The organism is Streptomyces sp. BBFR2 (assembly GCF_044497305.1).
Lineage (GTDB): Bacteria > Actinomycetota > Actinomycetes > Streptomycetales > Streptomycetaceae > Streptomyces.
Map to the genome: position 1 here is coordinate 1,839,008 of NZ_CP172415.1, position 57,671 is coordinate 1,896,678.

At 71.7% G+C, this 57,671-nt stretch carries 48 protein-coding genes, 1 pseudogene and 1 riboswitch (1 of these 50 cut by a window edge); of the genes and pseudogenes, 20 read left to right on the forward strand and 29 right to left on the reverse strand.

The features are described 5' to 3' along the window. The 7 genes from ACGH2B_RS06590 to mnmA all read right to left on the reverse strand — a co-directional run. Positions 1-201: the 5' end (the start) of an SDR family oxidoreductase gene (locus ACGH2B_RS06590; protein WP_399085482.1), read on the reverse strand. The gene continues 489 nt to the left of window position 1, outside the view; 201 of the gene's 690 nt are visible here — the first part of the coding sequence; the start codon lies at positions 199-201; the stop codon falls past the left edge of the window. Between the two features lie 104 nt (positions 202-305). Then, positions 306-848: a TIGR00730 family Rossman fold protein gene (locus tag ACGH2B_RS06595; RefSeq protein WP_399085485.1), complete on the reverse strand. Its 543-nt coding sequence runs from the start codon at positions 846-848 to the stop codon at positions 306-308. A 120-nt stretch (positions 849-968) separates the two neighbouring features. Further along, a complete protein-coding gene (gene gdhA, locus ACGH2B_RS06600) occupies positions 969-2,345 on the reverse strand; it encodes an NADP-specific glutamate dehydrogenase (RefSeq protein WP_399085488.1) in 1,377 nt (458 codons plus the stop codon). Positions 2,346-2,802: 457 nt separating this feature from the next. After that, entirely contained in the window at positions 2,803-3,159 is a 357-nt protein-coding gene (locus ACGH2B_RS06605; protein WP_399085491.1) for a hypothetical protein, read from the reverse strand. A 178-nt stretch (positions 3,160-3,337) separates the two neighbouring features. Continuing rightward, on the reverse strand, positions 3,338-5,701 hold the full coding sequence (locus ACGH2B_RS06610; protein WP_399085494.1) for a hypothetical protein: 2,364 nt from the start codon (positions 5,699-5,701) through the stop codon (positions 3,338-3,340). Between the two features lie 41 nt (positions 5,702-5,742). After that, positions 5,743-6,087: a hypothetical protein gene (locus ACGH2B_RS06615; protein WP_399085497.1), complete on the reverse strand. Its 345-nt coding sequence runs from the start codon at positions 6,085-6,087 to the stop codon at positions 5,743-5,745. 396 nt (positions 6,088-6,483) lie between these two features. Then, positions 6,484-7,608: a tRNA 2-thiouridine(34) synthase MnmA gene (gene mnmA / locus ACGH2B_RS06620; protein WP_399085500.1), complete on the reverse strand. Its 1,125-nt coding sequence runs from the start codon at positions 7,606-7,608 to the stop codon at positions 6,484-6,486. Between the two features lie 54 nt (positions 7,609-7,662). Between mnmA and ACGH2B_RS06625 the strand changes: the two genes are divergently transcribed. Then, a complete protein-coding gene (locus tag ACGH2B_RS06625; protein ID WP_399085503.1) occupies positions 7,663-8,325 on the forward strand; it encodes an N-acetylmuramoyl-L-alanine amidase in 663 nt (220 codons plus the stop codon). Between the two features lie 37 nt (positions 8,326-8,362). Here ACGH2B_RS06625 and ACGH2B_RS06630 read toward each other — a convergent pair whose 3' ends face one another. Next, positions 8,363-9,532: a cysteine desulfurase family protein gene (locus ACGH2B_RS06630; protein ID WP_399085506.1), complete on the reverse strand. Its 1,170-nt coding sequence runs from the start codon at positions 9,530-9,532 to the stop codon at positions 8,363-8,365. 154 nt (positions 9,533-9,686) lie between these two features. Continuing rightward, a complete protein-coding gene (locus ACGH2B_RS06635; protein ID WP_399085509.1) occupies positions 9,687-10,535 on the reverse strand; it encodes a thioesterase family protein in 849 nt (282 codons plus the stop codon). A 95-nt stretch (positions 10,536-10,630) separates the two neighbouring features. Between ACGH2B_RS06635 and ACGH2B_RS06640 the strand changes: the two genes are divergently transcribed. Beyond that, positions 10,631-11,260 (forward strand): trimeric intracellular cation channel family protein, encoded by a 630-nt coding sequence (locus ACGH2B_RS06640; protein ID WP_399085512.1) that lies wholly within the window; start codon positions 10,631-10,633, stop codon positions 11,258-11,260. A gap of 21 nt (positions 11,261-11,281) precedes the next feature. Here ACGH2B_RS06640 and ACGH2B_RS06645 read toward each other — a convergent pair whose 3' ends face one another. The 9 genes from ACGH2B_RS06645 to ACGH2B_RS06685 form a co-directional block, all read right to left on the reverse strand. After that, positions 11,282-12,721: a M1 family metallopeptidase gene (locus ACGH2B_RS06645; protein WP_399085515.1), complete on the reverse strand. Its 1,440-nt coding sequence runs from the start codon at positions 12,719-12,721 to the stop codon at positions 11,282-11,284. A gap of 252 nt (positions 12,722-12,973) precedes the next feature. Continuing rightward, positions 12,974-14,026, reverse strand: a complete 1,053-nt coding sequence (locus ACGH2B_RS06650) for an ABC transporter ATP-binding protein (RefSeq protein ID WP_399096764.1) — start codon at positions 14,024-14,026, stop codon at positions 12,974-12,976. A gap of 566 nt (positions 14,027-14,592) precedes the next feature. Then, positions 14,593-15,711: an ABC transporter ATP-binding protein gene (locus ACGH2B_RS06655; RefSeq protein ID WP_399085518.1), complete on the reverse strand. Its 1,119-nt coding sequence runs from the start codon at positions 15,709-15,711 to the stop codon at positions 14,593-14,595. Next, positions 15,708-16,718 carry an ABC transporter permease gene (locus tag ACGH2B_RS06660; RefSeq protein ID WP_399085521.1) on the reverse strand — a complete coding sequence of 337 codons (1,011 nt, stop codon included), beginning with the start codon at positions 16,716-16,718 and terminating at the stop codon, positions 15,708-15,710. The genes ACGH2B_RS06655 and ACGH2B_RS06660 overlap by 4 nt, the downstream gene beginning before the upstream one ends. Positions 16,719-16,794: 76 nt before the next feature. Next, positions 16,795-18,540: an ABC transporter substrate-binding protein gene (locus tag ACGH2B_RS06665; protein WP_399085524.1), complete on the reverse strand. Its 1,746-nt coding sequence runs from the start codon at positions 18,538-18,540 to the stop codon at positions 16,795-16,797. 103 nt (positions 18,541-18,643) lie between these two features. Further along, positions 18,644-19,645, reverse strand: coding sequence for an ABC transporter permease (locus ACGH2B_RS06670; RefSeq protein WP_399085527.1), 1,002 nt, complete (start codon positions 19,643-19,645; stop codon positions 18,644-18,646). Between the two features lie 403 nt (positions 19,646-20,048). Then, a complete protein-coding gene (locus tag ACGH2B_RS06675; protein WP_399085530.1) occupies positions 20,049-20,831 on the reverse strand; it encodes an enhanced serine sensitivity protein SseB C-terminal domain-containing protein in 783 nt (260 codons plus the stop codon). A 58-nt stretch (positions 20,832-20,889) separates the two neighbouring features. Next, a complete protein-coding gene (locus ACGH2B_RS06680) occupies positions 20,890-21,696 on the reverse strand; it encodes an enhanced serine sensitivity protein SseB (protein ID WP_399085533.1) in 807 nt (268 codons plus the stop codon). A gap of 265 nt (positions 21,697-21,961) precedes the next feature. After that, the gene (locus ACGH2B_RS06685) at positions 21,962-22,891 is read right to left on the reverse strand and encodes an AAA family ATPase (protein WP_399085536.1); all 930 of its coding nucleotides are present in this window, start codon (positions 22,889-22,891) and stop codon (positions 21,962-21,964) included. Positions 22,892-23,169: 278 nt separating this feature from the next. Continuing rightward, positions 23,170-23,264, forward strand: a riboswitch (glycine riboswitch). Positions 23,265-23,409: 145 nt separating this feature from the next. Between ACGH2B_RS06685 and gcvT the strand changes: the two genes are divergently transcribed. The 7 genes from gcvT (at position 23,410) to ACGH2B_RS06720 (ending at position 31,622) form a co-directional block, all read left to right on the forward strand. Then, positions 23,410-24,537 (forward strand): glycine cleavage system aminomethyltransferase GcvT, encoded by a 1,128-nt coding sequence (gene gcvT / locus ACGH2B_RS06690; RefSeq protein WP_399085539.1) that lies wholly within the window; start codon positions 23,410-23,412, stop codon positions 24,535-24,537. A gap of 139 nt (positions 24,538-24,676) precedes the next feature. Continuing rightward, positions 24,677-25,054, forward strand: a complete 378-nt coding sequence (gcvH, locus tag ACGH2B_RS06695) for a glycine cleavage system protein GcvH (RefSeq protein ID WP_399085542.1) — start codon at positions 24,677-24,679, stop codon at positions 25,052-25,054. 67 nt (positions 25,055-25,121) lie between these two features. Continuing rightward, entirely contained in the window at positions 25,122-26,381 is a 1,260-nt protein-coding gene (gene glyA / locus ACGH2B_RS06700) for a serine hydroxymethyltransferase (protein ID WP_399085545.1), read from the forward strand. A gap of 444 nt (positions 26,382-26,825) precedes the next feature. Beyond that, a complete protein-coding gene (locus ACGH2B_RS06705; RefSeq protein WP_399085549.1) occupies positions 26,826-28,208 on the forward strand; it encodes an L-serine ammonia-lyase in 1,383 nt (460 codons plus the stop codon). 170 nt (positions 28,209-28,378) lie between these two features. Beyond that, positions 28,379-28,957 carry a hypothetical protein gene (locus ACGH2B_RS06710; RefSeq protein ID WP_399085551.1) on the forward strand — a complete coding sequence of 193 codons (579 nt, stop codon included), beginning with the start codon at positions 28,379-28,381 and terminating at the stop codon, positions 28,955-28,957. A 126-nt stretch (positions 28,958-29,083) separates the two neighbouring features. Beyond that, positions 29,084-30,436, forward strand: a complete 1,353-nt coding sequence (locus tag ACGH2B_RS06715; RefSeq protein ID WP_399085553.1) for a Dyp-type peroxidase — start codon at positions 29,084-29,086, stop codon at positions 30,434-30,436. 55 nt (positions 30,437-30,491) lie between these two features. Then, positions 30,492-31,622: a catalase family protein gene (locus ACGH2B_RS06720; RefSeq protein ID WP_399085556.1), complete on the forward strand. Its 1,131-nt coding sequence runs from the start codon at positions 30,492-30,494 to the stop codon at positions 31,620-31,622. A gap of 93 nt (positions 31,623-31,715) precedes the next feature. Here the strand turns inward: ACGH2B_RS06720 and ACGH2B_RS06725 are convergent, their stop codons facing one another. Both ACGH2B_RS06725 and ACGH2B_RS06730 read right to left on the reverse strand, forming a co-directional pair. After that, positions 31,716-32,204 (reverse strand): hypothetical protein, encoded by a 489-nt coding sequence (locus tag ACGH2B_RS06725; protein ID WP_399085559.1) that lies wholly within the window; start codon positions 32,202-32,204, stop codon positions 31,716-31,718. 68 nt (positions 32,205-32,272) lie between these two features. Continuing rightward, on the reverse strand, positions 32,273-32,947 hold the full coding sequence (locus ACGH2B_RS06730) for a hypothetical protein (RefSeq protein WP_399085562.1): 675 nt from the start codon (positions 32,945-32,947) through the stop codon (positions 32,273-32,275). A 363-nt stretch (positions 32,948-33,310) separates the two neighbouring features. Between ACGH2B_RS06730 and ACGH2B_RS06735 the strand changes: the two genes are divergently transcribed. The 4 genes from ACGH2B_RS06735 to ACGH2B_RS06750 all read left to right on the forward strand — a co-directional run bounded on the left by ACGH2B_RS06735 (position 33,311) and on the right by ACGH2B_RS06750 (position 36,047). Then, positions 33,311-33,766 carry a MarR family winged helix-turn-helix transcriptional regulator gene (locus tag ACGH2B_RS06735; RefSeq protein ID WP_399085565.1) on the forward strand — a complete coding sequence of 152 codons (456 nt, stop codon included), beginning with the start codon at positions 33,311-33,313 and terminating at the stop codon, positions 33,764-33,766. A 191-nt stretch (positions 33,767-33,957) separates the two neighbouring features. Then, complete coding sequence (locus ACGH2B_RS06740; RefSeq protein WP_399085569.1) at positions 33,958-34,512, forward strand: GH25 family lysozyme; 555 nt, start codon at positions 33,958-33,960, stop codon at positions 34,510-34,512. 86 nt (positions 34,513-34,598) lie between these two features. After that, positions 34,599-35,426: an ammonia-dependent NAD(+) synthetase gene (nadE, locus tag ACGH2B_RS06745; RefSeq protein ID WP_399085572.1), complete on the forward strand. Its 828-nt coding sequence runs from the start codon at positions 34,599-34,601 to the stop codon at positions 35,424-35,426. 276 nt (positions 35,427-35,702) lie between these two features. Then, positions 35,703-36,047: a hypothetical protein gene (locus tag ACGH2B_RS06750; protein WP_399085576.1), complete on the forward strand. Its 345-nt coding sequence runs from the start codon at positions 35,703-35,705 to the stop codon at positions 36,045-36,047. 206 nt (positions 36,048-36,253) lie between these two features. On the opposite strand, the gene ACGH2B_RS06755 is transcribed toward ACGH2B_RS06750, so the two are convergent. From ACGH2B_RS06755 to ACGH2B_RS06785, 7 genes are all read right to left on the reverse strand, one after another. Next, the gene (locus ACGH2B_RS06755) at positions 36,254-37,147 is read right to left on the reverse strand and encodes a cytochrome c biogenesis CcdA family protein (protein ID WP_399085579.1); all 894 of its coding nucleotides are present in this window, start codon (positions 37,145-37,147) and stop codon (positions 36,254-36,256) included. Beyond that, the gene (locus ACGH2B_RS06760) at positions 37,144-37,926 is read right to left on the reverse strand and encodes a DsbA family protein (protein ID WP_399085582.1); all 783 of its coding nucleotides are present in this window, start codon (positions 37,924-37,926) and stop codon (positions 37,144-37,146) included. Before ACGH2B_RS06760 ends, ACGH2B_RS06755 begins: the two co-directional genes overlap by 4 nt. Positions 37,927-38,106: 180 nt before the next feature. Beyond that, positions 38,107-38,640: a hypothetical protein gene (locus ACGH2B_RS06765; RefSeq protein ID WP_399085585.1), complete on the reverse strand. Its 534-nt coding sequence runs from the start codon at positions 38,638-38,640 to the stop codon at positions 38,107-38,109. A 595-nt stretch (positions 38,641-39,235) separates the two neighbouring features. Further along, the gene (locus ACGH2B_RS06770) at positions 39,236-39,760 is read right to left on the reverse strand and encodes an ATP-binding protein (protein ID WP_399085588.1); all 525 of its coding nucleotides are present in this window, start codon (positions 39,758-39,760) and stop codon (positions 39,236-39,238) included. A gap of 270 nt (positions 39,761-40,030) precedes the next feature. Beyond that, positions 40,031-40,798 carry an enoyl-CoA hydratase/isomerase family protein gene (locus tag ACGH2B_RS06775; RefSeq protein WP_399085591.1) on the reverse strand — a complete coding sequence of 256 codons (768 nt, stop codon included), beginning with the start codon at positions 40,796-40,798 and terminating at the stop codon, positions 40,031-40,033. A gap of 83 nt (positions 40,799-40,881) precedes the next feature. Further along, a complete protein-coding gene (locus tag ACGH2B_RS06780; RefSeq protein WP_399085594.1) occupies positions 40,882-42,120 on the reverse strand; it encodes an Ig-like domain-containing protein in 1,239 nt (412 codons plus the stop codon). Positions 42,121-42,582: 462 nt separating this feature from the next. Continuing rightward, a complete protein-coding gene (locus tag ACGH2B_RS06785; protein WP_399085597.1) occupies positions 42,583-43,818 on the reverse strand; it encodes an Ig-like domain-containing protein in 1,236 nt (411 codons plus the stop codon). 335 nt (positions 43,819-44,153) lie between these two features. Here ACGH2B_RS06785 and ACGH2B_RS06790 point away from each other — a divergent pair, with 335 nt between their 5' ends. The 3 genes from ACGH2B_RS06790 to ACGH2B_RS06800 all read left to right on the forward strand — a co-directional run bounded on the left by ACGH2B_RS06790 (position 44,154) and on the right by ACGH2B_RS06800 (position 49,983). Continuing rightward, positions 44,154-46,175 (forward strand): ABC transporter ATP-binding protein, encoded by a 2,022-nt coding sequence (locus ACGH2B_RS06790; protein ID WP_399085600.1) that lies wholly within the window; start codon positions 44,154-44,156, stop codon positions 46,173-46,175. Further along, the gene (locus ACGH2B_RS06795; protein WP_399085603.1) at positions 46,172-48,031 is read left to right on the forward strand and encodes an ABC transporter ATP-binding protein; all 1,860 of its coding nucleotides are present in this window, start codon (positions 46,172-46,174) and stop codon (positions 48,029-48,031) included. Before ACGH2B_RS06790 ends, ACGH2B_RS06795 begins: the two co-directional genes overlap by 4 nt. Positions 48,032-48,669: 638 nt before the next feature. Further along, a complete protein-coding gene (locus ACGH2B_RS06800; protein ID WP_399085606.1) occupies positions 48,670-49,983 on the forward strand; it encodes a methyltransferase in 1,314 nt (437 codons plus the stop codon). A gap of 307 nt (positions 49,984-50,290) precedes the next feature. Here ACGH2B_RS06800 and ACGH2B_RS06805 read toward each other — a convergent pair whose 3' ends face one another. Both ACGH2B_RS06805 and ACGH2B_RS06810 read right to left on the reverse strand, forming a co-directional pair. Then, complete coding sequence (locus ACGH2B_RS06805) at positions 50,291-50,947, reverse strand: response regulator (protein WP_399085609.1); 657 nt, start codon at positions 50,945-50,947, stop codon at positions 50,291-50,293. Next, positions 50,944-52,101 (reverse strand): sensor histidine kinase, encoded by a 1,158-nt coding sequence (locus ACGH2B_RS06810; RefSeq protein WP_399085612.1) that lies wholly within the window; start codon positions 52,099-52,101, stop codon positions 50,944-50,946. The genes ACGH2B_RS06805 and ACGH2B_RS06810 overlap by 4 nt, the downstream gene beginning before the upstream one ends. A 132-nt stretch (positions 52,102-52,233) precedes the next feature. Between ACGH2B_RS06810 and ACGH2B_RS06815 the strand changes: the two genes are divergently transcribed. From ACGH2B_RS06815 to ACGH2B_RS06830, 4 genes and pseudogenes are all read left to right on the forward strand, one after another. Beyond that, positions 52,234-52,959: a class I SAM-dependent methyltransferase gene (locus ACGH2B_RS06815; protein WP_399085615.1), complete on the forward strand. Its 726-nt coding sequence runs from the start codon at positions 52,234-52,236 to the stop codon at positions 52,957-52,959. Further along, positions 52,956-53,591: a DedA family protein gene (locus ACGH2B_RS06820; RefSeq protein WP_399085618.1), complete on the forward strand. Its 636-nt coding sequence runs from the start codon at positions 52,956-52,958 to the stop codon at positions 53,589-53,591. Before ACGH2B_RS06815 ends, ACGH2B_RS06820 begins: the two co-directional genes overlap by 4 nt. A 383-nt stretch (positions 53,592-53,974) precedes the next feature. After that, positions 53,975-55,639 (forward strand): annotated as a pseudogene (locus tag ACGH2B_RS06825) (M4 family metallopeptidase); the annotation flags it as partial. Between the two features lie 289 nt (positions 55,640-55,928). Continuing rightward, positions 55,929-57,557 (forward strand): M4 family metallopeptidase, encoded by a 1,629-nt coding sequence (locus tag ACGH2B_RS06830; RefSeq protein WP_399085621.1) that lies wholly within the window; start codon positions 55,929-55,931, stop codon positions 57,555-57,557. Positions 57,558-57,671: the final 114 nt, after the last annotated feature.

Genomic DNA, 57,671 nt, shown 5'->3' on the forward strand with positions numbered 1-57,671 from the left:
CTTGCCGAGCGCCCAGTCCAGCTTCTCCGGGGTGGCGAGGTCGCCCACGAGCGTGCGGGCGCCCGGGTACCGCGCGGCCAGTTCCTTGGCGCGTCCGGCGTCCCGGGCCAGCAGCCACAGGTCCTCCCCGCGCTCCGCCAGCCGCCGCGCGACCGCCGCTCCGATGCCCGATCCTGCGCCCGTGATCAAGTGCGTACCCATGCCCCGATCCTAACGAGCCACGGCGGGCGCACGGCCCGTGCCCCCGCACCGGCCGCATCCCGCCGGACCGCCGGTGACCTGGGCGTACGGCATCGCGGGAGGGGTCAGGCGATGATGCCCGCCTGCTCCTCCAGGTAGGCGAGGGCGCCCACGCCGTCCTCGGCGAAGAAGACCAGTTCGGTCAGGGGAAGGGGCAGGAAGCCCTCGGTCTCCATGCGCTGGAACTGTTCCTTGAGGCCGTCGTAGAAGCCGGCGGTGTTCAGCAGGACGACGGGCTTGGTGTGCATCCGGTGCTTGCGCAGTTCCAGGATCTCGGTGGCCTCGTCGAGGGTGCCGGTACCGCCGACCATGATCACGATCGCGTCGGCCCGCTCCAGGAGCTGTGCCTTGCGTTCGGCGAGGTCCCGGGTGACGACCATCTCGTCCGCCCCGGCGCGCGCCTTGTGGGCCAGGAACTCCACGGAGACGCCGATCAGCTTGCCGCCGGTCTCCTGCACGCCGTCCGCCATGACCTTCATCAGGCCGGTGTCGGAGCCGCCCCACACCAGGGAGTGGCCGCCCTTGCCGATCAGCTCGGCGAACTGGCGGGCGGGGGTGGTGTAGCGGTCGTCGAGGTCGGCGGCGGAGCAGAAGACGCAGATGTTCATACGCGCCAGCTTACGAGCCGGGGTACGGCGCCCCTCGGACGGCCGCGGGACGGCCGCCGGGCCGGTGGAACGGCCGGCACCGCCGGCCCCGCACGTCGTCGGGCGGGGCCGCCGGGCGCGTCAGATCAGGCCCTGGGCGAGCATCGCGTCCGCGACGCGCTCGAAGCCCGCGATGTTCGCGCCCGCGACATAGTCGCCCGGCAGGCCGAAGCGCTCGGCCGTCTCGTAGCAGGTGTCGTGGATGTTCCGCATGATCGCGGCGAGTTCCCCCTCGGCCCGCTCGAAGCTCCACGCCTCGCGTGCGGAGTTCTGCCGCATCTCCAGGGCGCTGGTGGCGACGCCGCCGGCGTTGGCCGCCTTGCCCGGCCCGAACGCGACGCCCGCCTCCTTCAGCAGCGCCACCGCCTCCGGGGTGGCCGGCATGTTCGCGCCCTCCGAGACGGCCTTGACGCCGTTGCGGATCAGCGTCCGGGCGGCGTCCGCGTCCAGCTCGTTCTGGGTGGCCGACGGCAGGGCGACGTCACAGGGGACGTCCCACACGCTGCCGCCGGGGACATACCGGGCGGAGCTGCCGCGCCGCTCGGCGTACTCGGAGATGCGGCCCCGCTCGACCTCCTTGATCTGCTGGAGCAGCGGCAGGTCGACGCCCTTCTCGTCGACGACGTAGCCGCCGGAGTCCGAGCAGGTCAGGACGTGTGCGCCGAGCGCCTGGGCCTTCTCGATCGTGTAGATCGCGACGTTGCCCGAGCCGGAGACGGTCACCTGGCGGCCGTCGAACTCCTCACCGCGCCGCTTCAGCATCTCCTCGGTGAAGAGGACGTTGCCGTAGCCGGTGGCCTCCGTACGGGCCTTGGAACCGCCCCAGTCGAGGCCCTTGCCGGTGAGCACCCCGGCCTCCCAGCGGTTGGTGATCCGCCGGTACTGGCCGAAGAGGTAGCCGATCTCACGGCCGCCGACGCCGATGTCACCGGCGGGCACATCGGTGTGCTCGCCCAGATGCCGGTACAGCTCCGTCATGAACGACTGGCAGAACCGCATGACCTCCGCGTCGGACCTGCCGTGCGGGTCGAAGTCGCTGCCGCCCTTACCGCCTCCGATATTGAGGCCGGTCAGGGAATTCTTGAAGATCTGCTCGAAACCGAGGAACTTCACGATCCCGAGATTGACCGAGGAATGGAAGCGCAGCCCGCCCTTGTACGGACCGAGCGCGCTGTTGAATTCCACCCGGAAGCCCCGGTTGACGCGGATCGCCCCGGAATCGTCCTGCCACGGCACCCGGAAGATGATCTGCCGCTCGGGCTCGCAGATCCGCTCCACGATCCTGGCCTCGGCGAACTCCGGACGCGCCGCGAGCACGGGAGCCAGCGTCTCCAGCACCTCCAGCGCCGCCTGGTGGAATTCCGGCTCCCCGGGATTCCGCCGGACCAGCTCCGCGTGCAGGGCCTCGTGCCATCCCGGATGAACCCCGGGGTGGCCCGCGGACTGAATGGTCGACATACTTTCGGATCCCTTCATGACCGACGAAAAGCCGCCCGCCCCCCGATTCCCGACGAAATCGAAAGCGCAACGGCTCACTGAACGTCCTGTCGCGGGACCGAGACTATGGCCCGGGACCCCCTCCTCGACAGTGGGGGCCACAAGGATTCGTATCACCATGGCCATGGGGCCCGCCCGATCCCGGCCGGACACGCTCGGCCAAGCTCCCGATCTCCTGGCCCCGAGAATCCTCTTCGGCCGAGCCCACGCCCGTACCAACGCGGGCCACGGCTCCAGCGACCCCGGAAATCTTCGGGCGTGAAGGCGGCCGCCCCGCAGGCTCCCCGCCTCACAAAGCAGCTCACCGCCGGCATCGACTCCGGTTCCATGCCGCTCACCGCATACCGCTTAGGCCTGCCTCCGCGACCAGTGGCGGGGACACGGCGCGAGAGCCACGGCCGGAATCAACGGAAGGATGTCAGTTCCTCACCGGTGACCCCTGGGGAAGGGACGCGCCTTCCTCACACGCCTGCCCTTCGCCGCCCGAGACATACCGGAGCATGTGGGCGACAACCTCACCGAAGTGCGATCTCTTGCCGGGCGGAACAGAATCGGCGGCATCACCGTAGTAATTAGCCCAGACCCCTATCACCGACTTTCCACTCAAAGGGCTGGTGCAGTTCATGTAGAGCTTGGCGAAATGGTCCCCCATGTACCCAGCCGACTGGCCGAGTTTCACACGCACCCGCTGGTGCCCATGCGACCAGTCCGTGTCTTCTTCGACCCTCTTGGCAACCGAAGGGGACGGGAGATAGTAATAGAGCTTGAGCTCCACCTCTCTCCCTCCTGCCGAAAAAGAGCACTTCTCGGCATTACCTGATTTTCCAAAAGATTTCCGAGTATCCTCGAAAGGGGTCCCCTCGGAAGGAAGAAGGGGGGCCACATCGGAGCCTTTCAACACCCCACCGCACACAGTGGGGGGAAGCGAAACTGCAGCCTTCCGATCGCCGGTATCAGCTAGAAACCACCAGCCCAACACTGCTGCCAGCGTCACCAAGGGTGCCACGACCAGGAAGACCTTTTTCCCTGCGTTCACCATTCCCTTCACGCTCCTCAGCCGCGACCGATGCCATGTTCGCGATTTCGGCCGTCCCCGTAAGCCAGGTTCGCCTGGTTATACGCGGCGAGCGCCATCCTTTCAGCTTCATCCCTGGGAACTCCCGCCTGCCGAGCAGCATTGAGGGTGGCACGGCGTGCCGCCTGTGCGGAGTTCTCGCGATTCTCCTCGACATACGAGTCGGCAGTTTCCTTGGCCGCGTCCTTCGAGTCATGCGTAAAGTTGTCGATAGCCGCCCCCGACAGTCTTCGATGGCCCACTGAAGAGCATCTCCACCTACCGGGATCTTCGAGGTGGCCATACCAATGATCCGCCCCGCCCATTTATCGCCGGTTTTCAACCCGTCATTGAATTCCTTATCGTCCGCAATTTTATCGTCATACGTGGCGGTGGCTCGCGATTCGGCGAGAATCCCGTCCACCACGGCTCCCGGCTGCACAACATCACCCGTGCGCTTCACCGTTTCTTCCCCACCTTCAGCGATGACGTGCTTAACAGCTTCCGAAGTAGCCGCCTGCTGCGCCTGAGAAATTGCCCCGTATGCGTCAGGATCCTTACCGACGGCGCCGATGAAGTCGATCAGCTTCCCGTTGTTCAGCTCGGAAAGGTGTGCATCCGCTCCGGTCGAGGGGAAAACCCCATCACTCCCTGATTCGCCGCCCATCGCACGTTGGACATCCAACATGTAATCAGCAGTCATGTGACCGAGGCTGTCCGCCATGGGCGCCAGGCTCGCATGTTTCTTGGCGTCGATGAGCTCGGGATGGCTTCCGAATTTCTCTACCACCCTGTGCATGAGACCCGCCTGTTCCTCAGTGTGCTTGACATGCCCGGCGCCCTCGTCGTCGTACGCCCGTCCGGAGACCGCGGCCTCCAGGGCGTGCCCTAGAGCATCAGGGCCCTTCGCCAGCTCCTTCTCCAGCGCCTTGTCGTAATCGTCCCAGTCACCGAAAGCAGTGTCGGGTGCTTCCGGAGAGGACTCAGGAACCCAGTCGTAGCCCTTGTCGGTCAAGTAATCCAAGTAATTGTGTATCGGTTTGCCATTGGCCCCCTTGCCAAGTTCAGGCTGCCCTTGAACTTCCTCGCCGTTTTCGTTGTATTTGTGCATCGGCCCGTTGAAGAAGTCCGTGGCCGCTTCCGGGCTGTGCCCCAGCGCCTCCAGAACCCCGGTGTTCGGGATGACTCCGGGGTGCTTTTCCTGCAACTGGGTAACATGCTCGGCAACAGGGACAATGAAACGGGGGTCGTACTCCCCTTCTTTCAAGATCTCACCAAGCGCCCGATACCCGTAACTCGAGCCCTCTCCACCGTCAAGAATCCGCTCGGACCCCGCCCTGCGCAGCTGTGAATTCCATTCATCGCTGAGGTGCGGCTCATTGTCGGGGTCCGTCGCGGTAGCCAGCGAGACGCCCATTTCCTTCTTGAGGTCCTTGTAGATACCCTGCCGCCGCTCATCTGAGTCGAGCATCTCACGCGAAAGCTTTGCGATGGTCTCCAGCGTGGACTTGGGGCCGAGTTTTCTGTAAAACTCGGTGGTGAACTCCGGATCCTGTCGGTTGCGATGCATGATGTGCTGCAACTCGCTCATCTGCCGATCCGTCATCTTTTCGCCATGCCGCATGAGCTCTACCGCGTGCTGCGCATCCGCAGAGTCCAGGCTCGTCGTCACTTCTTTCCCATTGAATGCCAGAGCACCCTTTCCCCCCGCGTCCTTCCGCAGCGCCCAGCAAGCAGATTCATCTGCTTCCCAAGCCCGCCTCAAGACTTTCGCGATGCTCCCCTCCAGTTCGTAAATCTTATTGTCCTGCTCAGACGCCTTGATGTCCTCAGGCGATACATCCGGAGCTATGGGTGAATCTTTTTCGTGCTGCACCGGATGACGAGCCGACACCACGCCTGATTCACTCACATGAAGACCTTGAGAGGGCGCGGTGACATCAGCGAGGTGGTGCAAGTCGTCCTTGGAATTTTTCAGCTCGGAGTATGCATCAGCCAGGATCCCGTGAATCCCCTTGGCCTCGACCGCCGCGTTCTCATACTCTTTCTTGCAGGACGTCATACGCATACGCGCCGATTGAACGGTAAGCACTGGCCCGACCCACCCGGAAGAGCCGAAAGGACGCTCCACGCTCTCGTCGTACATTCCAAGTAACTTGGAGAAATCCGCGGATACTGCCGCCCAGGCATCCGCAGCAGCTTTAAGCTTGGAAAGATCGATGTGATAGAGACTGCGATACGTCAGCAAAACATCCCCGTTCAACTATTTTTTCGATCGCTCCTGAACCTCGTCGGCATCGCGCCTCACCCGAACGGTGAATTCACTTCCCGGCCCGCATTTCCCATGACGGCGGAATTTGTGGACTCAACTGTGGAGTACGCTTCGCTCGTGTCGATGCACTGCCCTCCCAGCAGCACACAGTCAGCTTGCAGCGAATTGAGTTGTCTGCTCCACGTTTCGGAAAGTTCACTCAACGCCTTGCCCAGGCCTCCATCCCATTCTGCTTGCGAAAACCCCTGGGAGGCGGCACGCGTTTCGTCGAGCGGCCGATTCCCGGCCTTCTTGGTTTCCCCCGCAAGATCCAATGCCCCTTGCCCGGCCTTACGCAGCTCGGCGGGGTCATCGATCTCCGTACCAGTGAATGACAAGGCTCCCCCTACACGCGGAAAGTCAGCTATGGATACTCTCCGTGCCTGAGCCTACAAAGATCGACCCCACCCATGCTGCATTTCGGCCACTGCCCGAAGCTCCGGTATCGGCCATTACGCGGGGCCCGTCCTCCTGCGCGGGAGTGCCACGTCTCCCGTGCCGCTTTGATCGCTGCGGCGCTCCCCTACCAGAAGGAGATGTCGCCGGAGGAGCGGAGCAGCCGGGGCTCAGGCACCCGGCGAGCGCTGTCGATCCGGTCGGCAGAGCTCCGGCCACGCGGAGATGACCTGTTCGGAGCAGGTCCGCACAGGTCGCAGCACTCCTCTGGCTGCCGACGCCAAGATCGGGACGTAGGGGAAAGCCTCTGGTGCGGCCTTCCCCTACGGCGCCACCCCCTACGCCTCCGCCGCCGCCCGGCGCCGGGTCGTGGCGATGGTGGCGGAGCCGACGACGCGGGTGCCGTCGTAGAGGACGATGGCCTGGCCCGGGGCGACGCCGCGGACCGGCTCGGTGAAGGTGACGTGGAGTTCCTCGGCGTCGGTCAGCTCGGCGCTGACCTCCGTCTCGCCGCCGTGGGCGCGGAGCTGGGCGGTGTAGGTCGCGGGGCCGCCGGCCGGCGGGCGGCCGCACCAGCGGGGGCGTATCGCGGTGAGGCCGGTGACGTCGAGGGAGGCGGCGGGGCCGACGGTGACGGTGTTGTCGACCGGGGAGATGTCGAGGACGTAGCGCGGTTTGCCGTCGGCGGCGGGGGTGCCGATGCGCAGGCCCTTGCGCTGGCCGATGGTGAAGCCGTAGGCGCCGTCGTGGCTGCCGAGGCGGTTGCCGGACTCGTCGACGATGGCGCCCTCGGCGGTGCCGAGCCGCTTGGCGAGGAAGCCCTGGGTGTCGCCGTCGGCGATGAAGCAGATGTCGTGACTGTCCGGCTTCTTCGCGACGAACAGACCGCGCCGGGCGGCCTCCTCGCGGATCTCCGCCTTGGTGGTGCGGGTGTCGCCCAGCGGGAACATCGCGTGCGCGAGCTGCCGGTCGTCGAGGACGCCGAGGACGTACGACTGGTCCTTGGCCATATCAGAGGCGCGGTGCAGCTCGCGGCTGCCGTCCTCGCGCAGCACGACGGTGGCGTAGTGGCCGGTGCAGACGGCGTCGAAGCCGAGGGCGAGGGCCTTGTCGAGCAGCGCGGCGAACTTGATCTTCTCGTTGCAGCGCAGGCAGGGGTTGGGGGTGCGGCCGGCCTCGTACTCGGCGACGAAGTCCTCGACGACGTCCTCACGGAAGCGCTCGGCGAGGTCCCAGACGTAGAAGGGGATGCCGATGACGTCGGCGGCGCGGCGGGCGTCGTGGGAGTCCTCGATGGTGCAGCAGCCGCGGGCGCCGGTCCGGAACGATTTCGGGTTCTCGGACAGGGCGAGGTGCACGCCGGTCACGTCGTGTCCTGCCTCGGCGGCGCGGGCGGCGGCGACGGCGGAGTCGACACCGCCGGACATGGCGGCGAGTACGCGCAGGCGGGGTGCGTCAGTCATAACTTATCCAGGGTAGACGGAACCACCGGCAGTCCCGTACGCGTTGTCCAGCGCATGGGGAAGACGGAACGGACCGGGTCCGGCATCAGCAGGCGGCGCGCGTTGTGGATCGGCGGCGCCGCGGTGACCGCCGTCGGTTCCGCCGTCGTCGCCTCCCGCGAGGGACTGCTGCCGGGCGCCGCGCAACCGCGCACGCCGGGCGCCGTCGACCAGCCGGGCGCGGAGTGGATAGCGGCGTCCTCGGCGAACTGGCGGCGGGCCGATCGCCCGGACGACTACCCGATAGACCGTGTGGTGATCCACGTCGTCCAGGGCAGCTACCCGACGGCGCTGAAGGTCTTCCAGAACCCCCTCCACGCGGCCGCCTCGCACTACGTGGTGCGCAAGGACGGCCATATCGCGCAGGTCGTACGGGAGCTGGACGTGGCGTTCCACGCGGGCAACCGCGCGTACAACGAGCGGAGCGTCGGCATCGAGCACGAGGGGTTCGTGGACCGTCCGGAGTCGTTCACGACGGCGATGTACGCCGCCTCGGCGCGGCTGACGGCCGGGATATGCCGCCGCTACGGGTTCCCCGCCGACCGGCGGCACATCGTGGGCCACTCCGAGGTGCCGGGCGCCGACCACACCGACCCGGGGCCGCTCTGGGACTGGGACGGCTATCTGCGGCTGGTCCGCGCGGAGCTGCGGAAGAAGCCGCGGACGGGGAAGGCGTAGCGGACCGCCCCGGGCGCGCGGCCCGGGGCGGTGCCGGTCAGCTCAGTCCGGCCTGCCGGGCCCGTTCGACCACCGGGCCGATGGCCTCGGCGAGCGCCGCGACGTCCTCGGCGGTGGAGGTGTGGCCCAGCGAGAAGCGGAGCGTGCCGCGGGCCAGTTCGGGCGGGGTGCCGGTGGCGAGGACGACGTGGCTGGGCTGGGCGACGCCCGCGGTGCAGGCGGAGCCGGTGGAGCAGGCGATGCCGCGGGCGTCCAGCAGGAGGAGCAGGGAGTCGCCCTCGCAGCCGGGGAAGGAGAAGTGCGCGTTGGCGGGCAGGCGGCCCGCCGGGTCCGGGTCGCCGCCCAGGACGGCGTCGGGCGCGGCGGCGCGTACCGCCTTGATCAGGTCGTCGCGGAGGGCGCCGATGTCGCGGGCGAACTCCGCGCGGTGCGCGACGGCGTGGCGGGCGGCGGCGGCGAACGCCACGATCGCGGGGGTGTCGAGGGTGCCGGAGCGGACCTGACGCTCCTGGCCGCCGCCGTGCAGCACGGGCACGGGCGTCCACTCCCGGCCCAGCACCAGCGCGCCGATGCCGTACGGACCGCCGATCTTGTGGCCGGAGACGGTCATGGCGGCGAGGCCCGAGGCGGCGAAGTCGACCTCGGTCTGACCGACCGCCTGGACCGCGTCGGCGTGCAGCGGGATACCGAACTCCCGGGTCACGGCGGCGAGTTCGCGGACCGGCTGGAGGGTGCCGATCTCGTTGTTGGCCCACATGACGGTGGCCAGCGCGACATCCGCGGGGTCGCGCAGGACGGCCTCGCGCAGCGCGTCGGGGTGGACCCGCCCGTAGGAGTCGACCGGCAGCCACTCCACCCGTGCGCCCTCGTGGGTGGCGAGCCACTCCACGGCGTCCAGGACGGCGTGGTGCTCGACGGGGCTGGCCAGGACGCGGGTACGGGCCGGGTCGGTGTCCCGGCGGGACCAGTACAGGCCCTTGACCGCGAGGTTGTCGGCCTCCGTGCCGCCGGCGGTGAAGACGATCTCGCTGGGGCGGGCACCGAGGGAGGCGGCGAGCGATTCGCGCGCCTCCTCGACGGTGCGCCGGGCCCGCCGTCCGGCGGCGTGCAGCGAGGACGCGTTCCCGGTGACGGCCAGTTGGGCGGTCATCGCCTGCACCGCTTCGGGAAGCATCGGGGTGGTGGCGGCGTGGTCGAGGTAAACCATGGTGCCCACGATTCTACGGGCGGCCTCCGGCGCCCCGGGGGCGCATGCCCGGCGCGCGGGGGCGCCGCCCGCCGGGGGCACCGTACGCGCCGGATCCCGCCGCGCCGGGGCATCCGGTGCGGGGCGTGCGGGCGCCGCCCCGCACCACGGCCGGTCAGCCGCCGAGGGGTGCCCGGGCCAACTGGCGGGACTGGGCGACGAGGCGGTCCGCGGAGTCCCAGACCTCGGCGTCCTCCTCCAGGAAGCCGCCCGCGAGGTTGCGGGTGGTGATGGCGACGCGCAGCGCGCCGGGCGCCGGGCGGCAGCGGATGTGGCAGGTCAGCTCGACGGTCGGCACCCAGCCCGACAGCCCCAGGTCGAAGGCGGTGGGCGGCAGGGCGTCGACGGTCAGCAGCAGGGAGAGCGGGTCCGGGTCGCGGCCGTCGGCGAGGCCGAACCAGCCGCGCATCTCGCCCTTGCCGGAGGGCGCGCCGACCGCCCAGCCCGCGGTGGCCGGGTCGAGCCGGATGTCGAGCCGGTCGGCGATGGCGGTGCTGCCCGGTATCGCCGCCGCGCCGTCGGGCGCGCTGTCGGTGCCCAGGCAGTGCGCGTACGGGGGCAGCTCCGGGGGCTTGGCGCTGGTGCGGACGTCGTCGGGGAGCGCGGCGAGGTCGCCGTAGGAGGCGAGCACCCGCAGCCGCTCGACCTCGGTGCCGTCCGGTGCGGTCTGGACGAGGGTGGCGGTGCCGGTCGACAGGGTGCGGCCGGTGCGGACCACTTCGGTGCGGATGACGGCGGGCCCGGGGACGGACGCCGTCAGGTAGTGCGCGGTGACCGAGAGCGGGTCGGGGTGCGGCAGGGCGTCGCCGAGCGCGCGGCCCATGAGGGCGAGGAGATAGCCGCCGTTGACGGCCTGGATGATCGTCCAGCCGGCGGAGAGGTGTACGTCGTAGCGCCCCGGGGCGCTGCGTACCACCGCCGTGTCACGGTCGAACTCGCTGTTACCAAGGGTCACCTGTGCCATGGCCGGAACGCTACACCGAAAGGTTACCGACCGGTAGTGTCAATTTTCTGTGTCCGGCGGCGTCCCGCTCCCCCGCGGCCTGGGATGATTCCGCCATGCTCCACGTGCTCTACCTGATCGGTGTCGCCGCGTTCGCCGCGAGCGGGGTGCTCGCCGCGTACCGCGCGAACATGGACCCCTTCGGCGGTCTGGTGCTCGCCTTCGCCGCCTCGATCTCCGGCGGCACGCTGCGCGATCTGATCCTCGACCGGCATCCGCTCTACTGGACGCACGACTGGGTCCTGCTGACGGTGATCATCTGCGTCGGCGTGGCCACCATGGTCTATCTCCGCTTCCTCACGCTGCCGCGTAAGTCGTTGCTGGTCGTCGACGCGGTCGGGCTCGCGGTCGTCACGGTGATCGGGGCGCGCGCCGCCATCGACGCGGGCGCCACCCCGCTCGCGGTGCTCATCCTGGCGGTGCTGACGGGCGTGGCCGGTGAGGTCATCCGCGATGTGCTGTGCGGGGAGTTCCCGCCGCTGCTGCTGCGGGAGGACGTCTACGCGATCGCCGCGCTGGCCGGCGCCGTCCTCCTGCTGGCCCTGCACCATCTCGGCGTCGGCGGCACCGCGGCCACCGCCGCCTCCGCCGGGCTGGTCTTCGCGCTGCGGATGGGCGCGGTCTATCTCGGACTGCATCTGCCCCGGCCGCACCGGACGCCGGAGCGTGCGGGCACGGGCGACTGATACGGCCGGGGCGGGCCGGGGCTACGGCTTCGGCAGCGGCGGCCGGGAGGTGGTGTGCAGCCAGGTGTCGAAGAGGTCGCCGAGCGGCTGCCCGGAGATCTTCTCGGCCAGCGCGATGAACTGCGAGGTCTCGGCGTTGCCGTGGCGGTGGGCCGCGGTCCAGGCGGGCAGCAGCTTGAAGAACGCGGTGTCACCGATGCGTTCGCGCAGCGCCTGGAGGGTCATCGCGCCCCGCTGGTAGACCGCGTCGGAGAACATCGTGTCCCGCTGCGGATCGGCGACCTCGATCTTCCAGAACGGGTCGTCCGCGGGGAGGGCGGCGTACGCCTCGCGGAACGCGTCATGGGCGCTCCGGGTGCCCTTGTGCTCGTCCCACAGCCACTGCGCGTAGCTGGCGAAGCCCTCGTTGAGCCAGATGTGCCGCCAGTTCTTGACGGAGACGGAGTCGCCGAACCACTGGTGGGCCAGTTCGTGGACGATCGTGGTCTCGTTGCGGACCGCCGAGTACGCGGGCTTGGACTGCACCTCCAGGGAGAAGCCCGCCTGCGGCATGTCGTCGACGATGGCGCCGGTCTCCTCGAACGGGTACGGGCCGAACACCTTGGACCAGTAGTCCGTGGCCTTCGCCGTGACGCCGTAGACGTCGACCTTCCCGGTGGGCAGCGTCGGGTCGGTGGCGACGTAGATCGGCGTGCCGCCGGGCGTGGTGCCGGTGCGGACGTCGAACTTCCCGATGGTGGCGGTGGCCAGGTACGTCGCCATCGGGCGGCTCTCGCGCCAGTGGGCGTACGAGCGGCCGCCGCGCTCGCCGGACGCGATCAGCCGCCCGTTGGAGACGCCGGTCAGCCCCTTGGGCGCGTCGATGCGGATGTCGTACGTCGCCTTGTCGCCGGGGTGGTCGCTGGAGGGGAACCACGTCGAGGCGGCGTTCGGCTCGCAGGCGACGAAGACGCCGTCCTTCGTCTTCATCCAGCCGTACTCGGAGCCGAAGATGATCGGCCCGCTCAGCGGCCGGGGTATGCCGCCGTAGGTGACGGTCACCTTGAACGTCCGGCCGTCGCGCAGCATCCGCACGGGCCGGACGGTGATCTCGTCGCCGGATCTGGTGAACCGCGCCGGGCGGCCGTCGACCCGGACGGCGGTGACGTCGAGCTTTTGGAGGTCGAGGTCGAAGGCGGTGAGGTTCTGGGTGGCGCGGGCGGTGAGCGTGGTGCGGCCGTCGAGGCGGCCGGTGGAGGGGTGGTAGCTGACGCCCAGGTCGTAGTGGAGGGCGTCGTAGCCGCCGTTGCCGAGGCGGGGGAAGTAGCTGTCGCCGGCGCCGGGCGCGCCCGGGGTGCCGGCGGGTGCGGCGGCGGCGCTGCCGGGGGCGGTGGCCACCCCGCAGACCGTGGCGACGACGGTGCAGGCGGCGGCCAGGGAGAGCAGCCGGGGGCGGCGGAGCGCGGATGCGGAGAGTGCCATGGAGAGCCCATCTCTTCGAACACACGGATGCGGAAGTCGTACGGCGTTGCAGCCGCGCCGACTCTGCACGCACCCGCCGCCCCCGGTGCGTGACTTTGCCAACTCGTCATGCGGGGGCGGAAGTTCCCGCCGGCGGGGGCGGCGCGGGCGCCGGGGCGGCCGGGGGCGCGCGGACGTCGCGGGGCGCCGGCGGCGGCCGGCGCCCCGGGGAGCGGTCGTTCCCGTGCCCCGGCCGCCGCCGGGGCACGGCGCTCACTCCGTCCCGGGTCCCGGGGCGTTCTCGGGGTGGTGGCAGGCGACCTTGTGCCCGTCCTTGAGCGAGACCAGCGGCGGTTCGGTCGTCGCGCAGGTCTCGGTCGCCTTCCAGCAGCGGGTGCGGAACCGGCAGCCGGACGGCGGGTTGATCGGGGACGGGACGTCGCCCTTGAGCAGGATGCGGTCGCGTTCGGTGCGCCGCTTCGGGTCGGGCACCGGCACCGCCGACATCAGCGCCTTGGTGTAGGGGTGCATCGGCGTGGTGTACAGGGAGGTGCGGTCGGCCAGTTCGACGATCTTGCCGAGGTACATGACCACGATGCGGTCCGAGACGTGCCGGATGACGGACAGGTCGTGGGCGATGATCACGTATGTCAGGCCCAGCTCCTCCTGGAGGTCGTCCATGAGGTTGACGACCTGTGCCTGGATGGAGACGTCCAGCGCGGAGACCGGTTCATCGGCGACGACCAGCTTCGGCTTGAGGGCGAGGGCGCGGGCGATGCCGATGCGCTGGCGCTGGCCGCCGGAGAACTCGTGCGGGTAGCGGTTGTAGTGCTCCGGGCTCAGGCCCACCAGCTCCAGCAGCCGCTGCACCTCCTTCTTGACGCCGCCCTCGGGCTCGACGCCCTGGAGCCGGAAGGGGGTGGAGACGATGGTGCCGATGGTGTGCCGCGGGTTCAGCGACCCGTACGGGTCCTGGAAGATCATCTGGACGTCGCGGCGCATCGGGCGGAGCCGCCCCGGGGAGAGGTGGGTGATGTCCGTCCCCTCGAACTCGACGGTGCCGCCGGTGGGTTCGTCGAGCCGGGTGATGAGCCGCCCCATCGTCGACTTGCCGCAGCCGGACTCGCCGACCACGCCCAGCGTCTCGCCCGGATACACGTCGAAGTCGATGCCGTCGACCGCCTGAACCGCCCCGACCTGCCGCTTGAGCAGCCCCTTGGTGATCGGGAAGTGCCGCGTCAGCCCGCGCACCCGCAGCAGCGGGGTACCCGCGCCGTCGGCGTCCTTCCGCTGCGCGGGGACGGAGACGGCGGGGTCGGCGGTCACGGCAGGCTCGTCGGGCCCGGCGGCGGCCACGGGCTCGGCGGGTTCCGCAACGGCCACGGGTTCGGCCTCGGCCACGGCCACGGGCTCGGCGGGCCCGGCGGGCTTCTCAGCCTCGGCGGGCTTTCCGGCCTCCTCCGTGGGCTTCCCGGCTTCGGCGGGCTCGGCCTCGGCGGGTTCCGCAGCGGCCACGGATTCGGCGGACTCGGCGGACTTCTCAGCCTCGGCGGGCTTCCCGGCCTTCGCCTTCCCGGTCTCCTCCGCGGGCTCCCCCGGTTCCGCCGCCTCGGCCTTCCCGGAGGGCTTCCCGGCCTTACCCGCCCGCGCGGGCTTCTCCGGCTCCGGGACCTCGGCCTTCCCGGCGGCCGACTCCGGCCCCACGGCCTCGGTCTTCTCCGGCTCCACGGCCTTACCGGGCTCCACGGCCTCGGCCTTGCCGGCCCCCGCCGTCCCTCCGGGCTTCCCGGACTTCCCCGCCGGCCCGGTCTTCCGGGACTTCCCGGCCGCCCCGGACTTCCCGGCCGGCCCGCTCTTCCGGGCCGTCCCCGGCTTCTTCTTCTCGTTGTCGGTCACAGCTTGGGCGCAATCTCTTCGGTCCAGATCCGCTTCCGCTCCGCCGGTGCCATGTGGCACGCGGAGAAGTGGCCGTCCGTGGCCTCGGTGAGCTCGGGGCGGACCGTACGGGTCAGGTCGTCCTTGGGTACGTCCGCGTACGGGCAGCGCGGGTTGAAAGCGCACCCGGAGGGGACGTTGATCAGGCTGGGCGGCGAGCCCTTGACCGGGATCAGCCGGTCGGTGTGGTCCCGGTCGATCCGCGGCATCGAGCCGAGCAGGCCCCAGGTGTAGGGGTGCTGCGGCGCCTCGAAGATCTTGTCGGCGGGGCCGCGTTCGACGCACCGTCCGCCGTACATGACCAGCAGGTCGTCCGCGAGTTCGGCGACCACGCCCAGATCGTGGGTGATCACGATGACGGCGGAGCCGAACTCCTTCTGCAGATCGCGGATCAGGTCGAGGATCTGCGCCTGGACGGTGACGTCCAGCGCGGTCGTCGGCTCGTCCGCGATGAGCAGTTCGGGGTTGTTGACCAGCGCCATCGCGATCATCGCGCGCTGGCGCATCCCGCCGGAGAACTGGTGCGGATGGTCGTCCACCCGCTTGTCCGGCTGCGGGATGCCGACCCGGTCCAGCATCTCGATCGCCCGCTTGCGCGCCGTCTTCCGGTCGACGTCGTGGTGGACGCGGTACGCCTCCACGATCTGCTTGCCGACGGTGTAGTAGGGGTGCAGCGCGGAGAGCGGGTCCTGGAAGATCATCGCCATCCGCCGGCCGCGCAGCCGGCGGACCGCGTCCGGATCGGCGCCGATCAGCTCCTGGCCGTCCAGCCGGATCTCGCCGGACATCCGGACCTTGGCACGCTGCCGCCGCGACGCGGCGTGCAGCCCCATCACGGCGAGCGAGGTGACGGACTTGCCGGAGCCGGACTCGCCGACGATGCCGAGGGTCTTGCCCTTCTCCAGCGTGAAGGAGAGGCCGTCGACGGACTTGACCAGGCCGTCGTCGGTCGGGAAGTGCACCTTCAGATCGCGGACGTCGAGGAACGGGCCCGCCTCGGTGGCCGGTTCGGCGGCCGGTTCGGTGGCGCCGGACGCCTTCGGGGCGCCGGATGCGGTGTCGTCGGAGTCGGTCACGAGAGCCTCACGCGCGGATCGACGGCGGCGTACAGGACGTCCACCACCAGGTTGCACAGGACGATGAAGAACGCGGCGAGCAGGGTGACGCCGAGGATGTTGGGCAGGTCGTTGGCGGTGATCGCCTGGACGGCGAAGGCGCCCACGCCCTGGAGCGAGAAGACCTGTTCGGTGATGAGCGCACCGCCGAGCAGCAGCCCCAGGTCCATGCCGAACACGGTGATGAGCGGGGTGAGGGCGGCGCGCAGTCCGTGCTTGACGACGACGGTGCGCTCCCCCAGCCCCTTGGCGCGGGCGGTGCGGATGTAGTCCTCACCCAGCGTCTCCAGCATCCCGGCCCTGGTCAGGCGTGCGTAGAGCGCCGAGTAGAGGAACGCCAGCGTCACCCAGGGCAGGACCAGCGTCCGGGCCCACAGCAGCGGGTTGTCGAAGAGCGGGACGTAGTCGCTGCGTTCGAAGAGCGGCCACTGGTAAGTGAAGAGCGCCAGCGCGATGGCTCCGGTGAAGAACATCGGCAGCGAGACACCGGCCAGGGCGACGCCCATCGACAGCCGGTCGAAGAGCGAGCCGGGGCGCAGCGCGGAGATGACGCCGGTGGTGATGCCGGTGAGGAGCCAGACGACGGCCGCGCCGGCGGCGAGCGACAGGGTCACCGGCAGCCGGGACTGGATCTCCGGCCAGACCTCGATGTGGGTCTTGAAGGAGTAGCCGAAGCACGGCATGTGGCAACGCGCCGCCTCGGGGCCGAACTTGTAGTCGACGCCGGTGAAGATGCCCCGGAGGAACTCCCAGTACTGTTCGTACACGGGCTTGTCCAGGCCGAGGTTCCTCTTCACCGCCGCGATGTCGGCGGGCGTCGGCGACTTGCCGATGTACTGCTGGGCGAGCTGGTCGGTGGTCTGCCCGGCGATCTTCGGCAGCAGGAAGAAGATGCCGAAGGTGACCGCGCTGACGATCAGCAGCAGGATCACCGCGCTGATCACCCTGCGGATGAGGTACGAGAACACGGGGATGCGGCGTCGGTGCCCGCGGGGCCGAGGGGGCCGGCCGCGGGCACCAATGCCTTCACCTGCCTTCCGGGACTTACTTCTTGACGCCGATGTTGAGGTAGTCGTACTGCCCGCTGTACGCCGAGGTCGCGACCATGTTCGTGGCCTTCGGGGAGCGGTAGTTCAGGACCTTGAAGTAGGTGAGCGGGACCATCACGGCCTGGCTCATCGCCTTCTTGTCGATCTCGGCGTACGCCTTCTCGCGCCCGGCCTTGTCCGGGTTGGCGACGGCGGAGTCGAGGAGCTTGTTGATCTCCGGGTCGTCCGTCTCGGAGAGGTTGGTGTTACCGGACTGGGAGATCGCCTTGCCGTTGAGGATCTGCTGGAGGTAGCCGTAGCCGGTCGGGAAGTCGGCGCCCCACTGCATCATGATCAGACCGACGTCGTTCTTCTTGTTGAACGACGGGACGCCCGCGTAGTCCGAGAAGTACTTGCTGCTCGGGTACTGCTGGATCTTGGCGTTGACGCCGATCTTCTTCAGCGAGGAGATGACGGAGGTCGCCGCGTCCACCTCCTCCTGCCGGTCACTGCGGGCGAGGATGGTGGTGGAGACGTTCCCGGCGCCGCACTCGGCCCACTTCTTCTTGGCCTCGGTGAGGTCGAGGTCGTCGCCCGCGTACTTCTGCGGGTACAGGTCGTACTTCTCGTAGCCGGGGATGTCGGTGGGCAGGACGGTGGAGGCGATGTCGCCGCGGATCGGGCCGCCGAGGGAGGTCTGCACGGCCTTCTTGTCGACGGCGTACTCGACGGCCTGGCGGCAGGCGAGCTTGTCGAACGGCTTCACCTTGGAGTTGATCGACAGGTAGTTGAGCCGCTGGCCGAGGGCGTTGTCGGTGTTGCCCTTCTTCTTGGAGTCGAGCAGCAGTTGGGCCTGGGTCTGCGCGTCGACGCCCTTGCCGGCCATGTCGACCATGGTGTTGCCGGCCAGCAGGTCCTTGTCGATGGTGGACTGCGCCACCTTCAGCTTCAGGACGATCTTCTCCGGAAGCTGCTTGCGCAGCGGGTCCGTCTTCGCCGACCAGTGCGGGTTGCGCACCAGGGTGAGCTGCTTGCCCTCCTGGTAGTCCTGGTACTTGTACGAACCGGAGGAGATCACGGACCGGGTGTAGTCGGCGCCCTTGTCCTTGTCCTGCGGCACCGGCGCCGTCTGCGGGGCGCTGACCAACTGGTCGAACTCCGCGAACGCCTTCTTGAGGTGGAAGACGATGGTGTGGTCGTCCGGCGTCTCGATGGACTTGAGCCCGTCCTTGCTCTTGTCCTTGTACGGGCCCTTGTAGCCGCCGTCGTTGTCCTTGAGGAACTGCTGGAAGTAGTTCGGGCCCAGGGACAGCGTGTCGCGGGCGAAGTTGGAGCGCTCGACGGCGTACTTGACGTCCTGCGAGGTGACCTCCCGGCCGTCCTCGTACTTCACCCCCTTGCGGATCTTGTACGTCCAGGTCTTGCCGCCGTCGGAGGACTTGCCCTTCGACTCGGCGAGGTCCGGGACGATCTCGTTGCCCTTGGGGCCGGGGGCCGGCTTGAAGGTCGTCAGGGAACGCGCGTAGAGGCGGCTGAAGTTGTACACGAACGCGTAGTAGGTGTTGCCCGGGTCGAAGGACTCGGGGGCGTCGCTCATCGCGTAGGTGACGGTGCCGCCCTTCGCGTCCGAGGCGTTGACGATGCCCTCCGTCGCGGCGTTCGCCTTGCCGGAGGCGGTGGATCCGGCGCCCCCGGTGCAGCCGGCCAGCAGGCCCGCGCTGGTGATGGCCGCTATCGCCGCGACCGGAACTGACCTTCGCATGATGGTGGCGCTCCCCTTGATTCGTCGAACACTTCGGGAAAGGACTTCGGAAAACTTCGGACGACCGGACGTACGGCGGGCGGTGGGGGCGGGCCCGGAGGGCTCAGCGTCCGCCGCGGGGGTCCAGTGCGTCCCGCAGACCGTCACCGAGCAGGTTGAACGCGAGCACGGTGACGAAGATGGCGAGGCCGGGGACGAGCATGTACTGCGGGTCGACCTCGTAGTACTTGACCGCCTGGTTGAGCATGCCGCCCCAGGACGCCTGGGGCGGCTGGATGCCGACGCCCAGGAAGCTCAGCGCCGCCTCGAAGAGGATGTTGGAGGGGATCAGCAGCGTCGAGTAGACGACGATCGGGCCGACGAGGTTGGGCAGCAGTTCGCGGAAGAGGATGAACGGACCGCGCGCACCCATCCCGCGCGCCGCGTCGACGAACTCCCGCTCCCGCAGCGACAGGGTCTGCGCCCGCACGATGCGGCCCATGTACGGCCAGTTGAAGAACCCGATCACGAAGATCAGCACGGAGAGGTGGAGCGGCAGTCCGGTGAGGCCGAAAGCGCCCCCCTGGAGCGAGGCGGAAATCGCGATGGCGAACAGCAACAACGGGAACGCCAGGAAGACATCCATCAGCCGGCTGATCACCGCGTCGACGCGTCCGCGGTAGAAGCCGGCGACCACTCCCATGACCGTGCCGATCGCCACCGACAGCAAGGTGGCGCCGAAGGCGACGATCAGCGAGACCCAGGAACCCTCCAGCACCCGGGCGAGCAGGTCACGGCCGAACTTCGGGTCCACGCCCAGCGGGTGGTCGCCGCTCATACCGCCCAGGTCGCCCTTGGGGAGCGTGGTGTTGGGGTCGATCAGCGACTGGTGGGGGCTGTCGGGGTCGAGACCGAGCAGCGCCTGGAGCGGGCGGGAGAGCGCGGCGACGGCGATGAGCAGGATGACAACGATGGCACCGGCCACCGCGACCTTGTCGCGCCGGAAGCGCAGCAGCGCGATGCGGCCGAGCGAGCGGCCTTCGATCCGCTTGCCCGCCACGCCCTTCAGCACCGCTTCCGGCTGCGCCTGGGCAGCCGCGCCGGTGGTCTCGATCGGTGCGGTCACAGTGCCTTTGACCCCTCTCGGCCGACGCTGCGGCCTCATGCCCCGCCGCGCTCGCGGCCTGGTTCCCATCGCCGCCGCACGACGCGCACGGGTGCCATGGAAGTTCGCACCGTGAAACATCGCGGCGTCACATGACAGGTGTCCGGATGGTGTTCGTACACAGGGCCGATGCCCTGCTGCCGGAGTCTTCATCCGATTCGCGATCACTCACCAGCCCCCAAGGTGAATGGATGCGCAACTGTGATCTGGTCCACAAGTCTCCGCTATACGGACGCAAGGGACGTCTGAACGGAGAATTCCGTGGCGAGAAAAGGCCCGTCAACGCGCGGGCGAAAAGGACATATTCGAGACACCGCGTCCTGGACGGTGCGGCTCCGGGGCCCGGGAAAGGCCCGCCGCCGGATCAGTAGGGGCGCGGGTAGCCGTACCCGGTGGGCGGCTGCGCCGGGGCGCCGTAGCCCTCGCGGTCGAAGAAGGGGCGCGTACAGGCCCGCATCCACATGCCGACCGGGTCGTACTCGTCGTTCATCGCGACGGTCGAGACCGGCAGCCCGTCGGGGACCGCGCCCATCGACTGCTGGACCATCAACCGGGCCGCGTCCACGCCCTGTTGGCCCGCGTCGTAGAGGTCGAGGCCGAGGGCGAGGTAGGGCGCGCCGAGGGCGGGCTGCACCCAGGCGCGGCGCAACGACCGGACGGCGGGCGTGCGGTGGGCGTTCTGGGTGAGCAGGCCGTAGAACTGCGGGAGGTCGATGACCGGTTCGGTGATGCGCAGCGGTCCGGCGGGCAGCCGGTCGAGGCCGCCGGCGATACGGCGCAGATCCAGCCAGGGGATGCCGACGCCGCCGCCGGGGGCGTGCGGATTCAGCCACAGGCCCCAGCGGTCGGGGAAGAGGGCGGAGGCGATCTCGACACCGGTGACCAACTCGTGGTCGCGGTTCCATCCGGAGGCGGCCAGCTCGGGCGCGGAGGTGACGCAGGGCGCGTAGCCCAGGCCGTCGACCTCCATGTTTCCGTACTGCGCGTCGGGCATCCCGGCGCGGCCGTGCCAGAGCAGCATCCAGACCTGACCGGCGGCGAGCGCGTGCAGCAGCGCCTCGTAGGCGTCGTAGCGGCCGGGTGCGATCTGTCCCAGCATCTGCTCGACCCGGCCTGCCGCCGCTCCCTGATGCGCACCCGCGCTCACGTGGTCCGTCCCTTCTCCGGCGGCCGCGTGGGGTACGCCCGCCCGTCGTCCGTCCAGCTTACGAGTGGTCCCGGGAGTAGAAGGGCCGTACGCGCGCCGTCATCCAGTCGGCGACCGGGTCGCCCTGGGCGACGTCCAGCAGCACCAACTGGACGGGCCAGGCCACCGGCACCGTGCCGAGCGCGCGCCCCAGGGCCGCGAGGACCGTCTCGCGGGTGGCGTCGTCGTAGGGGTTGGCGAGGGTGGCGTCGATCTCGACCCCGACGAAGAGCGCGGGCGTGTCGCCCTCCACACTTGCCAGGGCACGCCGGGCAGTCAGGACAATTCCGGCACCGGAGAACTCCAGCCCGGCGGCCGCGAGGAAGTCCACCGGCTCCTCCTGCCAGTCCGGCTCGAAGAGCCGCACCCGGCCGCCGGTCGGCGCGGGCACCCCGGCCCCCGCCTCCCGGCACAGCTCGGCCACCGCGGGCGCGGGCAGCGCGGTGCCGACCGTGCCGCCGGGGTTGACGGCGATACCGAGCAGCGGCGGCAGCCCCCGGGCGAACTCCTTCGCCGGGGCGACGGTGAAGGACATGTGGGCGCCGACGGTCCGCAGGAACTCCTGCTCGGAGCTGAACACCGGGACGTACGCGACGTCGTCGATCTCGACGGTGGGCAGGTCCAGGCCCCGGCCGCCGGGGCCCGCGGCGTCCGGGCCGCCGCCGTTGGGCAGCGGCACCCACACCCGGCTGCGGCCCAGCACCTCCACGATCCGGCCGCCCGCGCCGGGGTGGCCGACCGAGGCCGCGAGGACCTCCTCCAACTCGTTGGCGGGCCACGCCGGCCGCGGTATTCCCTGCTCGATCCCCTGCTCGGGAAAGTCCATGTCCATCCATCCGCTTCCGTACCGCGCGCTCTGGCCGATGAGCTTAGGGGGTGTCCTGCGGGTCCTCGCGGGGCCGTGGCGAGCGGCAGCGCGCCTCGCCGCGGCGCCGTCCCGCCCGCGGGCTCCTGCCCGCGGAAGGCTCCGCCCCGCGGCGCGCACCACCGGCCGCCATGACCCACGAAGACCGACAGGACAACCCCCAGGCCCTGTCGCCGCCCTCCGGTGGCCGCCCGGAAAGGGGCGGACGGAGGGTGACGACCGAACCCTAGACGAGTGGCGGCGCCGCCGCGTCCGCCGCCCGGGGCGCGGGCCCGCCGCCGCCGAACCGGAGCGTACGCAGCCGGTCCGCCGCGGCCCGGTCCAGCAGGACGGCCGAGGCGAACCCCCGGGGCGGGCGCCCCGCCGCGGCGTCCCGGATCAGCCGCCGGGCGGCCGTACGGTGCCGGGCGAAGGCGTAGCCGGACACCCCGCGCCCGCGCGAGCGCTGGCCGCGCCGTGCCACCTCGGGCGGGACGTCGAGCAACAGCAGGTGCGGGCGGCGCCCGCCGCGCCGCGCCGCGCGGGCGATCCAGCGGCGCACCCAGGTCTGCGTCCCGCAGTCGTGCACCACCGCACTCCGGCCCGAGCGCAGCACCCGGCGCAGCCCGAGGTAGTGCGCCACCCGGACGAGTGGCCGGTAGAGGGCGTACGGCACCCGGCGCAGCCGGCCGCGCTCCCAGCGCTCGCGGACGTCCTGGGAGTCGACGCGGTGGACGGGGTCGCCCCCGCCGTCGGCCGCGGGGACGACGCGGTGCATCAGGGTGCTCTTGCCGCTGCCGGGCAGCCCGGAGACGACGATCAGGGCGCCCGCGGCGAAGCGGAGTTCGGCCGGGAGCCCGGCGGCGGGGCGTCCCCGCAGGTCGGTGACGGCGGGGGCGGCGTCCGGAGCCGGGGCGGTCCCCGGGTACGCGTCCGGGGCGGTGTCCGGCCGTGCCTCGCGGGGCGGCGCGTCCGGGGCGGCAACCGGGCCCGCGTCCGGGCGCGGCCCGCGGCGCGCCTCCGGTGCCGGACGGGTCTCCGGCGGACAGGTCTCCGGTGCCGGACGGGTCTCCGGTGCCGCCCTCGGCGGCCGGGCGCCGCGAGGTCCGGGGACGGGCCGGGGCGGCGCGGTGCCCCCGGTCGCCGGTACGGCCGTGCGCGCGGCTTCGCTCTGCACCGTGATCGCCCCTTCCCCCTCGGCGGGGCCGGGCGGCGGCCCCGTCCCCTCCCGCACAGTGTCAAGGAAAGGTAATGCCCTTCAAGACGCGGGGTGTTCCGGTGCCGCGCCGCGGGCGGTGCGCGGTCCCGGGCGGCGCCGTGCGGAAGCGTTCCGTCCGGGCCGCCGGGCGGGTTCCGGGCCGGGGCTCCTACGTGCGGCGTTCCCGTGCGATGATGTCGGCGCCCCGTGCACTCAAGGCGTCGCGCCGTGCACGGTCAAACTCCATACCGGCCGCTTGAATCCGCGCGGGAGAGTCCCCGGCCGCGCGCCGGGGCGCCGAAGGAGCAAGTCCTCCCTTGAATCTCTCAGGCCCCTATACCGCGCGGGCGAGGCAGATCTGAAAAGCGAGCCGCGGCCCGTACGGGAGCGGTTCCACCCAAGGTGCAAACCGGCCCGTTCGCGGGATTCCGGTGAACCTCTCAGGTTCCGATGACAGATGGGGAGACATGTCCTCTCACCCTGTCCGGGAGCCCACCATGACCGATGCCCCCCGCCGCACCGCGCTCGACGCCGTCCACCGCGCGCTGGGCGCGACCATGACCGACTTCGCCGGCTGGGACATGCCGCTGCGCTACGCCAGCGAGCGCGACGAGCACCTCGCCGTCCGCACCCGCGCCGGTCTCTTCGACCTCTCCCACATGGGCGAGATCACCGTCACCGGCCCGCAGGCGGCCGACCTCCTCGACCACGCGCTGGTCGGCAACATCGGCTCCGTGAAGCCGGGCCGCGCCCGCTACACCATGATCTGCCAGGAGGACGGCGGCATCCTCGACGACCTGATCGTCTACCGCCTGGGCGAGACGGAGTACATGGTCGTCGCCAACGCCTCCAACGCGCAGACCGTCCTGGACGCGCTGACCGCCCGGGCCGGCGGTTTCGACGCCGCGATCCGCGACGACCGCGACGCGTACGCGCTGCTGGCCGTGCAGGGCCCCGAGTCCCCCGGCATCCTCAAGGCCGTCACCGACGCCGACCTCGACGGGCTGAAGTACTACGCCGGGCTGCCCGGCACGGTCGCCGGGGTCTCTGCGCTCATCGCGCGCACCGGCTACACCGGCGAGGACGGCTTCGAGCTGTTCGTCCGGCCCGAGGACGCGGCCGCGCTCTGGGAGGCTCTGCTGGCGGCGGGCAAGGACGCCGGGCTGGTCCCATGCGGGCTGTCCTGCCGCGACACGCTGCGCCTGGAGGCGGGCATGCCGCTCTACGGCCACGAGCTGACGACGGCGACCACACCGTTCGACGCGGGTCTGGGCCGGGTCGTGAAGTTCGAGAAGACATCCAACGGCGGCGCCTTCGTCGGTCGCGCCGCGCTGGAGGCGGCCGCCGCGCGCGCCGAGGAGCAGCCGCCGCGCAAGCTCGTCGGTCTGATCGCCGAGGGCCGCCGGGTGCCGCGGGCGGGCTACCCGGTGGTGGACGCCGAGGGCACCGTCATCGGTGAGGTGACCTCCGGCGCGCCGTCGCCGACCCTGGGCAAGCCGGTCGCGATGGCGTACGTCGACGCCGCGCACGCCGCCCCGGGCACCGCGGGCGTCAAGGTCGACATCCGTGGCAGCCACGAGCCGTACGAGGTCGTCGCGCTGCCCTTCTACAAGCGGGAGAAGTAGCCCGTAACGGGACACATCGCCGCCCGGATCCGCCGTACGGGGCCGCCGGGCCGGTCCGGCGCGGCCGGGCCGCCGCCGCTGTGTCTCACTGTGCAGACCCCTTTCACCACCACACCCTCGCGTACAGGAGAATCGACCCATGAGCAACCCCCAGCAGCTGCGCTACAGCAAGGAGCACGAGTGGCTGTCGGGCGCCGAGGACGGCGTCTCGACGGTCGGCATCACCGAGCACGCGGCGAACGCGCTCGGCGACGTCGTCTACGTGCAGCTCCCGGAGGTCGGCTCCACGATCACGGCGGGCGAGACCTGCGGTGAGCTGGAGTCGACCAAGTCGGTCAGCGATCTCTACGCGCCGGTCGACGGCGAGATCACCGAGGTCAACGAGGGTGTCACCGACGACCCCTCGCTGGTGAACACCGCCCCGTTCGAGGGCGGCTGGCTGTTCAAGGTGAAGATCACCGGGGAGCCGGGCGACCTGCTCTCCGCGGACGAGTACACCGCCTTCACCGCCGGCTGAGTCCGCCGCTCGGCCGCCGCCCGTACCGAAGCGCTCCGCGCCCCCTGAACCCTCCAGGAGAAGACCCATGTCGCTTCTCGACAGCTCCCTCCACGAGCTCGACCCCGACGTCGCCGCCGCCGTCGACGCCGAGCTGCACCGTCAGCAGTCCACCCTCGAAATGATCGCCTCGGAGAACTTCGCTCCGGTCGCCGTCATGGAGGCGCAGGGCTCGGTTCTCACCAACAAGTACGCCGAGGGCTACCCCGGCCGCCGCTACTACGGCGGCTGCGAGCACGTCGACGTGGTCGAGCGGATCGCCATCGACCGCATCAAGGAGCTCTTCGGCGCGGAGGCGGCCAACGTCCAGCCGCACTCCGGTGCGCAGGCCAACGCCGCCGCGATGTTCGCGCTGATCAAGCCGGGCGACACCATCCTGGGCCTGAACCTCGCCCACGGTGGCCACCTCACCCACGGCATGAAGATCAACTTCTCCGGCAAGCTCTACAACGTGGTGCCCTACCACGTCGACGAGAAGACCAACCTGGTCGACATGGAGGAGGTCGAGCGGCTCGCCAAGGAGCACCGCCCGAAGCTGATCGTCGCGGGCTGGTCCGCCTACCCGCGCCAGCTCGACTTCGCCGCCTTCCGCAAGATCGCGGACGAGGTCGGCGCGTACCTGATGGTCGACATGGCGCACTTCGCCGGTCTGGTCGCCGCGGGGCTGCACCCCAACCCGGTGCCGCACGCCCACGTCGTCACCACCACCACCCACAAGACCCTGGGCGGTCCGCGCGGCGGCGTGATCCTCTCCACCCAGGAGCTGGCCAAGAAGATCAACTCCGCGGTCTTCCCCGGTCAGCAGGGTGGTCCGCTGGAGCACGTCATCGCGGCGAAGGCGGTCTCCTTCAAGGTCGCGGCGTCCGAGGAGTTCAAGGAGCGCCAGCAGCGCACCCTGGACGGCGCCCGCATCCTGGCCGAGCGCCTGGTGCAGCCGGACGTCACCGAGGCGGGCGTCTCCGTCCTGTCCGGCGGCACCGACGTCCACCTCGTCCTGGTCGACCTGCGCGACAGCGAGCTGGACGGCCAGCAGGCCGAGGACCGTCTCCACGAGGTCGGCATCACCGTCAACCGCAACGCCGTCCCGAACGACCCGCGGCCCCCGATGGTCACCTCGGGTCTGCGGATCGGCACCCCGGCGCTGGCCACCCGCGGCTTCGACGCCGACGACTTCCGCGAGGTCGCCGACATCATCGCCGAGGCGCTGAAGCCGTCGTACGACGCCGAGTCGCTCAAGGCGCGGGTCGCCGCCCTCGCCGCGAAGCACCCGCTCTACCCCTCCCTCTGAGAGGGAGCGCGCGGCGCCCCGCCGCGCGCCGTTGCCTCCGGGCGCCGCACCACCGGCGCCCGGAGGCGGTACGGGCCACGAGCCCGGGGTCCCGGCCCCGGGCTCGCCGTCTGCCTGCCCCGGAATCCGGAACGATCCGGCACACAGGGCACGGAACGGACGCGGACCCCGGCCGCGGACGGCACCGCCCGGCCGCGTACGGCGGCGGCAGGGCCACGCCCCGGCCGCCCCGCGCACCGCTCCGTACCGGGGCTCGCGGCCACCCGCGGCACCGGCCGTTCCCCGGGCCGCCCGCCGCCCGTCGGCCCGTGTCCGGCGGCCCGCCCCGTGTCCGCGTTACGCTCGTCAGTCGGCACCGATACACCCCGAAACCCGTATCAACCTCCCGATCCCCCTCTCTCCGCCCGCACCGCCCCTCACGAGCAGACAAGGGAGTCCGCCACCGTGGCCATCTCCGTCTTCGACCTCTTCTCCATCGGCATCGGCCCCTCCAGCTCCCACACGGTGGGCCCCATGCGCGCGGCCCGGATGTTCGCCGGCCGCCTCAAGAAGGACGGACTGCTCGCCCAGACCGTCTCGGTACGGGCGGAACTCTTCGGCTCGCTCGGCGCCACCGGCCACGGCCACGGCACCCCCAAGGCCGTCCTGCTCGGCCTGGAGGGCAACTCCCCGCGCACCGTCGACGTGGAGAACGCCGACACCCGCGTCGCCGAGATCCGCGAGAGCGGCCGGCTGCGTCTGCTGGCGGCCGAGATAGGGGACGCCCACGAGATCGCGTTCGACGAGTCCACCCAGTTGATCCTGCACCGCCGCCGCTCCCTGCCGTACCACGCCAACGGCATGACCCTCTTCGCGTACGACGCCCACGGCGCCCCGCTGCTGGAGAAGACGTACTACTCCGTCGGCGGCGGTTTCGTCGTCGACGAGGACGCGGCGGCCGAGGACCGGATCAAGCTCGACGACACCGTCCTGACCCACCCCTTCCGCACCGGCGACGAACTGCTGCGGCTGACGCGGGAGACCGGCCTGTCCATCTCCGCGCTGATGCTTCAGAACGAGAAGGCGTGGCGCACCGAGGCGGAGATCCGCACCGGGCTGCTGGAGATCTGGCGCGTCATGCAGGCGTGCGTGGAGCGCGGGATGTCCCGCGAGGGCATCCTGCCGGGCGGCCTGAAGGTCCGCCGCCGGGCCGCCAACGCCGCCCGCGCCCTGCGCGCCGAGGGTGACCCGCAGACCCACGCCATGGAGTGGATCACCCTCTACGCGATGGCCGTCAACGAGGAGAACGCGGCCGGCGGCCGGGTGGTGACCGCCCCCACCAACGGCGCCGCCGGGATCATCCCCGCCGTCCTGCACTACTACGTGAACTTCGTGCCCGGCGCGGACGAGGACGGCGTGGTCCGTTTCCTGCTCGCCGCCGGTGCGATCGGCATGCTCTTCAAGGAGAACGCCTCCATCTCGGGCGCGGAGGTCGGCTGCCAGGGCGAGGTCGGCTCGGCCTGCTCGATGGCGGCGGGCGGCCTCGCCGAGGTCCTCGGCGCGACCCCGGAGAAGGTGGAGAACGCCGCCGAGATCGGCATGGAGCACAACCTCGGCCTGACCTGCGATCCGATCGGCGGCCTGGTGCAGATCCCGTGCATCGAGCGGAACGGCATGGCCTCCGTCAAGGCGGTCACCGCCGCCCGGATGTCACTGCGGGGCGACGGCCGCCACCACGTCTCCCTCGACAAGGTCATCAAGACGATGAAGGACACCGGCGCGGACATGTCGGTGAAGTACAAGGAGACCGCCCGCGGCGGCCTCGCGGTGAACATCATCGAGTGCTGAGGGGGCGGGCCCTGTCCCGCACCCCGCGGTGCCCCGGGTGGACGCGCCGCCCGGGAACGAAGATGCGGGGCAGCGTATCCGCGGTGAGGATGAAGTAGTGAGGGCGATGGCGCCCCATGACCGTGCGCCGGGAGGCCCTCGCACCGGACCGCAGGCAGGAGGAGTTCACGATGGCTGCGACGACAGGTACCACCCCGTCGGCTCACCCCGAGCGCCCGGGCAGGTCGGATGGTGTGTGCAGCGAGTTCACCGTCTTCACCAAGATCAAGCCGGGCCATGCCGACGCGTTGCGTGAGGACCTCGCCAGGATCGCCGGCGTGGAGAACCGTGAGGCGCTGCACCAGATCGGCACCCTGCACGACGCACGGCATGTGATCTTCGACAACGACACCCAGTTCATGTTCGCCAGCGTCTTCGACGGCTCCTGGGACACCTATATCGACGACTTCGGCAAGACGGTGGTGGGGGCGAACTTCGACAAGATCTTCGCGCACAGCGAAGGCTTCCCCGGAGTGAGCGATCCGGGGGTGAAGGACTGGTTCGTCGCCCACCAGGCGCCCGCGGGGGTCTTCGTCAGCTCCTATCCCGATCTGACCGTTCAGCAGATCTGGAAGGACCAGCGAGTGGACGAGGCGTTCCAGGAGGTGCTGGACACCCCGGAGTTCCGTGCGGCGCTGAAGAGTCCGGCCAACGCCGATCTGGTCGCCACGCCCGCCTTCCAGAAGCTCCTGGAGGAAGCCGCGGCCTAGGGGCGTCCTCCCGATCTCCGTGGGGCCGTGACGCCCGGCACCCCTCGGAATCGGCCCCGCGCCGGTGAACCGCGCCGGCTACCGGAGGGCCGCCGGGCAGCAACCGATGCGGAGGCACAAGCGACCATGAACACCGCGGCCGGCAGCGGTACGGAGAGCGTGCGCGTCGAGATCGACGACGTCCAGAGCGGGGCCCTGCGTCCACGCCCCGTCCCCTACGAGGGAAAGTTCGTTTTCCTGCGCGTCGATGACCGCCATGCCGGGCGCGCCCTGCTGCGCCGGCTGCTCCCGGTGACCTCGGGCGGTCTGCGCGGCGCGGACCGGAGCCGGGACGCCTGGGTCGCCGTGGCGTTCACCTATCAGGGACTTGAGGCTCTGGGGGTGCCCCAGGGGTCGCTGGACAGCTTTCCGCGGGCGTTCCGTGAGGGCATGGCCGCGCGCGCCGAGCTGATCGGCGATGTGGGTGAGAGTGCGCCGGCCCACTGGGAGACGCCGTTCGGAACCGGCTCCGTCCACATCGCGCTGAGCGCCCTCTCCTCCGATGCGGCGCAACTGGGCAAGGAACTGGAACAGGCCCGAGCCGCCTACGAGGACACCCCGGGTGTCCAGGTCGTCTGGCAGCAGGAGGTCCACCAGCTCCCGACCGGACGCACCACCTTCGGCTTCCGGGACGGCATCAGCCATCCGAACATCGAGGGCATCGGACTGCCCGGCTCCAACCCGCAGGAAGACCCCATCAAGGCCGGAGAGTTCCTCCTCGGCTACCCCGACGAAACCGGCAACCTGCCGCCCGCGCCCCGCCCCGACGTGCTGGGACGCAACGGAACCTACGTGGCCGTCCGCAAGATCCGTACCGACGTGGCGGCCTGGCGCCGGTACCTGCGCGCGAACAGCTCCGGCGCCGAGGAGGAGAAACTGCTGGCGGCGAAGATGGTCGGGCGCTGGCCCAGTGGGGCGCCGCTGACGCTGGCGCCGGAGCACGACGATCCGGAGCTGGCGGCCGATCCGCACCGCGTCAACAACTTCCTGTACCGCGAGAACGACGACCGCGGCTTCCGGTGCCCCGCCGGTGCGCACATCCGGCGCACCAACCCCCGCGATTCCACCATCATCGGCGACGCACGGATGCACCGTCTCATCCGCCGCGGCACCACCTACGGCCCGCCTCTGCCCGAGGGCGTACTGGAGGACGACGGCGCCGACCGCGGCCTGGTCGGCGTCTTCATCGGCGCCCACCTGGAACGGCAGTTCGAGTTCATCAAGGCCGAGTGGGTCAACGACGGGAACTTCATCGGCCACCCGGGCGAGAAGGACCCCGTGGCCGGGCACCACGGCGGAACCGGCAGTGTCACCATCCCGGAGAAACCGGTCCGCCGGCGCCTGCGGAATCTGCCCGGCTTCGTGGTCACCCGCGGCGGCGAGTACTGCTTCCTGCCGGGACTGCGTGCGCTGCGCTGGCTCGCCGAACTGGAGGACTGACGGCGACTCCCCCCGCCGAGGGTCCGATCACGCTCTCCGAGGAGAGGTCGAAGCCATGGCAACACCGTTCGTCCCCTACACGCCTGACGTCGAAGACGACGACCCGGACTTCGGCCGGAGCCTGCGGAAGGTGATCGACAGGACCGAGAGCTACATCGCCGGCTCGGTCACGGCCGGTGGCACCGGACAGGCCCTGCGCGACGCCCACGCCAAGGGCTACGGGCTGGTCCGGGGGGAAGTGGAGATCCTCGGCGGACTTCCCCCCGAGTACGCCCAAGGCATCTACGCGACCCGGGGAACCCACGACGCACTCGTCCGCTTCTCCAACGGCTCGCCCCACGCCGGAGCCGACGCACGGCTGGGCGCCGCCACCGGACTGGCACTCAAGATGTTCGGCATCCCCGGCCCGACCCTGCTGGAGGACGAGCCGGACACCGGCACCTTCGACTACGCCAACATCAACGGACCGGTCTTCTTCTGCAACACGATCGAGCACTACGAGTTCATCCAGGAGCTGTTCCTGAACGCGCCGGCCTACTTCGCCCAGGGCCGGCCCGGCGCACATCGTTTCTTCACCGACTTCGTGACCGGAAAGGGAACACTGGAACAGGACGACTGGGCATGGGACGAGTTCCTGGCTTTCCTGCGCCTGTCCAAGATCCCCCCGGTCAACGTACTGCTGTCGAGCTACTGGACGATGGGCGCGGTCCGGCACGGGGACCACATCGCCAAGGTGCGCATCACCCCCGATCCGTCCTCCGCCGCCGCGGTGCTCCGGCGCGACCTCGACCTGACCTCCGCGCAGGAGGTCTTCCGGCCGGCCCTGCAGGCCGAACTCCAGGAGCGGCCCTACGCCTTCGACATCCAGGTCCAGCTCTGCACCGACCTGGAGCGCATGCCGGTGGAGGACACCACCGTGGAGTGGCCCGAACAGCTCTCGCCGCCCGTCACCGTGGCGAAACTGCGGCTGCCGCAGCAGGACATCTCCGGCCCGGAGAACCTGGCGAAGATGGACGCGCTGTCCTTCACTCCCTGGCGGGTCACCGCCGAGCACGCGCCACTGGGCAACATCATGCGGGCCCGCAAGGAGGTCTACCGGCGATCCTCCATCCAGCGCCACGAGCTCAACGACCAGCCGCGCGCGGAGCCCCGCAGCGCCGACGAGGTGCTGGGCCCACGGCGATGAAACGTCCAGCCCCACGGTGAGCCCCCACCCCGTTCACCGCCCCTGCCGCACGGCGCGGGGACAGGGGCCGCGTCGCCTCGTACCGGCGGCGGCTCAGTGCGCGAGTACCAGTTTGGCCAGCACGATGACCGCTCCGAGCAAGAGGTTGACGACGGCGTTGAGCACCACCACGCGTACCGTGGCACCGCCCCGCACGACGGGAACGGTCGCCCAGCCCACCTGCTCGATCAAGGCGACGATCAGCGCACACCACGTGGTGCCCGCCATGCCCAGGCCGAACAGCGGGCTGATCGCCACCGCGACGGCGGGCGGAACGGCCACCTTGACGATCGGCCATTCACTCGCAGCGACCCTGCGGACCTCCTCCCGGGTCACGGGGCGGGACAGCAGCCGTTCCCCGGCCAGACGCGCGTAGATGTGCGCCGCCCAGAACACCACGCCGGTGATGAGCAGGAGCAGCACCAGCTCGATGCGGGGAAACGGACCGGCCGTCCCGGCGGTGGCCACCACCGACGCCGCAAGGATCGAGCCGTAGACAGCCCCGGCGTAGTCCGTCCGTGTCCCCGAAGACGTCTTCGGCACGTCCCGTGCGCGGTAACTCCCCATTCCCCACCTCCAGCCCGACCGCACCGGTCAACGCCACGCCGGACTCACGCGGCGTGCGGCACCCGCGGCCCCCGGAACGAGAACCGGAAGACGCGGCCGCTCACGACCAGCACCCAGGCGGGAAAGATCAGTTCGGACCACGGGACGCTCGTGACGACGAAGAGCAGCACCAGCGCCACGAGGAACCCGAGCCATCCGAGCCAGCGCGGGAAGAGACCGAGGCCGCGCCCGATCGACGTGGTGGACAGGGTGAACACCGCGGCCATACGCATCCCGTAACTCACCAGCACCGTGTAGGCGAAATGCCGCCCCGTCTCCCAACTCTGCGGCGTGGCCGCCAGTTGCGAGACACCGGCCGGCCCCACCAAGCCCTCGGCCCAGGCCGCGAGCGCGAACAGCATCGCCACGAACAGCAGCCCGCTGCCCAGGAAAAGCGTGGCGAAGAACCTGTCCTCGCGCGCACCGACGTAATCGCGTACCGCACCCATGAACCACAGGAAGAAAACCCCGCCGAACGGCACCAGGGCGAGCGCCACCCGAAGAGCGTCACGGCGCGACGGATCAGCCACCGCGGCCGCCGCGTCGTTCGTCCGGTCGGGGAGCGCGAGACGGACCAGCACGATGACCGCGGCCAGCAGCAACGCGAACACGAACCCTGCCACGCCCGCCGCCCGTGGTGTCCGCAACGCCCGCGCCGGATCTCCACCCTCCACCTGCATGAGCCGCCTCCCTGCACGCGGCCGCTGCGGGGCCGCCGGCCCACCATCGTGCCGCGCGGGGACGCGATCGAGCGCTCAGGCACCCCTCCGGCTCGAACGATCACTCCCACGGCCCAGGTTCCGTGTCCGGCCGTTACGCCCACCTCATGTCCGGAGCAGACCGCCACGGCCTGGCCGCGGGGAACATCGTCAAGTGCCGAGGGACGCCCCCGGAGACACCGGAACCGATCCGCCGACCGGTTGCCGCTACCACATCCTCCCTGGTCAAAGCACTTATCCCGGGCCCGGCGCGCCGCTACAATGAGTGGTGCTCCGGCGCACAGTGCGTACGGATCCGAGCTTCGACGGGGAAGGGGAGCCGGCGTGACCACGCTCGACCTCAGCAGCCATCCGGGGCCCCTGGCCAGGCGGCTCCAGCAGGCACACACCCTGCTGTGGACGACCATGGTCTCCGAGGAGGTCACCTCCCCGCAGTTCGCGGTCCTCAACTCCCTGGTCGGCGAGGACGGGTTGGATCAGCGCACGGTCGGCGAGCGGGTGGGGCTGGACCGCTCCACCATCGCCGAGGTGATCCGCCGGCTGGTGGTGCGCGGGATGGTCGACAAGATCCGCGATCCGCGCGACGGCCGCCGCGCGGCGCTGCGCGCCACCGACGAGGGCATACGCGTCCACAAGAAGCTCGCGGTGCGCACCGCGCGGATGAATCAGCTCTTCCTCTCCCCGCTGGCCCCGTCCGAGCAGACCGTCTTCGTGGAGCTGCTGCACCGCGTCTCGGAAGCCGCCGAACAACTGCGCCACCCCGCGCAGCCCGCCGGCTGATCCCCGGTCACCTTTTCGACCCACCCGCCTCCGCCGCCCCACCGCGGCCGGTGCCGCCGCCCCGCGCCAACGGGCGCCCGCCCCGCGGAACTTCCCGGTAGCTCTCTGGCGTCTTTCCCGTTGAACGTGCTGAACTGCTGGAACGCAGGGGACGGTTCGAAGAAGCAGGTCGAAACGGCGGGAGGCCGCTCATGCTGCACGGTGTCGATGTCAGTTCGTACAACACGTCCTTCTCCACGGACGGGCTGGACTTCGTGATCATCAAGGCGACCGAGGGCCGCTCGTACATCAACCCCCATCAGTCGGCACAGGCGGCGAAGGCGCGGAAGGCCGGGTGCGTGGTCGGCTTCTACCACTTCCTGTGGCCGGGGAACATCGCGGCGCAGGCCCGGTACTTCGTCGAGAAGTGCGCCTCGGTGGGCGGCGACATCCTCGCCGCCGACTGGGAGACCACCGGCAGCGGTACATACGCCAGCAACGCGCAGAAGGACCAGTTCCTGAGAGAGGTCAAGAAGCTCCGGCCCACCCACCGCGTGATGCTCTACTGCAACCGCGACTTCTGGCTGCACCACGACACCTCCTCGTACGCCGCCGACGGGCTGTGGATCGCCGACTACGTCAAGGCCGGGCACCCGAGGATCAAGGCGAAGTGGCGCATCCACCAGTACACCGACCGGCCGCTCGACAAGGACGTCGCGGACTTCGCGAACAAGGCCGCCCTGAAGAAGTGGGCGCACCCGGCATAAGGTTTCCGGTGAGCCGGTCCGTCCGGCCGTTCGGATTCCGACAGAACCCGGATTCCGACAGAACTCCGACAGAACGAGGAGCAGCCGTGAGTGACCCGGCAGCCAAGGCCCAGCAGGAGATCGCCCGGGATCTCCAGGTGAGCGCGTCCTTCGACGCCGGGCACGAGATCGAGCGCCGGGTCGCCTTCCTCGCGGAGCAGTTGTCCTCCACCGGGCTGCGCTCCCTGGTGCTGGGCATCAGCGGCGGTGTCGACTCGACGACCGCGGGCCGGCTGTGCCAGCTCGCGGTGGAACGCGCCCGGGAGGCGGGCCACGAGGCCACGTTCTTCGCGATGCGGCTGCCGTACGGCGTCCAGGCCGACGAGCGGGACGCGCAGCGGGCGCTGGACTTCATCCGGCCGGACCGGCTGCTGACCGTGGACGTCCGCCCGGCGAGCGACGCGGCGCTGGCGTCGGCGGTCTCCGGCGGGCTGGAGTTCCGCGACGCCGCCCACCAGGACTTCGTCCAGGGCAACATCAAGGCCCGGCAGCGCATGATCGCGCAGTACGCGGTCGCGGGCGCCCAGGACGGCCTGGTCGTGGGCACCGACCACGCCGCCGAGGCGGTCTCCGGTTTCTTCACCAAGTTCGGTGACGGCGCCGCCGACGTCGTCCCGCTGACGGGTCTGACGAAGCGGCGGGTGCGGGCGGTGGCCGCCGCGCTGGGCGCCCCGCAGGAGCTGGTCACGAAGGTGCCGACGGCGGACCTGGAGACGCTCTCCCCGGGCAAGCCGGACGAGGAGGCGCTGGGCGTGACGTACGACCAGATCGACGACTTCCTGGAGGGGCTGCCGGTCGAGGACACGGTGCGCGACGCCATCGTCCGCCGCTACCACCTCACCGCCCACAAGCGGGAGCTGCCGCTCGCGCCGTGACGGCCGTCCGGCCGGAAGCCGGTACGAAGCCGTAGGAAGCCGTACGAGGGGGCCCGCCGGGGTGTGTTCCGGCGGGCCCCTTCGCCGTCCGGTGCCGCCGTGTCCGGGGTCGTCCGGCCGGCCGGAGCGGGTGGCGTACCTGTCATGAGCCGGTAAGGCGACAGCAAGCTTCCGGGGGCTAAGACGTCGGCCGGGGCGGGCAGGGATGCGGCCATGGGAGACCACGAAGCACGATCGGAAGATCCACTGTCAGTGGGGCCGCCTACGCTCCGAGGCATGGGTTACGCACAGCTCCGCGAACTCCGCACCGCGCTGACCACCGCCTCCGACATCGCCTCGTCCCTGCGGGCCACGCCGTCCCGGCGGGACGCCGACCAGCTCGTCGACGCGCTCCGCCGGGCGCTGACCGCCGCCGGTTCCCTCGGCGAGGCCACCGGCCCGACCGGCTGCGCGCTGCATCCGCACGGTGCGGTCGACCCCCTCCACGGCGACCCGGAGGACCCGCTGCCGCCCGGGTACGGCAAATGCCTGCTCTGCAACGACCGCCGCAGACGGGCCGACGCCCCGCAGCGGCTGCGCCACCGCCGCCCGCGGCAGCCGGGGCGTCGGCGCAGCGCTTAGGGACGGCGCGGGGGCGGGCCCGTCCCGGTCCGGGGCCGGATGGTCTGCCGGGTGCCGGGGCGGGGCCGGACGGTCTGCCCGGGTGCCGGGTGCCGGGCCGAGGCCGGGTGACCACAGCGGGGGGCCGAGGCCGGGTGACCACAGCGGGAGGCCGGGGGCCGGTGACAGGGCCGGTGGGGCCGCCCCCTCCCCCGCCTCCCCTCGTCTCACTCCGGGGCGCTCTGCGGCTCCGGCTCCGGCCGGGGCATCTCTCCCTGCTTCTCCCCCGGCTTCCTCTCCCGCTTCTTCTCCGGGCGCAGGGCGATCCGGCCCAGGACCGCGGCGACGACGAGTGCGGCCAGCGCGATCAGTACGTAGTCCGGGACGGCGTTGCCGATCGACGCCGCCCACTCCTCGGCCTGGAACTCCGCCTCCGCGTCGAGGACACCGGGCAGGGCGCTGGTGCCGTTGTAGCGCAGGAAGAGCACGCCGATGGCGAGGAAGAAGAGACCGGACAGGAGCGAGGTGGTGTGCAGCCGCAGTCTGCCCAGGCGCAGTTCCCGGCCGCGCAGCCAGCCCCGGGTGCCCAACTGGTAGCGGTCCCAGAGCAGGGCGAGGACGAACAGCGGCAGCGCCATGCCCAGCGCGTAGACGGCGAGCATCGACGCGCCGTGGACGGGCGAGCCGCTGACCGCGGTGACGGTGAGGACGGCGCCGAGGATCGGCCCGGCGCAGAAGCCGGCCAGCCCGTAGACGCAGCCCAGCAGGAAGGTGGAGACGGCCGAGCGGGGTGTGATCCGCGCGGCGGCGGCCTGGGCGCGGCGGGAGGCGAAGCCGAGGCCGAGGATCTGCGCGAGCCCCATGGCGATGACGACCCAGCCGCCGACGGTGATCAGCAGGTCCCGGTGGCCGTTGAAGAGCCGGCTGGCGGCGGTGGAGGCGGCGCCGAGCGGCACCAGTGTGGTGGCGAGCCCCAGGTAGAACACGCCGGTGCGGGCGAGCAGCCGTCCCGGGTGGGAGAGCGAGTACGCGAAGAACGCCGGGAGCAGCAGTGCGCTGCACGGGCTGACCAGCGCGAGGGCGCCGCCGAGGAACGCCGCGAGATACCCGATGTCGGTCACTTGCCGCTCTCCTCGCCCGGCTTCCCGGCCGCGGTCTTCCCGGCGGCCGCCTTCGCGGCGGTCTCGATCGCGTCGGCGAAGACGGCGGTGGGCTGGGCGCCGGACACCGGACGGCCGTTGACCAGGAAGGACGGCGTGGACTGCACGCCCAGTTCGTACCCCTCCTCCTGGTCCTTCTTCAGGGCGGCGCGGGCGGCGTCGCTGTCGAGGTCGGTGCGGAACTTGTCGAGGTCGGCGACGCCGGCGGTGCGGGCCAGCTCGACGAGCTCGTCCTCGGCGAGCGCGTCGCCCTTGCGGGTCTTGGCGTACAGCTCGTCGTGCAGCTGCCAGAAGCGGCCCTGGCGCCCGGCGGCCCAGGAGGCACGGGCGGCGCGCTCGGAGTCCGCGCCGTAGAGGGTGAAGTTGCGGAACTCGATGCGCAGGGTGCCCACGTCGACGTACTTCTTGATCAGTTCGGGCTGGGTCTCGCGGGTGAAGCGGCCGCAGAACGAGCACTGGTAGTCGGCGTATTCGACGAGGACGACCGGGGCGTCCTTCTTGCCGACGGCCAGGGCGTCACCGGCCTCGCGGCGGCTGGTGCGCTCGGCCAGTTGGTCGTAGAGACGCTGCTGCGCCGGGTCCTCGCCAACTGCCGGGGAGGCGGCCCGCGAGGCGTCGGCGCCGCGGCCGTCCTCGACGGCTTTACCGGCGGCGATGCCGATGGCGATGACGGCGATGACCAGGGCGGCGATCGCGCCGACGGCGGCGAGTTTTCGGGTGGGTGAGGTGAGGGTGGGCACTGGCTCTCCAGTCGTACCGGGGTGGCGGATGGGCCGGACGGCGGTGGCGGGCCGCGCGGGGCGGCCGGCGCGGCACGGGCCGGTCCGGATGCGGGCGCGCGGGAAGCGGGCGCCGCCGGGGCTGCGGGGTGCTCCCGCCGTCCGCCCGGAAGGGGGGCGGGCGGGAGCACGGCGAGACCCCTAGATCCGCAGTACGGGAAGGAGCGAGGCGGGGTCGGCGGGCCCTGCGGGGCCGGTGCCGGAGTGCGCCGGGGCGGGCCGGACGAGGGGCGCGGCGGCGGTCGCGACCGGTTCCACCGTGCTGAGTGCGGGCGGTTCGGCGCGGTGCGGAACGGGCAGCGGCGCCGCTTCGCCGGGCCCCGGCGCATGCCGCCCCGAACAGCGCCGGGGGATGTCGACGAGGTCGGTCCGCGCGGTGAGGCGGTGCGTACGGTCGGGCGCGGTGGCGGCGCCGGCGGCCCGCTCCGCGGTGGCGTCGCCCGGGAGCGCGGTGTCCGTGCGGAACGCCGCCGGGTACGCGGTGTCCCCGTCCGCCGGGGGCGCGGCGTCGTGCGGGGCGGGGGCAGCCGGCGCTTCGGCTGTCCGGGGAGCGGTCGCGGCGGTGGTCCGCGCGGCCCACGACTGGTCGCCGCCGGTGCGGCAGAGCAGCGGGCCGAAGGTCACGGCGAGGAGGAGCAGCCAGATCACTGCCGCCGGCCGGCGGGTGGGTGTCATGGGTCCTCCTTCCTCGTCCCGGCGTGCGCGGATGCCCCGGTACACGCCGCCGTCACGGTCGCCCGCGCGCGGGCGGACGTGATCCCGCCCGCGAGCGGCCCCATCCTACGGACCGCGGCGCCGCCTCCCGAGCGCGGACCGCCATCCGGGGCAGGGGCGGTGCCGGGCTCACGGTGCCCGGCGCGGGGAGCGTGGCGGAGGGTCGCACGCCGGGCGCCTCGGCGTCCCGCGCGGCGCCGGGGCTCGGGCGGACGCGGCGCCGGCGCGGCCGTGCCCCGTGCGCGGACGGCTCACCACAGCGCCGCATATATATCGAGGCCACTGGTGAACGAACCGTCGTTTACAAGGTCGGTGGCGCACCTCACCTGGGATCACCCATGAATTGATCCGTTAATGCCCTATATTGTCCACAATGTACTTTTGGCATCGGAGGCCGGACCTGCCATAGTCGTTCGCAACGACCCCCATTGACCCGGGCCAGGTCGTTCCACCCCCGCGGACACACCCCTTCCGTCCGCCGAGGGGCGACACTGGGGCCTCACCCGCACCACCCTGCGGGAGGCCCCAGTCGCGTATCCGGGGGCGGTACCGCCGCTCAGCGGTCGCCGGTGCGCATCTCGAACCAGGTGGTCTTGCCGCGCGGCAGCAGATCCACGCCCCAGCGGTCGGAGAGCGTGTCGACGAGGAAGAGGCCCCGGCCGCTGACGTCCAGCTCACGGACCGGCATCAGGCACGGCAGTCCGCGCGAGGGGTCACGCACCTCGATCCGGATCCAGCCGCGCCGCCGCAGCATCCGCAGACCGAACCGCCGTGCTCCGGTGTGCCGCACGGCGTTGCCGACCAGCTCCGACACCAGCAGGACGGCGTTCTCGGTGAGTTGGGGGGACAGGCCCCACTGCTCGAGGAGCACCCGGTGCGTCAACCGGCGGGCGGCGCCGGCGGATTCGGGGCGCGAGGGCAGCGGAACCTCGTCCACGGAAGGGTCCAGCAGATCGAGGACGACGGGCCCCGGGTCGCCCGGCGCCGGTCCGTCGCTCTCCGGTGCGCCGGGGACTCCCCGGCAGGTGGCAGCCGCGCCGCACAGCGGCTGCGGTTGCTCCGATTCCTCCAGGCCCGCCATGCCCCCATCATGGCCGCTGCGCAACGCCCCCGGGCCGGAACCGGCGGAATCCGAACGCCGCGGAACCTCCGCCTCCGATGACCGCGAGGCCCGTTCCACGGCGTTCATGACACCGGCGTCAACTGCCTGAGCTGCGGCGCTACCGCACCGCCCGGCGACCGTCGGCGCGAGGGCGCGGCGTGGACCCCGCCGGGGCCCGTTCGGCGCGATTCCCCCGCACGGGGCACCGCACACCGGCCACTTCCCCGCACCCGGCCAACCTCCGTCCGCTCAGCGGAACTTGGCCTTGCCCGGACCGTCCTCGACGAAGCTGCGCATACCGATCTCGCGGTCCTCGGTCGCGAACAGCCCCGCGAACTGGGCGCGTTCGATCGCCAGGCCGGTTTCGAGATCCGTCTCCAGCCCGGCGTCGACGGCCTCCTTGGCGGCGCGCAGCGCGAGCGCCGGACCCTTCGCCAACTGCGCCGCCCAGGCGTGCGCCGCCTCGAACACCTCGGCGGCGGGGACGACCCGGTCGACCAGGCCGATGGCCAGCGCCTCGTCGGCCCGTACCTGCCGACCGGTGAAGATCAGGTCTTTGGCCTTGGACGGGCCGACCAGGCGCGACAGCCGCTGGGTGCCGCCGGCGCCCGGGATGACGCCGAGCAGGATCTCCGGCTGGCCGAGCTTGGCGTTCTCCGCCGCGATCCGGAAGTCCGCGCAGAGCGCCAGCTCACAGCCGCCACCCAGGGCGTAGCCGCTGACCGCCGCGACCACCGGCTTGGGGATACGGGCGACGGCGCCGAACGAGTCCTGGAGCGCCCGGGACCGCACCACCATGGCGGCGTGGTCCATCCGCTGCATCTCCTTGATGTCCGCCCCGGCGGCGAACGCCTTCTCGCTGCCGCGCACCACGACGGCGCGTACGTCGTCCCGGCGGGTGGCCTCGTCGGCCAGTTCGCGGATCCGGTCCTGGGTGGCGATGTCCAGCGCGTTCATCGGCGGACGGTCGAGCCGGATGGTCCCGACGCCGTCGGTGATCTCGAAGTTCACAGTCATACCGGGAAGGTTAGCCGTCGTTAACGACGCTGGGTACGGTGCGCCGGCGTGCCCCGCGCCACCCCGGACCGGGCGCCGCCGGGTCAGCGGCGGTCCGCCGTCCACTCCTGCCACGAGAGGTTCCAGTCGCTGAAGCCGTTGTCCGGCCGGATCGTCTCGTCGTGGCTGTTCTTGACGACGACCACGTCGCCGATGAGGGAGTTGCGGAAGAACCAGGCGGCGGGGGTGGCCGGATCGCCGCCGCCGCGCTGGTCGAAGAGGCCGACGCAGCCGTGGCTGGCGTTGCGGCTGCCGAACGCGCCCTGCCCCGACCAGTAGTTGCCGTGGATGAACGTGCCGGACGTGCTCAGCCGCATGGCGTGCGGGACGTCCTTGATGTCGTACTGGCCGCCGAAGCCGACGGTCGCGCCGTTCATACGGGTCACCGGGAGCTTCTCGCTGATGACCATGCGGCCGTTGTACGTCTCGGTGCCCGGCGCACCGGCGGATATCAGGAGGGTCTTGAGCTTCTTGCCGTCACGGACCACGGTCATCTTCTTCGACCGGGCGTCGACGGTGCTGATCTGGCTGCGCCCGACGGTGAACGTGATCTTCCGGGACTGCTCGCCGTAGACGCCGGGGCGGCCTTCGACGCCGTCGAGACGGAGCCGGAGGGTGACCTTGGTGCCGGGCGCCCAGTACTTCTCCGGGCGGAAGTCCAGCCGGTCGTTGCCGAACCAGTGGCCCTCGACGGGGACGGCGGGATCCGCGCTGACCTCGACGGCCTTCTCCACGGCGGCGGGGTCGGTGATGCCGCGGCTGAAGCGCAGCGAGACCGGCATCCCGACGCCGACCCGCTGCCCGTCCTCCGGGGTGTACGACGCGGTGAAGGTCTCCTCGGGGGTGAGCGTGGTGAAGCGGGCGTGCCGGGTGGTCTTCCGGCCCCGGTCGTCGGCGGCCACCGCGTCGACGGTGTACGTGGTGGCCGTCCCGAGGTGGCCGGCGGGCCGCCATCCGGTGCCGCCGCCGGACATCCCGCCCGGCACCTCGTGGCCCTCGGCGTCCTTGACCTTGACGGAGAGGAGCTTGCCGCCACGGGCGGTCACCGCGAGGGCGCCGCTGGTGGCGACGGATTCCGCGCCGTCCCGGGGCGCTATCGTCACGGCGGCCTTCGAGGGGCCCGCGGCGTGCGCCTTGTCCGACTTACCTTTCGCGTCCGCGTCGCCCCCGCAGCCCGCGGCGAGCAGGACGGAGCCGAGCGCGAGCGCCGCGGCCGCGCCGCGACGGGCCCGCCTCCGTACCCCTCGCTGACGTACCGACCGCCGTTCCGGCTCTCCGGACATCGCCTGACGCACCCTCGTCCGAGGCATCTTGGGCCCCCTCTCCCCTCGTGCCGCGCGCTCCCCCGCGCACCGGCCCTCACCACTCGACGCGGCACCGCCCATCGAGGGGCGGCCGCATCTTCCGTGTAGATAACCACATGGGTGTGACAGCGGGTTGCCCGGCGAGGAGGGAAGAGGGCGGAGAGGGGGGAGAGGGAGAGGCGAAGAGCGGGGACGGGCGGAAGGGGCGGGCGTTATGGCCGGGCGTGGGCGCTGTGACAGCTCGCGGGAGACCGGGCCGGCGGGACGGGTGGCCGGACGACCCGGGGCGGGCCGGGTGGCCGGGCAGTCCGGGGGCGGGCCGGTCGGCCGGTCCGTCCGGAGGTGGCTCAGGCCGTCCGGAGCGGCCCGGGGGCGCCCGACCGTCTGCGGTGACGGCCCTTATGCGGGGGCCGTCGCCGCTGTGGCCGGTCGCGCCGCTGGTCAGAGGGCTGTTCCCGCGCGCCACCGGGGCCAGGGCATGTTCCAGCCGCCGAGACCGTTGTCCGGTGCGACGGTGCGGTCCGGGGAGTTGCGGACCTCCACGATGTCGCCGATGAGCGACTGCGCGTAGAACCAGCTTCCCGGGGTGTTGCCCTTGCCGCCCTTGTTGTCGAGCAGACCGATGCAGCCGTGGCTGGTGTTCTCCTCGCCGAAGATGTCGGCGTCGGCCCAGTAGTTGCCGTGCAGGAAGGTGCCGGAGGTCGTCAGGCGCATCGCGTGCGGCACGTCGGGGATGTCGTAGGCGCGGCCGAAACCGACGGTCCGGGCGTCCATCCGCGTCTTCCGCAGCCGCTCCTGGATCACCATCTTCCCGTTGTACGTGGGGTTCTTCTCGTCGCCCGCGGTGATCGGCAGCGTCACCGGTTTTTCCCCCCGCCGGGTGACCGTCAGGGTGTGCCGGCCCGCGTCGATCAGGCTCGTCTGGTCCCTGCCGACGCGGAACCTGACGGTCTCGCGCTGGACGCCGAACGTCCGGGGGCCGGCCCGCACCCCGTCCAGCCGCAGGTCGACGGTGACCTCGGTGCCGGGCCGCCAGCGCTCCTTCGGGCGGAAGTCCAGCCGCTGGTCACCGAACCAGTGGGGGGCGATCTCGACATCCGGTTCCGCGGTGACCCGTACGGCGCGCTCCACGGCGGCGAGGTCGGGGACCGGGTGGTTGAACTGGAGCGAGACGATCATTCCGGTGCCGACGGTCGCGCCGTCCCCGGGCAGCAGCGAGGCGGCCAGTTCGGCGGGGCCGGTGGTGAAAGTGGTGTGGCGGGACCTGCGGTCGCCGGAGCCGTCCAGCGCCACCGCGTCCACGGTGTACGTCGCCGCGGCCTCCAGTTGGCGCGCGGTGGGCCGCCAGGTCAGGCCGTCCCGGGAGATCCGGCCCGCCACCCGCGCCGTCCCGCCGTCGCCGGAGCGCCGGACCGTCACCCGCTGGAGCCGCCCGTCGGGTACCCGGATGACGAACCGTCCGTTCTCGCCCACATCGCGGGCGCCGTCGCCGGGCTCGATGTCGATGCCCTGCTCCGGCCCCGGCGGCTTGTCGCCGCCCAGCAGGTCGGGGACGGCGCAGCCGGTCATCGCGGTCAGAGCGCACACCGGCACCAGGGCGAGACGGAGCGGCCGCCGCAGCCGCCCGGGACGGCGGGCCGGCGGGCGGGGGGTGCGGTCCTTCTCATCACCGGACATGTGTCGAATTGTGACTGATGAGGCGGTTGGCCCACCGGAAGTGATAGTCCGACAGGGTCGTGCGCCCGTAGGTGATACGGCGTTAGGGGTGGACGGAGTGGGGCCGGGTCGGTGCCCGGCGCTGCGGTGCTGAGGGGGTGGGGCGGTCAGGTCCGGGTGGCGTCCTGACGGTGACGGGAGTGACGGTGCGGGGCGGGCGGGTCCCGCGAGGCGGCGGGGCGGGGCCGGGCGGTTTCGGCGGGGCGGCAGCCGGGCCGAGCCGGGGTGAGGGGCGGGGCGGGTCGGCGGAAAAAGCACAGGAGCGTTGTCAGTGGTCGCGCTTACTCTCGCGGGTGATGGATGCCACCGCGAGCACACCCGCCCGTCCCCCGTCCGCCGAGTCCCCGCGGCACTCCGCCGTGCGGTCGCTGCTGCGTCTGTGGCCGTTCGTCCGGCCGGTGCGGGCCCGGCTGTTCACGGCGGCGGTCGTCGCCGTGGCCGCGTCCTGCATCAGCCTGGTCATCCCGTTGGTGCTCAAGTGGATCGTGGACGGTCCGGTCGCCGCGAAGACGCCCGGCGGGGTGTGGCTGGGCGGCGGTCTCCTGCTGCTGCTCGGGGTGGCCGAGGCGGGGCTGTTCGGTCTGCGGCGGTGGCTGGTCGCGCGGCCGCTGGCGGGTGTCGAGGCGGCGATGCGGGAGCGGCTCTACACCCGCGTCCAGCGGCTGCCGGTCGCCTTCCACGACCGCTGGTCCTCGGGCCAGTTGCTCTCCCGCGCCACCACCGACCTCCAGTTGCTCCGGCTGTTCCTGGCGTTCCCGCTGACGTTCCTGCTGGTCAACGGCGTCACCATCGTGGTGGGCTGCGCGATCCTGCTGACCCAGCAGTTCTCGTTGGGGCTGGTGCTGCTGGCGCCGGTCGTGCCGCTGATGGTGCTCTGCTCGGTCTTCGAGGCGAAGTACGCGCTGGCCGCGCGCCGGGCGCTGGACCAGGTGGGTGATCTGGCCACGGTGATCGAGGAGTCGGTCCTCGGCATCCGGATCATCAAGGGCTTCGGCCGCCACCGCGCCCAGGCCCGGGCGTTCCGGGGGCTGACCCGGGAGCTGCGCACCACCGAGCTGCGCAAGGCCGGGCTGCTGGCGACGATCTGGGGCGGCATCACCCTGCTGCCGGAGCTGGCGATCGGCGCCGCGCTGGTGCTGGGCACCGTGCAGGTGGCGGACGGCGCGCTCTCGGCCGGCACTCTGGTCGCGTTCCTGTCGACGGCGCTCGCGCTGCGCTGGCCGGTGGACTCCATCGGCTTCCTGCTGGCGATGAGCAACGAGGCGGCGATGGCCACCGACCGGTACTTCGAGGTCCTGGACGCCCCGTTGCCCGCCGGGCCAGCGGGCCTGACGCCGGGGCCCGGTGCCTCCGCCGACGAGGCCACCACCGCGGACGCCGTCGGCTCCGGAGCCCCCGGCGACACTCACCGTCAGGCCGCCTCCGGACCGGACGTCGGCCCGGAGAGCCTTGCTGAGTCCGGGGATTCCGGCGGCTCCGACGGGGCCGAGGGGTCCGGCGGGCCCACCCGCTCCGGCAGGCCCGTCCGCTCCGGCGGTCTCCTCTTCTCCGGTGTCGAGTTCCGTTATCCCGACGCTCCCGGGGACGCGCCGCCGACGCTGCGCGGGGTCGACCTGCACATCGCGCCCGGGGAGACGATGGCGCTGGTGGGGGCCACCGGCAGCGGGAAGACCACGCTCACCGCGCTGGTCCCGCGGCTGTACGACCCGACCGGTGGCCGGATCACCCTGGACGGCCGCGATCTCGCCACGCTCTCCCGGGAGGAGGTGCGCGGTCTGGTGTCGGTCGCCTTCGAGGAGCCGACGCTGTTCTCCGCGACCGTCGCCGAGAACGTCCTGATGGGCGGCGTGGATCTCCAGGAGGCCGATCTGCGGCGGGCGCTGGCGGTGGCGCAGGCCGACGGGTTCGTCGCCGCGCTGCCCCAGGGGCCGCACACCCAGGTCGGGGAGCAGGGCATGAGCCTGTCCGGCGGCCAGCGGCAGCGGCTCGCACTGGCGCGCGCGATCGCCGGGCGGCCGCGGTTCTTGATCCTCGACGATCCGCTCTCCGCCCTCGACGTCCGCACCGAGGCGCTGGTCGAGGCGGCGCTGCGGCAGGTCCTGGCGACCACCACCGCGCTGGTCGTCGCGCACCGCCCGTCCACGGTCCTGCTGGCCGACCGGGTGGCGCTGCTCTCCGGTGGCCGGATCACCGCCGTCGGCACCCACCACCAACTGCTGCGCGACAACGCCGAGTACGCCGGGCTGATGTCCGGCACCGCCCCTGTGGCGGCCGGGGCGGCGCCCGGGCCGCGCGACTCCTCCGGAGGCACCCCGTGACGACCGCCCCCGCCCCCGGCTGCGTACCCGCCGGTCCGCCCGCGTCCGAGCCGCCGCCCGGGGACGGCGACGCGTTCGTACGGGACGTCCTGCCGACCCCGCCCGGGGCGTCGCGGCGGCTGCTGCGGTCGCTGCTGGCCCCGCACGCGCGGTGGGTGGCGATCGCGGCCGTGATGCTGCTGCTCCAGCAGGCCGCGGTGCAGGCCGGGCCGCTGCTGGTGGCGTTCGCGCTGGACCGGGCGGTGCCCGCGCTGCGCGCCGGGGACCACGGCCCGCTGGTCGCCGTGGCCGTGGCGGCCGCGGTGTGCGCCGCGGTGTCGGGCGGTCTGAAGTACCTCTTCATCCGGTGCTCGGCCCGGATCAGCCAGGACGTGCTGCTGGAGCTGCGCGGCCGCATCTTCCGGCACGCGCAGGCGCTCAGCCTCGACTTCCACGAGCGGTACACCTCGGGCCGGTTGATCTCGCGCGCCACCACGGACGTCGAAGCGCTGCGCGAGCTGCTCGACGAGGGCCTGGAGGAGCTGATCTCCGTCGTGCTCTCCACGGTCTGGATCACCGCGATGCTCCTCTACCTGGACTGGCGCACCGGCGCCGCGGCGCTCGCCTCCGCCGGGCCGCTGGCGCTGCTGATCCGCTCCTACCAGCGGCGTTCGCTGCGGGTGTTCAGCAGCAAGTCGTCGGCGGTCGCCGCGGTCATCGTGAAGTTCACCGAGACGGTCAACGGCATCCGCCCGGTGCAGGCGTTCCGCCGCGAGCGGCCCAACGACACCGCGTTCGCCGCGCTGAACCGCACCCACGAGGGCGTCAACGGCGACACCTCGCTGGAGATGGCCCGGTACGTCGTCGGGTCACGGCTGGTGGCCAACTTCGCGGTCGCCGCGATCGTGCTGTGGAGCGCCTACCGCGTGGCGACCGGCGCCCTGGAGCTGGGCGTGCTGGCCGCCGCCGTGCTGTACCTGCGGCGGCTGTACGACCCGATCGACCGGCTCGGGATGTTCCTCAACTCCTACCAGGGCGCGGCCGCGTCGCTGGAGAAGATCGCCGGTCTGCTGGCGCAGCGCCCGTCGGTGCCGGAGCCGTCCGTCCCGGCGGCGCTGCCACCGGCCACCGCGGGGCGGCCCGGTCGGGAGGTCGTCTTCGAGGACGTCCGGTTCGCGTACCGCACCGGCGGCGAGGTGCTGCCCCGTTTCGGGCTGCGGCTGGCCGCGGGTGAGACGGTCGCCGTGGTCGGGTCGACCGGCGCCGGGAAGTCGACGCTGGCGAAGCTGCTGGCGCGGTTCTACGACCCGACCGAGGGCCGGGTCCTGCTGGACGGCGTGGATCTGCGGGAGCTGCCCGCGGCCGAGCTGCGGCGGGGCGTGGTGATGGTCACCCAGGAGGCGTTCCTGTTCTCCGGGACGGTCGCCCAGAACATCGCGCTCGGGCGGCCCGACGCCACCCGCGCGCAGATCGAGGAGGCGGCACGGGCGATCGGCGCGCACGACTTCATCACCGCGCTGCCGGACGGGTACGACACCGATGTCCGCAAGCGGGGCGGCCGGATCTCCGCCGGCCAGCGGCAACTGGTCGGCTTCGCGCGGGCGCTGCTCGCCGATCCCGCCGTGCTGATCCTGGACGAGGCGACCAGTTCGCTGGACATCCCGGGCGAGCGGGCGGTGCAACGGGCCATGGACACCGTGCTGCGCGGCCGGACGGCGGTGGTGATCGCGCACCGCCTGTCGACGGTGGAGATCGCCGACCGGGTGCTGGTCATGGAGGGCGGCCGCATCGTGGAGGACGGCACCCCCACCGCCCTGATATCCGACCGCGGCCGCTTCGCCGACCTGCACCGGGCGTGGCGGGACAGCGTGGGGTGAACGGAGTGGCCGCCGCGGTGGGCCGCCGCCTGGAGCGGGTGCCGGGAGCGGTCGCCGGGAGCGGCGGACCACTGCGGGTCGGCGGCCGGACGCACGGACGCCGGGAGTGCCGGAAGGGGGCCTCGGGCCAGGTCGGGGCGGTTCGGGTCGGATCGGGTCGGGTCGATTGCGCGCGGATGCCTCGGGTCGGGTGCGGCCGCGCGCGGATGCCTCGGGCCAGGTGCGGTTCACGCTCGCACCACGCCTGGCCTCGCCACGCCTGGCCTGGCCTGACCACGACGTGCCCTGGCCACGCGCCGGACCCCGTCCGCGGCCCAAACCTCACCTCGGCTCCAGGACCGCACCGCGCACCGGCCACACCGAGCCCTCCCCTCCGCCGCCCAGACACCGGCCACCACCCGTCCGGTCCACGACCGGAGGCCCGCAGTCCCGTCCGGTCGCCGCATCGTCCTGCCCACGAACCGGGCAGCCGCCGGACCCCGTCCCCGGCCATGACACGTCCCGGCAGCACTCCACCCGGGCCGCGCGCCCGAACGGCACCGGGCCGCGCCGCCGCTACGCGCCGGACCCCGTCCCCGTCGGTCTCGTCCCCGCGCCCGGGCCGACCGTCCTCGCACCTCGGCTAGCCTGAGTTCACGATGAACCGTTTCACGACGTCATGGGGTGCGTTCGACCTCACCCGCTTCCCCGAGGACCCCCGCGACCCGCTCCGTGCCTGGGACGCCGCCGACGCCTATCTGCTGGACCACCTCGCGGAGTACGGCTCCGGGCCGGACGCCGGGGGCGTCTCCGAGCCGCAGCCGCCCGCGGCGGGCACCACCGTCGTCCTCGGCGACCGCTGGGGCGCCCTCGCCACCGCGCTGGCCGGAGCCGCGGCGGACACCGGACCCGCGGCCGGGTCCGGCCCCGTAACCACACCCGGCACCGAGGGCGGGCCCGGCGCCGTAACCGCTCCCGGAGCAGCCCCCGCGACCGGCACCGGCCCCTCCCCCGCTCCCCGCACCCCCCTCATCCAGATCACCGACTCCTACCTCACGCACCGCGCCACCGAGGTGAACCTGCGGCGCAACGGTGTCGCCGAGGGGGCGGTGCGGCTGCGGACGGTGCTGGACGCGCCGCCGGAGCGGATCGATGTGCTGCTGGTGCGGGTGCCGAAGAGTCTGGCGCTGCTGGAGGAGCAGTTGCGGCGGCTGGCGCCCGCGGTGCACGCGGGCACCCGCATCGTCGGCACCGGCATGGTCTCCGAGATCCACACCTCGACGCTGAAGCTGTTCGAGCGGATCCTCGGGCCGACCCGGACGTCCCTCGCCGTCCGCAAGGCGCGGCTGATCTTCTGCACCCCCGATCCGTCCCTCTCCCCCGGTGCCCCGTCCTGGCCGCGCAGCTACGCGCTGCCCGGGGACGTCGGGGTGATGTCGGGGCGTACGGTCACCAACCACGCCGGGATCTTCTGCGCGGACCGGCTGGACATCGGCACCCGTTTCCTCCTGGGGCATCTGCCCGCGCGGCGGGGCGGCGGGCGCGTCGTCGACCTGGGCTGCGGCAACGGCGTCGTCGGCACCGCGCTGGCGCTGGCCGACCCGGAGGCGGAGACCGTCTTCGTCGACGAGTCGTTCTCCGCGGTGGCCGCCGCGCGCGCCACCTTCGCGGCGAACGCGCCGGAGGGCGCGCGGGCGGAGTTCACCGTCGGCGACGCGCTGACGGGGCTGCCGCCCGGCTCGGTGGATCTGGTGGTGAACAACCCGCCGTTCCACACCCACCGTGCGACGTCCGACGCGACCGCCCGGCGGATGTTCGGCGGTGCCCGCGCCGTGTTGCGGCCCGGCGGGGAGCTGTGGGTCGTCGGCAACCGTCACCTCGGCTACCACGTACGGCTGAAGCGGCTCTTCGGCAACTGCGAGGTCGTCGCCTCCGACCCGAAGTTCGTCCTGCTGCGGGCCGTCCGCCGCTGACCTGTGCCCGGCCGCCCCGGGGGAGCCTTTCGGCCCGTACGGCGGCGCGTTCGAGCGGACGGTGCCGGGCCACCGCGGCGGCGGGCACCGGCTGCCGTGGTGCAGGACGCCGGCGCCGGCCGGGCCGAGGACGGTACGGCCGTCGAGTGCGAGCCGGTGCGGCGCTGTCACCGGTGGCGGATCCGGTCGGCGCCGCGCCGGTACCGCTGGAGGTTCCGGCGCCGGTCGAGCCGTTGCTGCCGGGGAGGACGGTTCTGCCGGCGGCCGGGACGCCGACCGCGGTTCCCTCGTGCGTCCGGGCCCGCGGTCAGGGGCGGGAGGTGAGTCCGGCGTCGCGGGCCATGAGGGCGGCCTGGACGCGGTTGGTGACCTCCAACGCGGCCAGGACGCGGCTGACGTGGGCCTTGACGGTACTTTCGCGCATGCCCAGGCAAGCGGCGATCTCGGCGTTGGTCTCACCCGCGGCGAGCAGGGCCAGCACGTCGCTCTCACGAGGGGTGAGCCGTTCGAGACGGGCCCGGGCCGCGGCGGCGCGGGGGTGGGTGGTGGCGTGGTAGCGGTCGATCAGGCGCCGGGCCGCGGTGGGGTGGAGCATGGCCGAACCGGCGGCCACCAGGTGGACGGCGCGCAGGATCTCGGCCGGGTCGGTGTCCTTGAGCAGGAAGCCGTCGGCTCCGGCGGCCAGGGAGTTGTAGACGTATTCGTCGAGGTCGAAGGTGGTCAGGGTGATCACCTTCGGGGGGCGGGGGAACGCCCGCAGCCGGGCGGTGGCGGTGATGCCGTCCATGCGCGGCATCCGGACGTCGACGAGGGCGACGTCGATGCGGTGGGCCATGGCCTGCTCGACGGCCTGGAGGCCGTCGGCGGCCTGGGCGACCACCTCGATGTCCGGGTCGCCGTCGAAGAGATCGGACAGCCCCAGGCGGACCAGGGCGTCATCGTCGACGATCATGACGCGGATCATGTGCGGTTCCCGTTCTGTTCGGTACCGGTGGAGTGGGGTAGGAGGGCGGCCAGCCGCCAGGTGCCGGCTCCGGCGGGCCCGGTGGTCAGATGTCCGCCCAGGGCGGTGACGCGTTCGCGCAGGCCCACCAGCCCGTAACCGGAACCACCGGCGTCGGGGCCGGTGGCGGGGGGGCCCGCGCCGTTGACGACCTCGACCACCGTGGTCGGCGGCCGGTAGTCGATGCGTACGCTCACCTCGGCCCCGCCGGCGTGCTTACGGGCGTTGGTCAACGCTTCCTGGACGATGCGGTACACGGCCAGGCGATGGGTGGTGGGCGCCTGCTCCGGGCGGCCGCCGATGGTCGCCTCGACGTGCTGCCCGGCGGCGCGGGCCTGCTCGATCAGCTCCTGCGCCTGCCGTATCGCGGGGGCCAGGGCGGCTGCGGTGTCCGTGGCGTCCGGGTCACGCAGGGCGCCGAGGACCTCGCGCAGATCGGCCAGCGCTTCGGTGGAGGTGGTGCGCAGCAGGGCCAGGCGCTCGGCGAACGGCGCGGGCAGGGCCTCGCCCTTGGTGGCCAGGACGCCGGTGTGCAGGGCGATCAGGCTCAAGCGGTGTGCCAGCACGTCGTGCATCTCGGCCGCGATGTGGGACCGCTCCGCGGCGCGGGCGGCTTCCTCACGCAACTGCGCCTCGGTACGCAGATGGTCGACCTGACCGGCCAGCGCCGCGAGCAGACGCCGCCGGCTGCCGAGCCACAGACCGACGACGCCGGCGAGCAGCAGCGCGAACAGCACGGAGACGTACCGCTGTTCCACCCAGATCCGGGTCGGCGGGTAGCCCAGCAGGTTGGCGCCCAGGACGGCGACGGCGCAGACCACCGCCGCGCGCACCCGGCGGGCCACGGTGAGGTCGAACATCACCATCGCCAGCAGCAGGACGGTCAGCCAGCCCCACCAGGCGGTGACGGCGGTGACCACCGCCGGAGCGAGCGGCCACGGCAGCCGCGGCACCAGCAGAACCACCGCGCACAGCGCCGCCGAGACGGTGACCCAGGTCAGGGGCCGGCCGCCGCTGACCGTCGCCGCGTTGACCGCGGCGGCCAGCGCGAAGGACGCCACCAGGCCGACGCGTCCGGCGCATGCTGCCCACCGCGGCGCCCTGTCCCTGATCACCCGCGCAATCCTAGGCAGGGCGGCGCCGTCTCCCGTTCGACCATCGGCGATGAGCACCCCCTACTTTCGTAGGGAGGTGCCGTCGCAGACCGACGGATTTGCCGACGCTCGCGGATTTCTACTGTCGAATCCATGAACAATTGGACGACCTCGTACGAACGTGCCCCGGCGCGGCGGCGCGCCGAGGGCTGGATGTTCCTCCTCGAAGCGGCCCGTGACATGCGGACCGTCGGGGCCCTGACCCCCAGCGGCCGGGCGCTGGCACATGCGCTGACCAGGCCGGTACGGGACCGGGCTCCGCACCCGACGGCCGTCCTGGAGGCGGGGTCCGGCACCGGCGCGGTCACCCGCGCCCTGATACCGCAGCTCCCTCTGGGCAGCCGACTGGACGTCGTCGAGGCCAACCGGCGCTTCGCCGCCCGCCTGCGCGTCCTGGCCGCCTCACACCCCCACCTGGCCGGCCGGCGCGAGCAGGTCCGGGTGCACCAGGGATATGTCGAGAGCTTCGAGGCGGGCCGCCGCTACGACGTCATCATTTCCGGACTGCCGCTGACCAACTTCCCCCCGCAGCACGTCGACCGCATCATGGCGCGGTACATGGACCTGCTGCACCCCGGCGGCACCCTCACCTACTTCGCCTACATCGGCACCCGCCGGGCCCGCGCCCTGCTGGCTTCCCGGGCCGAAGCGTGCCGGCACGCCGCCGTCGACGAGGTCATGAGCGACTACCAGCGCCGCTATGCCGTGGGCCGCTGGCAGGTGTGGGCCAACCTGCCCCCGGCCTACGTATGGCAACTGCGGCGTCCCCAGGACGTCTCGGCCGAGCGGGGGCTTCGGCAGGCGGAGGCGGGCCGGTGAACACCTTCTCCGCCGCCCTCGCCCACCTTCCGCCCGCCCTCGCGTACACGGTGGTGGCCCTCGCCGTCCTGGCCGAGTCGGTCCTGGTCCTGAGCGTCTTCATGCCCACGCTCGCCCTGCTGCTGACCGCCGGCGCCCTGGCCCGCACCGGCCATATCGCGCTGGTGCCGGCCATCGCGGTGGCCGCCGGAGCCGCGGTCGCCGGGGACTTCCTCGCCCACCGCACGGGGCGCCTGCTGGGGGTCCGGCTGCGTGCCGGCCGTCTCGGCCGCCGTATCCCCGGTACCGCCTGGCGACGCGCCGAGACCCTGATGACCCGTCATGGTGGCCGGGCCGTCTTCCTGGCCCGCTTCCTGCCCATGGCCCGCACCCTCTCCCCCCACTTCGCCGGTGCCACCCGCACGCCCTACCGGCGGATATGCGCCTACAGCGCCACCGCCGCCTGTCTGTGGGCCGCCGTCGAGGCCGGCGCCGGATACGCCGCGGCGGCCTCCCTCCCCCGCCTCCTCCGGCTCAGCGGCCCCGCTCTCGCCGCGGCCGCCGTGGCCCTCTCCACGGGCGCGGTCCTGTGGCTCCGGGGCAGAAACCGGCGCCGCTCCACGCCTCCGTCACCGCCTTCCCGGGCCGGCTGAACGCCCACCGCCTGACGGGGCGTCGGCCCTCCTGCGGTGAGCCCCGTCGCCGTGAGGCCTCAGCCGTGCGCCGCCGGGGCCTGTGGCGTCACCGCGCCCACATCTCCGGCGTCCACATCTCCGGCGTCCGCATTCCGAACCCGCATTCCGGGCTACGGACGGATTCCGGCCAATTAGTTGAAGGGACCCTGACAACAGGCTCGTGACGGTGGCACTCTTCCCGGCAGCCGCCACACGGACCCCCACAGTCCCGCCGTGCGGCAGTCGGCACCGTCTCCCCCCACACGTTCCAAGTGTTCTGCCTCGCTCTGCCCGGACGGCTTCCCGCCGTCCGGTCCCCCTCGGCCGCGGCCCCACGCCGCAGCCCCGCAGAAGGAGTCAGCGTGAGACGTAACCCCCCTCGTCGCGCCGTCGTCACCGGAACCCTCGTCGCCGTCACGGCCATGCTCGCCGTCGGTGTCCAGGCCGGGACCGGCACCGCGGCCACGCCCCCGTCGGCCGCACCCCACGCCACCCCCGCCGCGGGCGCCCTGCCCGCCCGGCTCTCCCCCGCCCAGCGTGCGGAGCTGATCCGCGCCGCCGCCGACGCCACCCCGGCGACGGCCAAGCGGCTCAAGCTCGGCGCGCAGGAGAAGCTGCTGGTCAAGGACGTCTCCCGGGACGCCGACGGCACCACCCACACCCGCTACGCGCGGACCTTGGACGGCCTGCCGGTCCTCGGCGGCGACCTGATCGTCCACGAGACGAAGGGCGGCACCGTCAAGGGCATCACCAAGGCGCAGAGCCAGCGGCTGAAGGTCGCCACGACCACCGCGAAGATCGCGCCGTCCGCCGCCTCCGGCAAGGCCGTCGCCGCCGCCCGCTCCCTGGGCGCCTCGAAGGCGTCCGCCGACAAGGCGCCGCGCAAGGTCGTCTGGGCCGCCGACGGCACCCCGCGGCTGGCGTACGAGACCGTGATCGGCGGCCTCCAGAAGGACGGCACCCCCAACCAGTTGCACGTCATCACCGACGCCACGACCGGCGAGAAGATCTTCCAGTACCAGGGGATCGAGAACGGCGTCGGCAACAGCGAGTACAGCGGCAAGGTCACCCTCGGCACCACCGCCTCCGGCTCGTCCTACAACCTGACCGACGGCGGCCGCGGCGGGCACAAGACGTACAACCTCAACCACGGTTCGTACGGCACCGGCACGCTCTTCACCGACGCCGACGACGTCTGGGGCGACGGCACGCCGCAGAACGCCCAGACCGCAGCGGTCGACGCCGCCTACGGTGCCGCCGAGACCTGGGACTACTACAAGAGCGTGCACGGCCGCACCGGCATCAACGGTGACGGTGTCGCCGCGTACTCCCGCGTCCACTACGGCAACAACTACGTCAACGCCTTCTGGGACGACAGCTGCTTCTGCATGACGTACGGCGACGGCTACGGCAACGCCGCGCCGCTGACCGCGCTGGACGTCGCCGGGCACGAGATGTCCCACGGCGTCACCGCCGCCACCGCCGGCCTCATCTACAGCGGCGAATCCGGTGGTCTGAACGAGGCGACGTCCGACATCTTCGGCACCGCGGTGGAGTTCTACTCCAACACCACCGCCGACCCGGGCGACTACCTCATCGGCGAGAAGATCGACATCAACGGCGACGGCTCCCCGCTGCGCTACATGGACAAGCCCTCCAAGGACGGCGCGTCGGCCGACTACTGGTCGTCCGGCGTCGGCAACAAGGACGTGCACTACTCGTCCGGCGTCGCCAACCACTTCTTCTACCTGCTGTCCGAGGGCAGCGGCTCGAAGGTGGTCAACGGCGTGCAGTACAACAGCCCGACGTACGACGGGAAGTCGGTGCCGGGCATCGGCCGGGCGAACGCCGAGAAGGTCTGGTTCAAGGCGCTCAGCCAGTACATGACCTCGTCCACCAACTACGCCGCGGCCCGCACCGCGACGCTCAAGGCCGCGGCCGACCTCTTCGGCCAGGGCAGCGCGACGTACAACACGGTCGCCAACACCTGGGCCGCGGTGCACGTCGGCTCCCGGGTGTCGGCCGGAAAGTGACATCGTGACCCGGTGACGGCACCAACCGGTCATCTGACTGTGGCACCACCGGTGATGTCCTGAACTCACCTGCGAAAACGGCACGTTGGGCGCCGCTTCCGGATCTCCGGGGGCGGCGCCCGCTCCCGTTGTGCGGATCGCGGGGCGAACCCTACCGACGAGTTTCGGCCAACCTGCTCTCAGCGTCCTGACATGAACGCGTTCGGAATGGCAATGTTCCCGACGCACGTCACACCCGCATCGCTTTGCACCCCCACCACTTGGCAAAGTTGAAGGAGCACGCGTGACCCCCCGCATATCCCGTAAGGCCCGCATCACCGGAACTGCCGTCGTCGCCGCCGCGGCCCTCGTCGCCGGCGTCGCCGCCACGGCGGGCGCCTCGACCGCCCCGACCGCCGCCCCGAGCGGCGCGCCGGTCGCCCTCACCGTCTCGCACCGCGCCGAGATGATCCGCGACGCGAGCGCCCTCACCGCGCAGACCGCGAAGGACCTGGGCCTGGGCGCCCAGGAGAAGCTGGTCGTCAAGGACGTCATCAAGGACGCCGACGGCACCGTCCACACCCGCTACGACCGCACCTTCGCCGGTCTGCCGGTGCTCGGTGGCGACATGGTCGTGCACCGCGCCAAGGACGGCTCCATCAAGAGCACCACCAAGTCGACCGAGAAGACCATCAAGGTCGCCTCCCTGACGCCGAAGATCGCCGCGGGCGCCGCCGCGAAGACCGCGCAGGGCACCGCCGCCAAGTCCATCAGCGCCAAGCAGACCGGCGCGCAGGCCGCGAAGAAGGTCGTCTGGGCCGCCTCCGGCTCGCCCGTCCTGGCGTACGACACCGTCGTCAAGGGCGTGAAGAAGGACGGCACCCCGAGCCGGATGCACGTCATCACCGACGCCAACACCGGCAAGAAGCTCTTCCAGTACGACGACATCCGTACCGGCAAGGGCGAGAGCGAGTTCAGCGGCACCGTTGAGCTCGGCACCACCAAGGAGGGCAGCGGCTTCTCGCTGACCGACGGTGAGCGCGGTGGCCACAAGACCACCAACCTGGAGAACGCCGAGGACGGCGACGGCAAGCTCTTCACCGACGAGGACGACAACTGGGGCACCGGCAAGCCGGACGACCCGCAGACCGCCGCCGTCGACGCGCACTACGGTGCCGCCGAGACCTGGGACTACTACAAGGAGGTGCACGGCCGCTCCGGTATCAAGGGTGACGGCAAGGGCGCCTTCTCCCGCGTCCACTACGGCGACAACTACGTCAACGCCTTCTGGGACGACAGCTGCTTCTGCATGACGTACGGCGACGGTGAGGGCAACAAGGCCCCGCTGACCGCCATCGACGTCGCGGCCCACGAGATGTCGCACGGTGTCACCTCCGCCACCGCCAACCTCACCTACAGCGGTGAGTCCGGCGGTCTGAACGAGGGCACCTCCGACATCTTCGGCACCTCGGTCGAGTTCTACGCGAACAACAAGACCGACCCGGGTGACTACCTCATCGGCGAGAAGATCGACATCAACGGCGACGGCACGCCGCTGCGCTACATGGACAAGCCGTCCAAGGACGGTCAGTCGCAGGACAACTGGGACTCCAGCACCGGTGGCCTGGACCCGCACTACTCGTCGGGTGTCGCCAACCACTTCTTCTACCTGCTGTCCGAGGGCAGCGGTGCCAAGGAGATCGGTGGCGTCAAGTACGACAGCCCGACCGCCGACGGCTCCAAGGTCGAGGGCATCGGCCGGGACAAGGCCGAGAAGATCTGGTTCAAGGCCCTGACCGAGTACATGACCTCGAACACCGACTACAAGGCGGCCCGCGAGGCCACCGTCAAGGCCGCGACCGACCTGTACAAGGCCGGCAGCCCCGAGGTCAAGGGTGTCGAGGCCGCCTGGAACGGCGTCGCCGTCAAGTAACGCACCACGCCGGGCGCCGTACGACGCGGCGCCCGGCACCGCACCGGCCCGCCCGGGACCCCTGTGACGTGTCCCCGGGAACGGCCGGCGCCCCGAGAACGGCGGAACGGCCGG

Excerpts from the sequence above, each read along its gene's own strand:
- glyA (WP_399085545.1), top strand. The coding sequence starts at position 25,122 with ATGTCGCTTCTCGACAGCTCCCTCCACGAGCTCGACCCCGACGTCGCC.
- ACGH2B_RS06790 (WP_399085600.1), top strand. The coding sequence starts at position 44,154 with ATGGATGCCACCGCGAGCACACCCGCCCGTCCCCCGTCCGCCGAGTCC.
- ACGH2B_RS06625 (WP_399085503.1), top strand. The coding sequence starts at position 7,663 with ATGGGGAAGACGGAACGGACCGGGTCCGGCATCAGCAGGCGGCGCGCG.
- ACGH2B_RS06715 (WP_399085553.1), top strand. The coding sequence starts at position 29,084 with ATGAACACCGCGGCCGGCAGCGGTACGGAGAGCGTGCGCGTCGAGATC.
- ACGH2B_RS06805 (WP_399085609.1), bottom strand. The coding sequence starts at position 50,947 with ATGATCCGCGTCATGATCGTCGACGATGACGCCCTGGTCCGCCTGGGG.
- ACGH2B_RS06775 (WP_399085591.1), bottom strand. The coding sequence starts at position 40,798 with ATGACTGTGAACTTCGAGATCACCGACGGCGTCGGGACCATCCGGCTC.
- gcvH (WP_399085542.1), top strand. The coding sequence starts at position 24,677 with ATGAGCAACCCCCAGCAGCTGCGCTACAGCAAGGAGCACGAGTGGCTG.
- ACGH2B_RS06815 (WP_399085615.1), top strand. The coding sequence starts at position 52,234 with ATGAACAATTGGACGACCTCGTACGAACGTGCCCCGGCGCGGCGGCGC.
- ACGH2B_RS06630 (WP_399085506.1), bottom strand. The coding sequence starts at position 9,532 with ATGGTTTACCTCGACCACGCCGCCACCACCCCGATGCTTCCCGAAGCG.
- gdhA (WP_399085488.1), bottom strand. The coding sequence starts at position 2,345 with ATGTCGACCATTCAGTCCGCGGGCCACCCCGGGGTTCATCCGGGATGG.
- mnmA (WP_399085500.1), bottom strand. The coding sequence starts at position 7,608 with ATGACTGACGCACCCCGCCTGCGCGTACTCGCCGCCATGTCCGGCGGT.
- ACGH2B_RS06740 (WP_399085569.1), top strand. The coding sequence starts at position 33,958 with ATGCTGCACGGTGTCGATGTCAGTTCGTACAACACGTCCTTCTCCACG.
- ACGH2B_RS06750 (WP_399085576.1), top strand. The coding sequence starts at position 35,703 with ATGGGTTACGCACAGCTCCGCGAACTCCGCACCGCGCTGACCACCGCC.
- ACGH2B_RS06665 (WP_399085524.1), bottom strand. The coding sequence starts at position 18,540 with ATGCGAAGGTCAGTTCCGGTCGCGGCGATAGCGGCCATCACCAGCGCG.
- ACGH2B_RS06765 (WP_399085585.1), bottom strand. The coding sequence starts at position 38,640 with ATGACACCCACCCGCCGGCCGGCGGCAGTGATCTGGCTGCTCCTCCTC.
- ACGH2B_RS06645 (WP_399085515.1), bottom strand. The coding sequence starts at position 12,721 with ATGGCACTCTCCGCATCCGCGCTCCGCCGCCCCCGGCTGCTCTCCCTG.
- ACGH2B_RS06780 (WP_399085594.1), bottom strand. The coding sequence starts at position 42,120 with ATGTCCGGAGAGCCGGAACGGCGGTCGGTACGTCAGCGAGGGGTACGG.
- ACGH2B_RS06680 (WP_399085533.1), bottom strand. The coding sequence starts at position 21,696 with ATGGACTTTCCCGAGCAGGGGATCGAGCAGGGAATACCGCGGCCGGCG.
- ACGH2B_RS06640 (WP_399085512.1), top strand. The coding sequence starts at position 10,631 with ATGCTCCACGTGCTCTACCTGATCGGTGTCGCCGCGTTCGCCGCGAGC.
- ACGH2B_RS06720 (WP_399085556.1), top strand. The coding sequence starts at position 30,492 with ATGGCAACACCGTTCGTCCCCTACACGCCTGACGTCGAAGACGACGAC.
- ACGH2B_RS06595 (WP_399085485.1), bottom strand. The coding sequence starts at position 848 with ATGAACATCTGCGTCTTCTGCTCCGCCGCCGACCTCGACGACCGCTAC.
- gcvT (WP_399085539.1), top strand. The coding sequence starts at position 23,410 with ATGACCGATGCCCCCCGCCGCACCGCGCTCGACGCCGTCCACCGCGCG.
- ACGH2B_RS06710 (WP_399085551.1), top strand. The coding sequence starts at position 28,379 with ATGGCTGCGACGACAGGTACCACCCCGTCGGCTCACCCCGAGCGCCCG.
- ACGH2B_RS06800 (WP_399085606.1), top strand. The coding sequence starts at position 48,670 with ATGAACCGTTTCACGACGTCATGGGGTGCGTTCGACCTCACCCGCTTC.
- ACGH2B_RS06730 (WP_399085562.1), bottom strand. The coding sequence starts at position 32,947 with ATGCAGGTGGAGGGTGGAGATCCGGCGCGGGCGTTGCGGACACCACGG.
- ACGH2B_RS06785 (WP_399085597.1), bottom strand. The coding sequence starts at position 43,818 with ATGTCCGGTGATGAGAAGGACCGCACCCCCCGCCCGCCGGCCCGCCGT.
- ACGH2B_RS06635 (WP_399085509.1), bottom strand. The coding sequence starts at position 10,535 with ATGGCACAGGTGACCCTTGGTAACAGCGAGTTCGACCGTGACACGGCG.
- ACGH2B_RS06770 (WP_399085588.1), bottom strand. The coding sequence starts at position 39,760 with ATGGCGGGCCTGGAGGAATCGGAGCAACCGCAGCCGCTGTGCGGCGCG.